The sequence below is a fragment of the Vibrio sp. 1078-1 genome (genome assembly GCF_033340475.1).
In genome coordinates this window covers 1-50,296 of record NZ_JAWOWM010000022.1, presented here as the reverse complement: position 1 = coordinate 50,296, position 50,296 = coordinate 1, and the positions used below count along the sequence as shown (strand labels likewise).

Genomic DNA, 50,296 nt, shown 5'->3' with positions numbered 1-50,296 from the left:
GGTGGCTACGACGGGATTCGAACCTGTGACCCCATCATTATGAGTGATGTGCTCTAACCAGCTGAGCTACGTAGCCAAAACCGTATTTTTTGTTCTCAACGCTTTGTTGCCTTGTCGTTGGGAACGGCGCGCATTATGCGAAGTTGAGTGAGATCCGTCAACAGTTTTTTTTAATAAATTTCGGAAAAAACCTCGTTCGCTTCCTTTTTAAACAAAGAGGCGTGTTTATGATCTAAAACTGGAAATAAATTAGCTTGCAGTTAGGTAATTTATTTTTGCTCATTTACTTAAGGTATTAAAAAAGCCAGCTTAGCAGCTGGCTTTTAGTGTAAATGAAGTGTTTAGAATTCATTCATTTAATTAAACATTGAAGCGGAAGTGTACAACATCACCATCTTTTACGATGTAGTCTTTACCTTCTAGACGCCATTTACCTGCGTCTTTTGCGCCATTTTCACCATTGAATTGGATGAAATCGTCGTAACCGACTACTTCTGCACGAATAAAGCCTTTCTCGAAGTCAGTGTGGATCTTACCTGCCGCCTGAGGTGCAGTTGCACCAACAGGGATTGTCCAAGCACGTACTTCTTTAACACCTGCTGTGAAGTAGGTGTGTAGAGTCAGTAGTTCGTAACCAGAGCGAATTACACGGTTTAGGCCCGGCTCTTCGATCCCCATATCTGCTAGGAATTCTTCGCGATCTTCATCTTCCAGTTCAGATAGTTCAGATTCGATAGCCGCACATACAGGTACAACGACATTGTTTTCTTTTTCTGCGAACTCACGAACCGCATCTAGATATGGATTATTTTCGAAGCCATCTTCGTTTACGTTTGCAATGTACATAGTTGGCTTCAGTGTTAGGAAGTTTAGATAGCCGATTGCTGCTAACTCTTCTTTAGATAGCTCAACCGTGCGTGCCATGCCGCCTTCAGTTAGTACTGGTAACAGTTTTTCTAGTACGGTTAGTTCAAATTTTGCGTCTTTATCGCCGCCTTTTGCCTTCTTCGCGTTACGTTGAATCGCTCGCTCACAAGAATCTAGGTCAGCCATTGCAAGTTCAAGGTTGATCACTTCGATATCTTCAATAGGTGAAACTTTACCTGAAACATGAACAATGTTTTCGTTTTCAAAACAACGTACAACGTGGCCAATCGCGTCTGTTTCACGGATGTTAGCTAGGAATTTGTTACCTAAACCTTCACCACGTGATGCACCAGCAACAAGACCAGCGATGTCCACGAACTCCATCGTCGTTGGAAGAACTCTCTGTGGGTTAACGATCTTAGCTAGTGCGTCTAGACGTAGATCTGGCACAGGAACCACACCAGTGTTTGGTTCAATGGTACAGAACGGGAAGTTTGCTGCTTCGATACCCGCTTTAGTTAGTGCGTTGAACAGAGTTGATTTACCTACGTTAGGTAGACCAACGATGCCACATTTAAAACCCATGATAGTAACCTTATTCAGCTTTGAACGTGTGGAGGCGATTTTGTGCTTTAGATAGGCCATCCTTAATCAGGATATCTAGACAACGAACAGCCTCATCAGCTGCTGCATCTAAAAGCTCTTGCTCTTTAGCTGGCGCTTTACCTAATACAAAACCCGCCACTTTATCTTTGTGTCCCGGATGACCAATGCCAATACGAAGACGATAAAAATCTTTGTTATTGCCCAGTTTGCTAATGGTGTCACGCAGACCGTTGTGTCCACCGTGACCCCCACCTTTTTTAAACTTAGCGACACCTGGCGGTAAGTCTAGCTCGTCATGAGCAACCATGATCTCTTCAGGTTTAATTTGATAAAATTTCGCAAGCGCTGCGATCGATTTACCTGATAGATTCATGAAGGTGGTTGGGATAAGCAAACGGAGATCCTGGCCATTGACCATAATGCGTCCTGTTAGACCAAAAAACTTTGGTTCGTTCTTCAGTGTAACGTTGTGAACGCGTGCTAATTCTTCTACAACCCAAGCGCCCGCATTGTGACGAGTTCTGGCGTATTCTGGTCCTGGATTAGCAAGACCAACAAGAAGTTTGATTTGTTGACTCAAGGTTAGGATCTCTCTGGAATCTCAAAAAGCGCAGTATGATAGCACAGAAAACTCGCGGTGGGCGACCAAGGGATTTTCTAGTTATCAGTACAAATAAAAAAACACCCCAAAGAGGGGTGCTTTTGAAATCAGTGTAACTGAAATGTTCGTATTAGTTGAACATTGCAGAGATTGACTCTTCGTTGCTGATACGACGAATCGCTTCAGCCAGCATGCGAGATAGGCTTAGTGTTGTCACTTTACCTGTTGCAGCCATCTCTTTAGACAGAGAGATAGAGTCAGTTACGATAACTTGGTCAAGAACTGAGTTCTTGATGTTATCCGCAGCGTTGCCTGAGAATACTGCGTGAGTAGCGTAAGCGAATACACGCTTAGCACCGCGCTCTTTTAGTGCTTCAGCTGCTTTACATAGTGTGCCACCTGTGTCGATCATGTCATCAACGATCACACAGTCACGACCTTCAACATCACCGATTAGGTTCATTACTTCAGAAACGTTTGCACGTGGACGACGCTTATCTACGATTGCGATGTCGATGTCGCCTAGTGCTTTTGCTGTTGCACGAGCACGAACAACGCCACCTAGGTCAGGAGATACCACTACAGGGTTATCTAGACCGCGAGCCTGCATATCTTCAAGTAGCACTGGCGTGCCGAAGATGTTGTCTACAGGTACATCGAAGAAGCCTTGAATTTGCTCTGCGTGTAGGTCGATAGTTAGAACGCGGTCAACACCAACGTTAGATAGGAAATCAGCAACAACTTTTGCAGTAATTGGCACACGCGCAGAACGTACACGACGGTCTTGGCGAGCGTAGCCGAAGTAAGGGATAACTGCAGTGATACGGCCTGCTGAAGCACGGCGCATTGCATCAATCATAACAACCAATTCCATTAGGTTGTCGTTAGTCGGTGCACAAGTGGATTGAATGATGAAAACATCGCTACCACGAACATTCTCATTGATTTGAACTGCAACTTCGCCATCAGAAAAGCGAGAAACAGATGCATCACCAAGAGAGATGTAAAGACGATCAGCAATACGTTGGGCTAGTTCAGGTGTTGCGTTACCAGCAAATAGCTTCATATCAGGCACGGTGGAAACCTCGGGTTTGCGTCCAGTTTAAATAGGTCGGTGTGAGGCTGATTGGTATTCAGCCAAAGTCTCTTTTAATGGCGAAATATTGCGCCCTTGAGCGATAAATGCCGAGACTTTATCAGAGAGTTGTGCAAGGATAGTTTCTGCTTCAGATTTGCTCGAAAATTCAGCAAAAACGCAAGATCCTGTCCCCGTCAATCTTGACGGCGCGTATTGTAGCAGCCAAGAAAGTTGCTTATCAACCTCTGGGTAGAGCATTCGTACAATTTTTTCGCAATCGTTTACGCTTGGCGTATTTAAAAGTGTTTCTAGATCTCGTTTTGGGGTGTTTCGCGTCAGATCTGGATGACAAAAAACGTCGACGGTTGCAATAGATACATTCGGTCTGACGACTAAATACCATTTTTCTTCGGGATAAGCAGGAGAGAGTTTTTCACCAACACCTTCAGCAAAAGCTGCAAATCCGCGCACAAATACGGGCACGTCTGCGCCTAGTTTTAAACCTATTTCAGCCAGTTCGTCGTCAGTTAGATTCAGTTGCCATAAGTAATTCAGTGCCACTAATGCTGTAGCTGCATTCGATGAGCCCCCACCAATGCCTCCACCCATAGGCAGCACTTTCTGTAGCTCAATATGCGCGCCAAAAGGGCAGTTTGAGTAAGTTTGAAGCGCGGTTGCTGCTTTCCAAATTAAATTGTCTTGAAGGGGCACACCTTCTATGTCTGGAGAAATCGTAATATCACCAGAATGGTTCGCTTGAATGGTGAGCTCATCGCCGTGATCGACGAATTGGAATAAGGTTTGTAACTCGTGGTAGCCATTCTCTGTACGGCCGTTGATATATAGAAAGAGATTCAATTTCGCTGGTGATGGCCAGCGTGTTGAAAGTTCAATCATTGGGTGATGTTCCATTTTGTGATCACTAGATTTATTTTGACATCAGCTGTGGTGAGTTTCAGCTTATTTGGCAGAGGGAGAGACTGTTCATGCCATTGAACGTCGCCATATCGTTGATATGCAATGCTCCAATCATTTAAACCAATTTGTTTGTTTAACGCTTGCAGTGTATTGGTTGGAGACAGTTGGAATTTGTCGGCATCGGTCGGTAGACCTAATAGCCAGTCAGGCATGTGATCGACGGGCATCATCAACCCTGTAAGACGGTAAATCAGCTGGTTAGCACTGCGAGAAGAAAGGACCTGATCATCGTAAGTTTCTACTGTGGCGCCTTGTGGGGTGATGGTGAGCTTTAATGCCGTTTGTCCGAGAATCGTTGTTAAACGCAACTGGCTTAGTGCTGAAGAATGTTTCCAGTAGAAGTTTAAATTTTGTCTTTGGTCTGGGCCAATATAACCAAGTTTCCCCGTTGCTTGAAAATCTTGGATGGTTTCGAGTCGCTGCTCATGAGCTTGCCATTCAACGCTGGTAACACTTTCAGGAACGGACGAACAACCAGCGAGCAGTAAGCTCGACAAGAAAAAAAGAATAAAGGAGCGTAACGTCATGTTTGATGGCTTATTAATCAGTTTCATCGGGAATCGCTCACAACTATAGCATTGAAAAGTCGCACTTAGGAAAACAAATCCGGCTTACCCTTTCAATAAATGCGTGCTTACAGTAAAATTCTGGACCTATTTTATAACCTATCCCAGAGATACCACGTTAGATGTCCTTGCTTGCTATTGGAATTAATCACAATACAGCGTCTGTCGACTTGCGAGAGAAGGTGGCGTTTGGTCCGGATAAACTCGGCCCTGCACTCGAGCAACTTAGAGAGCACGAAGCAGTTAACGGCAGTGTGATTGTTTCAACCTGTAACCGAACTGAGTTGTACTGCGATGTTAAGCAAGGAGCGCGAAACAAGTTGATCGATTGGCTTGCTCAATTTCATCAAGTGAGCCGCGAAGATTTAATGCCGAGTTTGTATGTTCATGAAGAGCAAGCAGCAATAAAGCATTTGATGCGCGTATCGTGCGGTCTTGACTCTCTGGTGTTGGGTGAGCCTCAAATTTTGGGGCAGGTAAAGCAAGCATTTTCTGACTCGCGAGATCATCAAGCCGTCGATGCCTCGATTGATAAACTGTTTCAAAAGACGTTCTCAGTCGCCAAACGGGTAAGAACAGAGACAGATATTGGTGGTAATGCCGTGTCCGTGGCTTATGCGGCATGTACACTGGCAAAACATATTTTTGAGTCGTTATCAGATTCAACCGTGCTTTTGGTTGGTGCGGGTGAGACGATTGAATTGGTCGCGAAGCATTTAGCGTCCAACGGTTGCACAAAAATGATTGTCGCGAACCGCACTAAAGAGCGCGCGCAAGGCTTAGCGGACCAATTTGGCGCAGAAGTGATCAGTTTGAACGAAATTCCTGAACATTTGGCGAAAGCGGATATTGTGATTAGCTCAACGGCGAGCCCATTGCCTATTATTGGCAAAGGTATGGTCGAAACGGCTCTAAAGCAGCGCCGGCATCAACCTATCTTGTTGGTCGATATTGCGGTGCCGCGAGATGTAGAGTCGGAAGTCGGTGAACTGAACGACGCATATCTGTATTCTGTTGATGACTTGCAATCTATCATCGACAGCAACATTGAGCAGCGTAAAGTCGAAGCGATTCAAGCTGAAGCGATTGTTAGTGAAGAAAGCGCTGCATTTATGACATGGTTGCGTTCACTGCAAGCCGTCGATAGTATTCGCGACTATCGCAAATCAGCCAACGAAATTCGTGAAGAGTTACTGAGCAAAAGTTTGCAATCTTTAGCGGCAGGCGCAGATCCGGAGAAAGTGCTGCGCGAGCTGAGTAATAAACTCACCAACAAACTGATTCACGCTCCAACTCGCGCATTGCAAAGTGCAGCAGAGCAAGGCGAACCAGCAAAATTAACGATTATCCGCCAAACACTTGGCTTGGATGATCTATAACTCACGCTTTTTATTAAGAAAACGACACTATGAAAGCCTCTATTCTGACTAAGCTAGAAACGCTAGTAGAACGTTACGAAGAAGTTCAACATCTTCTTGGTGATCCTGATGTAATTGGAAATCAGGACAAATTCCGTGCTCTATCAAGAGAGTACTCTCAGCTAGAAGAAGTAACCAAGTGCTTCCAAGCTTATCAACAAGCACAAGAAGATCTTGTCGCCGCTGAAGAGATGGCAAACGAAGACGACGAAGAAATGCGTGAAATGGCGCAAGAAGAAATCAAAGAAGCGAAAGCGACGATTGAGCGTCTTACTGATGAGTTACAGATTCTTCTTCTGCCAAAAGATCCGAACGATGATCGTAACTGTTTCCTAGAAATTCGTGCAGGTGCGGGTGGCGACGAAGCGGGTATCTTCGCGGGTGATCTATTCCGTATGTACAGCAAGTACGCAGAAAAGCGTGGTTGGCGTATCGAAGTGATGTCTTCTAACGAAGCAGAACACGGCGGTTACAAAGAGATGATCGCGAAAGTAAGCGGCGACGGTGCATACGGCGTGTTGAAGTTTGAGTCAGGCGGTCACCGTGTACAGCGTGTTCCAGCAACAGAGTCTCAAGGTCGTGTGCATACTTCTGCTTGTACAGTAGCAGTAATGGCGGAAATCCCTGAAGCGGATCTGCCAGAAATCAAAGCCGCAGACCTGAAAATCGATACGTTCCGTGCATCTGGCGCGGGTGGTCAGCACGTTAACACCACGGATTCTGCAATCCGTATTACCCACTTACCAACGGGTACGGTAGTAGAGTGTCAGGATGAGCGTTCACAGCACAAGAACAAAGCGAAAGCAATGGCGGTTCTTGCTGCTCGTATCGTTCAAGCGGAAGAAGAGCGTCGTGCCGCAGAAGTGTCTGATACACGTCGTAACCTTCTAGGTTCTGGTGACCGTAGTGACCGTATTCGTACCTACAACTACCCACAAGGTCGTGTGTCTGATCACCGTATCAACCTGACCATCTATCGTTTGAACGAAGTGATGGAAGGTGACCTGCAGAGCTTGATTGATCCTGTGATTCAAGAGCACCAAGCAGACCAACTTGCGGCGCTCGCAGAGAACGGCTAATCGATGAGCCAAGTTCAATCGATTGAGCAAGCACTGAAAAGTGCGACGGCGAAACTGGCAGAAGGCGGCAAAGAGTCGCCTTCTCTCGATGCAGCTGTACTCCTTTGCCATGTCCTTGGCAAACCACGAACTTACCTGCTGACCTGGCCAGAAAAAGCATTAGAAGCAGAGCAAAAATCTCAGTTTGACGCTCTACTTGAACGACGTTTAACTGGTGAACCCGTCGCTTATATTATTGGTGAGCGAGAGTTTTGGTCTCTACCGTTCAAAGTTTCTCCCTCTACCTTGATCCCAAGACCGGATACAGAACGTTTGGTCGAGGTTGCACTCGATAAAACCTACGAGCAAACTGGGCCTATTTTAGATCTTGGAACGGGTACGGGAGCTATCGCCATCGCGCTTGCATCTGAAATGCCAAAGCGTCAAGTGACGGGCGTAGACCTTAAGCAAGAAGCGAAAGCACTTGCAGAGTACAATGCTGAGCAGCTAAACATCAAAAATGTGACCTTTGCTCAAGGCAGTTGGTTTGAGCCTATTACAGAAGGTACGAAGTTTGCTTTAATTGTCTCCAACCCGCCATATATTGATGAAAAAGATCCACATTTATCCCAAGGTGATGTGCGCTTTGAGCCAAAATCTGCATTAGTTGCTAAAGAGAATGGCTTAGCTGATATTCGTTATATCTCGGATCTTGCTCGTCAGTATCTTGAAGTGGGCGGTTGGCTGGCATTTGAACATGGTTATGATCAAGGTGAGGCGGTGCGTGAGATAATGCGTGGCTTTGGTTACCAACAGGTCGTTACGGAAAAAGATTACGGTGGTAACGATCGAGTAACGCTCGGTTGTTTTGCCTGTTAATCACGGAAGTCAGCAAACACTAACTAAAAAGAGAAGAAAAATGTACGTAGCTCTAAAACACATACACTTAGTGACGATTGCGCTCAGCGCGACACTATTATCGATCCGATTCGTGTTAATGATGATGAACTCACCGAAGCGAAATAATCGCTTTTTGAAAGTGTTTCCCCACATCGTTGATACTGCATTGCTAGTGTCAGGTATCGCGCTTATTTTCATTACTGGTTTCATCCCGTTTACCGATGCCGCACCGTGGTTAACAAACAAAATCACCTGCGTACTGGCGTACATTGCGCTTGGATTCTTCTCATTGAAACTTGCGAAAAACAACCTACTGAAGATATTTGGCTTTTTCGGCGCATTGGGTTGGTTGGTCATGGCTGCAAACATTGCTGTGTCTAAGAGCCCTACGTTATTTGGATAGACGTCATGTTAGAGTTTTTTGACGAAGATTTTGACAATATACCGTTGGTGGAAGGTGCGCTTGAGCTCAACAAAGCGATTAACCCAGAAACCAAAGTACATTGGGCGAAACAAGAGTTAGAGCGTCTTTACAAAGATGCAGAAGCCACGCTTGTTCATGAAACCGATGAAGAGCAACGATTTGATGCATTCCTACGACTGTTTTTCCACGAGTGGGGGTTCAAAGGCGACGAGCAGGAATACTTTATTTCGGACAACAGCTTCATCGATAAAGTGTTGGAGCGCAGAAAAGGTATTCCTGTGAGCTTAGGTTCGATTTTGTTATACCTAGGCAAAAAGCTGGGGTTCCCGTTGAAGGGAGTTACTTTCCCTACTCAGTTCCTGTTAAAAGTCGACTGGATGCATAAGAAGCCAGACTACATCAACCCATTTAATGGTGAGTATGTAGGTGAAAGGATTCTTCAAGCTTGGCTTATTGGCCAGGAAGGACCGCTAGCTCAGCTAAAGCCTGAACATTTTGAGGAAGCTGACAACCCAACAATTATTGGTCGCTGGTTGGCGTTGATTAAAAGTGCGATGTTGCGCGAAGAGCATTATACGCTGGCATTACGTTGTACGAATCTTGCTCTAACGTTTGTGCCAGATGACCCATACGAAATTCGTGACCGTGGTTTTATTTTCCAACAGCTAGAGTGCCCTCAAGTAGCGGTATCAGATTTTCAGTACTTTATTGACCAATGCCCTGACGATCCGGCTTCTGAGCTACTAAAATCACAAGTTAATGTGATGAGTGAAACGCACGTCACACTTCACTAATTTTATCGATGTGCCGAACTGTGGCGTATCGTGGACAGAAAAAGAGAATCAAAATGGAACAGAAAATCGTTAATATCGGCGACATTCAGGTTGCTAACGACAAGCCATTCACCCTATTTGCAGGTATGAACGTTCTTGAGTCTCGTGATCTTGCGATGCAGATCTGTGAGCACTACGTAAAAGTAACGGAAAAACTTGGTATTCCTTACGTATTTAAGGCGTCGTTTGACAAAGCAAACCGCAGTTCTGTTCATTCATACCGTGGTCCAGGTCTGGAAGAAGGTATGAAAATCTTTCAGGAGCTGAAAGACACTTTTGGTGTAAAGATCATCACGGACGTTCACACTGAAGCGCAAGCTCAACCTGTCGCTGACGTGGTAGACGTTATTCAGCTTCCTGCATTCCTAGCTCGTCAAACTGACCTTGTTGAAGCTATGGCCAAAACAGGTGCGGTTATCAACGTGAAGAAACCTCAATTTATGAGCCCTGGTCAAGTGGGTAACATCGTTGAGAAGTTCGCAGAATGCGGTAACGACAAGATCATCCTATGTGAGCGCGGTTCTTGCCACGGTTACGATAACCTAGTTGTAGACATGCTTGGTTTTGGTGTGATGAAAAATGCTTCGAAAGGTAGCCCAATCATCTTTGACGTAACGCACTCACTACAAATGCGTGACCCATCAGGCGCAGCATCTGGCGGCCGTCGTGAGCAGACAGTTGAGCTTGCAAAAGCGGGTCTAGCGACAGGCATCGCAGGTCTATTTATCGAAGCGCACCCAAACCCAGACCAAGCGCGTTGTGATGGCCCATCTGCACTGCCTCTAGACAAGTTAGAGCCATTCTTAGCACAAATGAAATCGCTTGATGATCTAATCAAGAGCTTTGCAGATATCGATATCAAGTAAACGCCAGATGACTGGTGGTAACAAATACTATAGCCAACCGAGTGTTGGCTATTTTTTTATCTGAAAAACTGTAAATTCTCAAACTTGTTACTGATGAATTTGTTATTGCTAAACAATGCATCATAATTATTAAATCAATGTGTTAGGGTGCACGTGGTTTTCAAATAGATCGAATGCTTAAAATGTGCGTCAGTAATCCCAATAAGAAAAAGGTAAATAAATGAATCAGCGTCTGATGATCAAAACTGTTTTGAGTGCCGCTATCTTGGCCTCGTTAGCTGGGTGTGCTACGCAACCTGCACCAGAATGGAATGCCGATACAACCTATAAATTGACCGTGTTGCACACTAACGATCATCATGGTCGCTTTTGGCAAAATCGATACGGTGAATATGGCATGGCGGCGCGTAAAACGTTAATCGATGATTTGCGCGAAGAAATACAGGCTGAGGGGGGGAGCGTGTTATTGCTTTCTGGTGGTGACATCAACACAGGAGTACCTGAGTCTGATTTACAAGATGCCGAGCCGGATTTTAAAGGCATGAGCAAAATTGGTTACGATGCGATGGCTCTAGGTAATCATGAGTTTGATAATCCATTGGACGTGCTATTCAAGCAGCAAGAGTGGGCAAACTTTCCGATGTTGTCTGCCAATATTTACGATAAAAATACTGGCAAGCGTTTATTCCAACCATACGCGATGTTTAACAAGCAGGGCATTAAAATTGCGGTCATTGGTCTTACAACCGAAGACACAGCGAAACTTGGCAACCCTGAATTCATTGAACAAATTGACTTCCGTGACCCAAAAGAAGAAGCCAAGAAGCTGATTGCAGAACTGAAAGAAACAGAGTATCCAGATCTGATTTTTGCTGTCACGCATATGGGACACTATGAAAATGGTAATAGAGGCATCAATGCTCCTGGCGATGTGGCGTTAGCTCGTTATTTGAATGACGGCGATCTCGACATGATCGTTGGAGGACACTCACAAGAACCTGTGTGCATGGAAGGTCCAAACGTTATCAAAAAGAACTTTAAACCAGGTGATGAATGTCAGCCCGATAAACAAAATGGTACCTTTATTGTTCAGGCACATGAGTGGGGGAAATATGTGGGACGCGCCGATTACGAGTTTCGTAATGGCGAACTCTCGATGGTGAGCTACGATCTAATCCCTGTAAACTTGAAAAAGAAAGTTAAAGTTGATGGTCAGTCGCAACGAGTCTTGATCCAAGAAGAGATTAAACAAGACGAAATGATGCTTGAGTTTCTTCGTCCTTATCAAGAAAAAGGTCAGGGCAAACTAAACGTGAAGATTGCAGAATCTAACGGTAAGCTTGAGGGTGACCGCAATGTGGTTCGTTACCAGCAAACAAACTTAGGCCGATTAATTGCAACGGCTCACATGGAACGTGCGAAAGCAGATTTCGCCGTAATGAATTCTGGTGGTGTTCGAGATTCGATTGCTGCGGGTGATATTACTTATAAAGACGTGCTCACTGTTCAGCCATTTGGCAATATGGTTTCTTACGTTGATATGACGGGTAAAGAGGTATTAGATTATCTAAATGTCGTTGCAACTAAGCCTGTTGACTCTGGTGCTTATGCACAGTTTGCCGGCATTGCGATGAGTATCAATAATGGTGAGGTAACCAATGTGTTTATTGGTAATAAGCAACTTCGCTTAGATGGTAATTACCGCTTTACCGTACCAAGCTATAATGCTGCTGGTGGAGATGGTTACCCTAAAATCGACGATCATCCAGGGTATGTAAATACAGGTTTTACCGATGCTGAGGTTTTGAAGGATTATTTAGAAACACATAGCCCTATTGATGTTAATGAGTATGCCCCTTCAGGTGAAATCACGTATTTAGTTGATACGGCGATTGATCAGTAACCCAACAGAGAAAAAGCGATTGACTCAAACTCGCTGATATCATTAACTAAAAGCGCAGATCCAATTCAATCTGCGCTTTTTGTTTTTATGAGGAGAATCTTGATGACTCCGGCCATTAATCTTGCGAAAAAGAAAAAAATTCCACACACGATTCATCAGTATGAGCATGACCCTAGAGCCGATAGTTATGGCTTGGAGGCTGCTGAAGTACTGGGGCAGGATCCGAAAACAGTATTTAAAACCTTGCTGTTCTGCTTGAACGGGGAGCCAAAGAACCTTGCGGTTGCGATTATCCCTGTTGACCAAAAGCTGAACCTAAAACTGGCGGCGAAAGCAGCGAAGGGCAAAAAGGCCGATATGGCTGATCCGGAAATCGCCCAAAAGACCACAGGTTATGTCGTTGGTGGAATTAGCCCACTAGGGCAGAAGAAAGCCTTACCTACTTTTTTGCACGAAAGCGCAGCAGAGCAAGACAAAATCTGTGTGAGTGCTGGTAAACGTGGTTTAGAAATTGAGTTAGCCCCGAGAGATTTGCTGAGCTTAACTCGTGGTCAGTTTGCACCTCTTTGTTTGTAAACTCATGACAAATAAAAAGGACGCTCATGAGCGTCCTTTTTTGATCTTGCCTGTCAGTGAAGCGTTACTTCTTCAGACTCAATGTACCACCAGTGCGTTTAGCTGGTTTGCTTGGTTTCGCGGCATTTGGGTTCATGTAATGCTGCTTAGGCTTACTCAGTGATTGAGGCTTGTTTGCTGAATGCGTATTGCTCGATGCATCTGGTTTACGGTGCGATTTACCATGCTCGCCTTGCGGTCTGCTGCGTTCACCTTGTGATTTCGCTTTGTAATGTTCTTTAGCTGGACGTCCGCCTTCATCATCACGCTGACGACGCTTTTGTTGACCTTTTTTCGAGTTTGGTGCATGACGGAATTCATCAGCATTGTTACCGCGGAAAGTTCGTGTCTTCTGGTTACGACGAGCAGTAGAATCTTGGTTTTCTTCACGGCTATCAAACAGCTTCGCGTCGGTCGCTTTACGAATGTTGCGACCTCTAGAGTCTGTTTTTGATGCTTCTTCTGTACCTACCGAGCCTTCACACATTGCTAGGATCTCTGCCACTTCTTCGTCACTTAGATAACGCCATTTCCCATTGGGAATACCATCAAGAGAGATATTCATGATGCGTACGCGACGCAGCTTGAATACTTCATAGCCCAGCGCTTCACACATGCGACGGATCTGACGGTTAAGTCCTTGAGTGAGCACAATACGGAAAGAGAATTTAGTTTCTTTCGTTACCTTACAAGGTAGGGTGACTGTGTCGAGAATCTTAACGCCACTCGACATCTGTTTGAGAAACTCGCCTGTAATTGGCTTGTCCACGCGTACGACGTACTCTTTTTCGTGGCTGTTGCCTGCGCGAAGGATTTTGTTCACGATGTCGCCATCGTTGGTCAAAAAGATCAGACCATCAGAGGGTTTGTCTAAGCGGCCGATCGGAAAGATACGTTTTTGGTGGCCGATGAAATCAACGATGTTTCCAGGGACGTCTCTCTCAGTTGTACAGGTGATGCCTGTTGGTTTATTGAGAGCGATATAAATCGGCTTCTCTTTTGCTGCCACTGGCTTACCATCCACACAAACATCATCACCAGGTAGCACTTTTGTCCCCATTTCAGGTTTGTTGCCATTAATGGTGACACGGCCTTGCTCAATCAGTCTGTCTGCTTCACGGCGTGAGCAAAACCCCGTTTCACTGATGAATTTATTTAATCGTTTAGCGTTGTCTTGTGACATTTTTGTCTCCTAACGTTTCACAACGGCGAATGAAGCTCCCTTCCTTTAAGGGGAAGGAAGAATAAGGGCGGGCATTCTAGCATTAGGGTGAAATTTAGCCTAACCGTTTTTGGTGACGTTCGCGGGTTTCTAATTTCTTTTCCGCACTTTTTCTAAGTAGGACGTAAACGGCTCCAGTTCCACCGTGAAAGCGTTGCGCACTATGGACGCATTGGACTTCCTTTATTTGTCGTAGCCAACTGCTAACAAAGCTTTTCATCATTGCAGGTGGATTTGAGCGTTCTCCTCGACCATGGACGATAACGACCGTTCTAATGTCCATTGATAGGCATTGCTTTAAAAACGTCACGACTTCATCACGTGCTTCTTTCAATGTTTTACGGTGCAAATCCAAGCGAGCTTGGATTGGATACTTACCAAGGCGAAGTTTGCGGTAAACCCCGTCCTGTACACCATCACGTTTGAACTCAACAAAGTCCTCTGGCTTGAGCATTTCAGCGTGATCAAGTGATAGGTATTCTGGGTCATCTTCCGTTAACCAGATTGCTGCTTCGCGTTTTGCGAGCTGTGCTTCTGTTACTTGGTGTACTTTTTTGTGTTCGGTGGTGTCTTGAGTGATTGGCTTTACATCGCCCATCATCTGTTGAAATAGATCAAAATCGTCGTCGTGAGACATAGCAGTAATCTCATTAAGAACAGGGAAGAATAATAGGATTATATCAATGAGTGGTGCATTGAGATCAAATAAAAAACCGGAGTAGGCAAGTAACCGACTCCGGTGCAAAGCGTTTCTAGAGCTAAGCGAGATCTAGTGAGGAGATTTGTCGTTCATGATCTTGTATATGAAGAAACCGCCGTAAAATAACATCAGACCAATTGCCCCAAAAATTACTATCATTGACGATAGACCCACTGCATTACCAAATAGGAGATCAAGCCAAAAGTCCATACGTTTCCTCCAAGATGTTCCCGACAGGAATAAACTAAATGGCGGTGTCTTGTTGCACACTGATCTGGATCAATTATGTTGCTAAGGTTAATAAACTGTATTTTGTTGTGAGTTATCAGTCACATTTTACGTGCTAGTGTTCAGTTATTCATCAAACGAATTAAGACCTAAGGTTTTTTTGTAAAAAGCACTTGCGCCACAGTTCAGAATCCGTAATATACGCATTCGTTGACGGGGACAATTCCTCAGTTAAACATCTCGGTGAATAGCGCAGCTTGGTAGCGCATCTGGTTTGGGACCAGAGGGTCGGGGGTTCGAATCCCTCTTCACCGACCACTTTTAGAAAGCCTGCTCAATGAGCAGGCTTTCGTCGTTTTTAGCGCTAGTAATTTTAGACTTCAATAGTATCGAATCAAATTGGGGTTCGCCTGATGTTCGAATATGGCACTTCACCGACACGTATTGAGAGGAAGGCTCTACAGAAATGTAGGGCCTTTTCATTTTTTAGAGTGAGTAAATTTATTACTTGATGTCACACGAGATAGTATTGATAGGAGTTTCAGAAGTAGTGAAGCAGACATAAGCGGTCTTTGGGTGATTTGGACCAATCTTGACGTAACCCGCTTTTAAATCGTCTTCATCAAACGTTACTGAGTGAGATTTGCTTGTATTTCCATCATAGTAAACCGCTTCAAAGCCTTGGTTCATCATATGTGCAACGCGATTTCGAGTGTGGGCTGTTGAAAACGTGATGTTCGCGCAACGCATCATTGGTTTTTCGGTAATAAGAAATTGACCACTCTCTTTATCTAAAACACCGCCTTTTACTTCCGGAGTTATATCAATAGCTTGAAAAGATTCTACGTTGCATGGCGGTTTAGCATAAGACAGCGAAGAAGTGAGCATAATTCCAATCGTGTATAGGAATAAATATTTAAATTTCATATGAGTTGTTTTGTATCCACTTAGCTTAACGGCGTTTTATAAGAAAGTTTGAATGAATTTTAAATGGTTGTATTTAAATAATTATATTTAAATGGCATTTTTCAAACAATCACTAGATATCACAATTTGCTTGGCGCGTCTTACCCAGTGGTTTGATGTTAAATCCCCGATTTTTAAGCAGTTCAATCAGGTTATCTTTACCTACTAAATGCAAGCCACCAACAACAACGGTGTAACGACCCGATTGCTGAGGTAGAACACTGCCAGTGTCGAGTTTTTTAGCCCAATCTCGATTACGCTCGTATAAAAAGGCTTGGTTAAACTCTTCTGTTGTATGATCGGTCAAAGAGGCTTCGACCAACATGCTACCATCACCACTCTTCCAACTCTCTATCAAGCATTGAACCAACTCTTCTCCGCCATCATATTCTTCAATTGATGAGAGAAGTATCTCTTTACCGCCTTCTGATTGACCTGCGATTAAATCGATTTGGAATTGCACGGACTCTAGTGGAATGACCGGGATTTGCTTTTTATCAGCGAGTCCTATTAAGTGCATGTCGACCCCTTTATCAGAGACATACCCCAGTTTGTTGACTAAAGCGAGTTGGATGGTGAATGCGGCCATCCAAGGTGGGGAATTTAGGAGTTGAGTTTCTGGCAAACCTAAATCTTGGGCAATTTCAATTAAGTGGCGACGTTGAGCTCTGTCTAAAACATCTTTAGAAAGAATGGTTGTTTGTGGGTAAACCAAGCCTTCAGAATTCCTGACGTCTGCTTCAATAATCAACCCTGTGCTTTGGCTTAAATGCTGGATGACCGTTCTAGGGAGTGGGTACATCGTTTTATCCCCCACATGTACCGAGCCAATAATCATAAGTTCGGTTTCCCCTTTTTTTGCTAACCAATGCTGTGGCTCTGCATAAGATGAAAAAGGAGTCAAAGTAACAAGTAGAGATGATATGAGCGTCAAGAGACGAAACATAGAATGGTCCTCAGATAAGATACCTTTAAACTTTATACGCAAAATAGCGTGAGGTTAAGTGCAATTTCTCCAGTGGGGTATTCGACAAAATCGTCATTTCTAAAAATATTGACGAGTTTTGACGACGAATAAATGAGAGTCACTTCACGAAAGGTAAATAGGTAATTCGCTTACTAATGGCTCACAAAATAATTAGGCGTGATCCAAATCTTACAAAATCAGTCGTAACTCATGAATATAAGTGACCTAGATCGCAGCAAACTCGTCAAAACAAGTTGTTCGATTTTGACGTGTATTGTAACTCCATGAAAATTAGGTTTTTATTATTTTTTCTGAGTGTCATTTTTTGAACTGGATCACTTCCTATTTCTATTTATTTTACGCTTAGAAATAACAGGTTGTATGTTGAATGTAACGGTTAGGCACCTCGCATTTGAGGGGCCGAGATTTTTATCATTGTCGTTTTGAACCACTGACTTTTTTGGGGAAGTAAGATGTTTAAACCTAGTCTGATTGCTGTTTCTGTTATCACTACATTAGCAGGTTGCTCTGCGCTGCAAAGCTCTGAACAACAAGTTGTAAATTCGTTGGCTAATAATCTTGATATTCAATACCAAGTGTTGACTAACCACGGTGCAAACGAAGGTCTTGCTTGTCAGGACTTAGGGGCTGAGTGGGCGTCTTGTAACAAGGTAAACATGACGCTGGTTAACCAAGGTGAAGCGGTTGACTCAAAAGATTGGGCTATTTACTTCCATAGCATTCGTCTGATTCTGGATGTTGAAAACGAACAGTTTAAAATCTCTCGCGTAACGGGTGATCTACACAAACTAGAACCAACAGATAAGTTTGATGGTTTTGCTGCGGGTGAAGAGGTTGTGCTTCCTCTTGTTGCTGAATACTGGCAGCTATTTGAAACTGACTTCATGCCAGGCGCTTTCGTTGCTGCACCAAATGCAGAGCCTAAGATGATCGCTTCTCTTAACACAGAAGACGTTGCATCTTTCGTGACTGGCCTTGAGGGTAACAACCTAAAACGTACGCCAGATGACAACAACGTATTTGCGAGCGCTGTGTCTCGTTTCGAGAAGAACGAAGATCTAGCAAAACAAGACGTATCAACCACGTTACTACCAACGCCAATGTCTGTTGAAGCAGGTAAAGGTACGGTAGATATCGCGGCGGGTATTGCGCTGCCTAAAGACGCATTCGATGCGGCTCAATACGCAGCAATTCAAGGTCGTGCAGAAGTGGTAGGTGTGGATGTTCGTGGTGATCTTCCTGTAAGCATCACTGTTGTTCCTGCAGACTTCACCGGTGAATTGGCAAAATCTGGTGCTTACGAAATGAGCATCAAAGGCGACGGTATTGCGATTAAAGCGTTTGACCAAGCAGGTGCTTTCTACGCAGTACAATCTATCTTTGGCCTGGTAGATAGCCAAAATGCTGATTCTCTACCACAACTGTCTATTAAAGATGCGCCGCGTTTTGATTACCGTGGTGTGATGGTGGACGTGGCTCGTAACTTCCACTCTAAAGACGCGATTCTTGCAACGCTTGACCAAATGGCCGCGTACAAGATGAACAAACTACACCTTCACCTAACGGATGATGAAGGCTGGCGTTTAGAAATCCCGGGTCTGCCAGAGCTGACTGAAGTGGGTGCTAACCGTTGTTTCGATTTGGAAGAGAAAAGCTGTTTACTGCCTCAGCTTGGCTCAGGTGCAACGACAGACAACTTTGGTTCTGGCTTCTTCAGCAAAGCAGACTACGTGGACATCTTGAAGTACGCGAAAGCGCGTAACATCGAAGTGATTCCTGAAATCGATATGCCAGCACACGCTCGTGCAGCAGTGGTATCAATGGAAGCACGTTACGACCGTCTAATGGAAGAAGGTAAAGAAGCAGAAGCGAACGAGTACCGCCTGATGGATCCTCAAGATACATCGAACGTAACGACGGTTCAGTTCTACAACAAGCAAAGCTTCATCAACCCATGTATGGAATCTTCAACTCGCTTTGTTGATAAAGTGATTTCAGAAGTAGCAGCAATGCACCAAGAAGCGGGCACGCCGCTAACAACATGGCACTTTGGTGGTGACGAAGCGAAGAACATCAAGCTAGGCGCTGGTCTGCAAGACATCAACGCAGAAGACAAAGTAAGCTGGAAGGGTAACATTGATTTGTCTAAGCAAGACAAGCCATTCGCACAGTCACCACAATGTCAGACGTTAATTGCAGACGGTACGGTAAGCGATTTTGCTCATCTACCAAGCCACTTTGCAGAAGAAGTGTCGAAGATGGTGGCAGAGAAAGGCATTCCAAACTTCCAAGCTTGGCAAGATGGCCTTAAGTACAGTGAAGGTGAGAAAGCGTTCGCAACAGAAAACACGCGTGTTAACTTCTGGGACGTTCTTTACTGGGGTGGCACATCATCAGTGTACGAATGGTCTAAGAAAGGTTACGACGTTATCGTTTCTAACCCAGACTACGTATACATGGACATGCCGTACGAAGTTGACCCGAAAGAGCGTGGTTACTACTGGGCGACGCGTGCAACAGATACTCGTAAGATGTTTGGTTTTGCACCAGAGAACATGCCTCAGAACGCAGAAACCTCTGTAGACCGCGATGGTAACGGCTTCACTGGTAAAGGTGAAATCAAAGCGAAACCTTTCTATGGTCTATCAGCACAGCTGTGGTCTGAGACAGTACGTAACGACGAGCAATACGAGTACATGGTATTCCCTCGCGTACTGGCAGCCGCTGAACGTGCATGGCACCGTGCTGATTGGGAAAACGACTACAAAGTGGGTGTTGAATACTCGCAAAACTCTAACCTAGTAAACAAAGCTGCGCTAAACCAAGACTACAACCGCTTTGCGAACGTACTTGGCCAACGCGAACTGGCTAAGCTAGAAAAAGCGGGTATCGACTACCGCCTACCTGTACCAGGCGCGAAAGTTGAAGAGGGTAAACTGGCAATGAACGTTCAGTTCCCGGGTGTGAAGCTTCAATACTCTCTAGACGGCAAGAACTGGCTAACTTACGCAGATAGTGCTCGTCCAAATGTGAAAGGTGAAGTGTTTATCCGTTCCGTGTCAGCAACCGGTGAGAAAGCAAGTCGAGTGACCAGCGTGAAATAACTCAATTCTTGTAAGTTAATTTTTTGGCAAAGCCTCAACATCATGTTGGGGCTTTCTTTATTTTTTGAGGAAATTAAGCGTGATCGATGTCTAATTATTTTTCATTGATAAATAAGTTTTTGGTTGCAATGGTCAAGGTTATTGTGAACTGGATCGACTTAATCTGCTAAATATCAATAAACAACCTGTTTATGATCACACTTCTATTTTTTGAATAATTTTATAAAAATACGATAAGTGCCTGTATTTCCCATGTTTTTATCAGGGTTGTTGAGCTTCGGTTTGAACAAGATCACTTTTTAAAATGTTTTATTTTCCATCGCGAATTAATTAAAACAATATTGCGAACGCCAAGGAGGCACATTCCAAAGTTTGCGATAAAAGGGAAGAGATGCCCTCTAAAACTATCGCATAACGTGAATAAATAAAGGCAGTAATTATGAAAAACATTTTTGCACTGAGTGCTCTTTCTCTCGCTTTCGCTTCTAGCGCTTTTGCTGGTTCTTCTTACGTAACAGGTAATGTTCAATTCCACGATGATGGTCGAATTCATGGTTCGGACGTTACGTCTACACTGGAAGCTGGTCATACTTTTGATAACCAATTCGGCGGCTTTACGGTTTACACCGAATTTGATGGTATTCAGTTGGGTAAACTGGAAACAGAAAACGGTGGCGCAGGTAACACAACACCAGCAATCACTGTGGGTGGTGAGCAGTCATTTAATATTACCGATCATTTATGGGTTGCCGCGGGTTACCAACACCTGTTCTCTGCTGGCGAGAATGTACAGTACCGTCCATTGGTTAAGATCGGTTACAACTTCGATAACGGCATCTCCTTAAGTAACCGTACTCGTGCGCACATTGATGCGACAGACGCAGATGCGGATACAGATTACCGCATGGACAACCGCATCGGTTACGTGATGAATGAGGATGTGACGCTAAGCTACAACAACGTCTACATGATTGAAGCGGAAACCATGGACCACGAGCTTCGTGCAACGTGGACTCGTAAAGGTGTTCAACCTTACTTTGAGTTCCGTAGTCAAGCACACGGTGCAGAAAACGCGAGTGGTGACAGCCTAGTGAATAACGCTTTTGTATTTGGTGCCTCTTACGGCTTCTAATTTTATATTTGTCTTAACTGTCCATTAAGAAAAAGCCCAGCGGTTTATCTCGCTGGGCTTTGTTTTTATTGGTCGTTGCCTTCGTGGTGGCTATATTCGAACACTTGGCCTTTTTCGTTAAAGGCGTAAACGGTGTAGCTGTCTTTTTTGTCGCCATATTCCATACCAGGGGAGCCCATTGACATGCCCGGTACTGATAGGCCTTTTGCGTTACGTGGTGGATTTTTCAAAAACGCTTTAATGTCTTCGGCTGGAATGTGACCTTCGAACAGATAGCCGTTGATCTCTGCCGTGTGGCAAGAGTAAAGCTGTTCGTTCTTGATGCCTAGATCGCGTTTGATGGCGTTCATGTCATCGTGCAATTTTTCTTCGACCGTAAAGCCGTTCTCTTCCATGTGTTTTGTCCATTCTCCACAACAGCCACAGTATGGCGATTTATGGTTAATGACATCGGCTGCCAATACGTTGGCGGACACGGTCGCAAGCATTGCAAAGGTCAATAGTTTCAACTTCATAATACCCTCAAAAAGAAGTGGTTATTTTACTGAAAACAGTCGTAGTCGATTTGCATTACTAACGACAGTAATTGAAGACAGTGCCATTGCCGCTCCTGCGACAACAGGACTGAGCAAAAATCCAAACGCTGGATAAAGCACACCAGCGGCAACTGGAATACCCAACGAGTTGTAAACAAAGGCTCCAAATAGGTTTTGCTTCATGTTCTTAAGTGTAGCGCGAGAGAGTTCAATCGCATGTACTACCGCCATTGGTGACGTGTTCAGGATGGTCATTTGCGAACTTTCAATGGCGACATCACTGCCGCTACCCATAGCAATACCGAGGTTGGATAACGCGAGAGCAGGGGCGTCGTTAATGCCATCCCCCACCATTGCCACGACATGTCCTTGAGATTGAAGTTGCTCAATGTGCTGAGCTTTCTCATCTGGCATTACTTGGGCAATCACTTCATCAATACCAAGTTCTTGGCCGATAGCATTGGCAACGTGTTGGTTATCGCCCGTCAGCATTACCGTTTTGATGCCTTGCGATTTTAATGCAGAGAGCGCTTGTTTCGCATCTGATTTGATCGGGTCGGCAATGGCGATCAGACCGATCAGTTCGCCGTTCAATGCCACAGCTACCGGAGTCCACGCATTTTTTGCGCATTCATCGATGGCAGATTTTAGTGCGCTAGTCTCGACGTTCTCTGCTTGCATAAATTGAAGCGAACCAATGAGCAGCGGTTTATCTTGATACGTCGCCAAAATGCCGCGCCCGCGAACGTTCTCAAACTTGTCTAATGAGACATCCTTTGCGTCGTGTCGTTTGGCGTAATCACATACCGCTTTTGCCAGTGGGTGCTCAGACTGACGCTCTGCTGCATACGCTAAAGCCAATAGATCTTCTTGGCTGGTGGCGTGAGTAAACACTTGCTGAACGCTAGGTTTACCTTGGGTAAGCGTGCCAGTTTTGTCGAATACAATCGTGTCGACTTTGCTTGCCAATTGAAGGGCGTCGGCGTCTTTGATCAGAATGCCGAGCTCTGCGGCTTTACCCACTCCCACCGTGACAGAAAGTGGGGTTGCTAAGCCTAGAGCGCAAGGGCAGGCGATGATCAGGACGGTTGTGGTGACCACCAGCATATAACTCGCTTTTGGCTCTGGGCCAACGGCAAACCAAACGAGTGCGGCCAGTATTGCTATGCCAACAACGACAGGGACAAACACCGATGAAATCTGGTCTGCCAGTTTCGCGATGGCTGGCTTACTGCTTTGCGCTGTGCGCACCATGCGGATGATACGAGCCAGCATGGTATTTGCGCCAATGCCCGTTGCCTCAATGACTAATCCACCATCGGTATTTAATGTCCCAGCAGACACTTGAGCCTCTTGCGCTTTTAACACTGGTACTGGTTCACCAGTGAGCATCGACTCATCAATGTATGATTCACCTTGAATCACAACACCATCAACAGGCACTTTCTCGCCTGGTTTGATACGCAGTTTCATGCCTAGCGTGATTTGCTCAACCGCGATTTGTTGATCGCCTTGTTCCGTGATTACCGTAGCTTGCTGAGGTTGCAGGTTAATCAGAGCTTGCAATGAGCGTGTTGTGTTTGCTTTGGCTTTTGCTTCTATATAGTGACCAAGAGAAATTAAGCCGATGATCATTGCACTCGCTTCAAAGTACACGTGGCGTGAAGCAAGAGGGAACCAGTCTGGGAAAATCACCACAAGCATCGAATAGAACCACGCTGCGCCAGTACCGAGCGCGACTAACGTGTCCATGGTGGCGCGCTTGTGAGTAGCTGCTAACCAAGCGTTACTGAAGAAGTGTTTCCCCGCTGTGGCAAGAAGGAGTAAACATACGATACCGATCGCGCCCCAAGCTAATTGGTCGTTGGTGTTGCGAATCATCATATTGCCGCCAGCAACGCCCCAAATCATTAAAGGGGCACCGACGACAAGGCCAGCAATAGCATCCAGTTTGAAGCGTTTTTGCTGCTGACGTTGTTGCTGAGCTTGCTTTTCTTGCTGGGTTGCGGCGCCTTGTAGGATCTCTGCTTGGTAACCGGCTTGTTTTACCGATTCAACAATTGCGTTAAGGAGGTCATCAGAGTCTTGGCTTGCGAATATTAGTGCGCTTTGTTCTGCAAGGTTGACCTGTGCTTTCTCAACGCCTTCTACGTTAGTAAGTGCTTTCTCTACTGAAGATACGCAACTCGCACACGTCATGCCTTGAATCAGCATTTGCAATTGAATACTCGCTGGTGGCACCTGCGTATCTTTAATATTGCTTTGCTTTTCTACCTGTTCGGTCTCTGGTGAGCTTTCGTTCTCTACTTCAACAGAATCAAGGTTGGCGGTATAGCCGAGTGTTGCTATTAAGTCGATCACTTGTTGCTCGGAGAGGAGGGTACGAATCTCTAAGTGCGTTGTTGAAGCCTCAAAAGAAATAACGTCTTGATTAGATTCTAATAAAGATGAAAGTTTTTTGACGCAACCGCCACAGCTTAAGCCTGAAAGGTTTAGTTCGTAGTGATTTCCTGCTTGGTAACCAAGAGATTCAATCGACGAGACGAGCTCTTTAAGAGAAGACTCGGTTTTGACCTCTACTTGCGTCGGGGACAAATTGAGGATCTCCACATCGTGATTCGCATGTAAAGCATTCTCAACTTTTCTCGCACAGCCCATGCAGTTGAGCCCTGATAAAGGTATAACTAACTGATACATAATCTGCACCTCAATAGTAGTGATGCTATGAGCTTAAACCTTCCTGCAAGGGTAAGGTCAATACCCATTTGCTACTCACAACAATTTCGTCAAAATCTCTCGAATCCCACAAGTGCACGGTCATTTTACTTGCGAGTGATCTCAAGGTTTTTTCTCTTTGAATATAAAGTTCCGTTAAAACACCTAAAAGATGAATGAAGTCGCTCACGTTTTTTAGATGCTCTCAATGTCAGTTCAGTGTCAAAACGTACTTTTAACGTTTTTTATTTTTTATATTTGATTTTAACTAATTGTTTTTTATTGATTTATTTTATTTTTGATCTTCTCATTTTGAAGCCGCTCAGATTGCTGTAGGGAAAGTTTTTTAGTGCGAAAAAAGTTTGTCATATTTGCCCCGTCCAAACACTGTTTCAAGTTCCTGCCATGTCCTAGTTAGTGAATTTGAAAATGGAAAAAACTAAAAATATAGGGGTTTATAATGTCTTACCTAAAGAAAAGCCTACTTGCCACGGCAATTACCGGCATGATGTTCAGTGGTGTTGCATTTGCTGATGGTGCAAACAGTGACGCAGCAAAAGAGTTTCTAACCAAAGATTCATTTTCTTATGAAGTTTACGGGATCATCGCGATGCAGGCCGCGTACCGCGATTACGATTCTGGCAGCAAAGCAACGGACGATGACTTGGGTGGCATGCAGCTAAACAACGAATCTCGTATCGGTTTCCGTGGTAAGAAACAATTTGCTAACTTCGACCCTACTTTTATTTGGCAAATCGAAGGCGGTTATGTAGACCCTAGCTTTGGTGGCGAGGGCGCAGGTCTTGGTGAACGTGACACATTCGTCGGTTTTGAAAGTGCATCTTGGGGGCAAATTCGCCTGGGTCGCGTTTTGACACCTATGTACGAATTGGTTGACTGGCCAGCATCTAACCCTGGCCTGGGCGATGTATACGACTGGGGTGGTGCTATTGGTGGCGCCAAGTACCAAGACCGTCAATCAAACACTATCCGCTGGGACTCTCCAATGTTTGCTGACAAATTCTCCCTAGATATCGCAGCTGGTGCAGGTGATAAAGCAGGTCTAGGTGAAGGGGATGACTACTGGGGTGGTATCGCTGCACACTACAAAATTGGTCCTATCCAGTTAGATGCGGCATATGAAGGTAACCGTAATATCAAGATGGAAAGCCAAACGTGGGAAAACAACACGTACTTGGTAGGGGCACAAGGCTGGTTTGATAACGGAATCTCTTTCTTCGCGCAATACAAATACATGGAGGCGGACGCAAGCAATGGTGTGAGTGAAAAGCAAGATGCAATGTCTGCCGCTATCATGTACACCACGGGTGATTGGCAATACAAACTGGCTTACGCCGCTAACTTTGATCTAGAGCGTGATGGTAAGAAAATTAACGATACAGCGGATGATGTGTTATCAGCACAAGTTATGTATTTCGTAGACCCATCGGCAGTGCTGTACGTGCGTGCTCGTACTCTAGATTTTGGAGACGGTGCGTCTCAATTAGATAAACCAACAGAAGCACGTTGGAAGTCTGCTGACTACGACGAGTTCTCTGTAGGTGTTGAATACTACTTCTAATTAAAGAAGCAGCTAAAAGGGCGGAAACGCCCTTTTTATCTTGATACTTATTCAAATAAGCCTTTGAAATGACTGGCCTGTAAATTTTAGAGGCTTATCTAAATTGGTATAAAGTGAGAAACCATGATGAAAAAAACAACGACACTTCTCGGACTTTGCGCAATGCTTTCAGCGCCAGCTTTTGCTGCTCAACTCACTCTGCAATCTGAATTAGTTCCTCGCGTTCTCAACGGCGAGTTCGTCTACCCTGAGTGGATATCCAAGAACAACAGCATCGAGTTAAAGGATGGGGAAAACCAATTGGCGGTAACGGTTGGACAAATCGTATTTGAAGATGGAAAGCGCCGTAAATTCGATTCGCAGCCGCTGGTATTAGAGTTTGATGCAGAAAAAGACACCGAGCTTTCTCTGACTTATCAAACATTCCGTACTATTGAAGAGGCGAGAGCCTTCGAACTCGATCCTAAAGTGGTATTGAAAGACAAAAACGGAAAAGAAGTGGCATTCTCTATGGTTCAACTTCGTAAAGGTGGTTTGCAAGGTTTTCGTGATTACGAACGAGAAGTTGCCGACTATAATAACGCAATGAATAAAGAATCGACTAAGGCAAGCATTGCGTCTTCTCCAGCGGAAACCAAAACAATCAAAGCATCGTTTAATGAATTGAGCCGTGAAGAGCAGCAAGAATTTATGCAATGGGCAATGCGTAACCTGAAGTAATTTCGTCTCGTGCTTTAACAGTAAATAGCAGGGCTGTGCCTTTTTGGTTCTGCCCTGTTTTTATTTCTGTTGTCAAACCGATTGTAGAATTGACTTACGGTGGTAAAATGTCGCCACTTTTATCCTTGACATTACAACGAGAGATCTCTCGTTGCTCATTACCCCTAAGGAACTCAAATGACGGTTAAAACTCGTTTTGCTCCTAGCCCAACTGGCTATCTACACGTTGGTGGTGCGCGTACTGCACTTTACTCTTGGCTATACGCTAAAAACCAAGGTGGTGAATTCGTTCTACGTATCGAAGATACAGACCTTGAGCGTAACTCTCAGGAAGCGGTTGATGCAATTCTTGAAGGCATGGAATGGCTAGGCTTGGAGTGGGATGAAGGTCCTTACTACCAAACTCAACGTTTTGACCGTTACAACGAAATGGTTGATAAGCTTCTTGCTGAAGACAAAGCTTACAAATGTTACGCGTCTAAAGAGCTGCTAGATGAAATCCGTGCAGAGCAAGAAGCAAATAAAGAAATGCCTCGCTACGATGCTAACCATCCAAAAATCAAAGCAGCAAACGAAGCGGCAAAAGATGGCGATCCATGTGTTATCCGTTTCCGTAACCCGAAAGAAGGCAGCGTAGTATTTGATGATCAAATCCGTGGTCGCATTGAAATCCGCAACGATCAAATGGATGACCTAATCATTCGTCGTACAGACGGTTCACCTACTTACAACTTCTGTGTAGTAGTGGATGACTGGGACATGGGTATCACTCACGTTGTTCGTGGCGAAGACCACATCAACAACACGCCTCGTCAAATCAACATCTACGAAGCACTAGGTGCGCCAGTACCAACATTTGCACACTGTGCAATGATCCTGGGTGATGACGGCGCGAAACTGTCTAAACGTCACGGTGCTGTATCAGTCATGCAATACCGCGATATGGGCTACCTGCCTGCGGCACTAAACAACTACCTAGTGCGCCTTGGTTGGTCTCATGGTGACCAAGAAATCTTCTCTCAAGAAGAGATGATCAATCTATTTAGCCTAAACGCAGTATCTAAGTCAGCGTCTGCTTTTAACACTGACAAACTGCAATGGTTGAACAACCACTACATCAAGAACTCAGATCCTGCGTACGTTGCTGAGCATCTGCAATGGCATCTAGATCAACAAAAACTAGACGTAACGAATGGTCCTGCTATCACTGACGTGATCAAGCTAGTGGGTGAGCGTTGCAACACGCTAGTTGAGCTAGCTGAGCAAATCCGTTACTTCTATGAAGATTTCTCTGAGTTTGAAGCGGGCGCAGCGAAGAAACATCTACGTGGAGTGGCTAAAGAGCCTCTAGAACTTGCATTAGCGAAAGTGGAAGCACTAACTGAGTGGACGACAGCGAACATCAAAGATGGCGTTATCGCAGCAGTATGTGAAGAGTTGGAAATCGGCATGGGCAAAATCGGTATGCCATTACGTGTTGCTGTAACAGGCGGCGGTCAGTCTCCTTCTGTCGATGCAGTAATGGAGCTGGTTGGAAAAGAGCGTTGTAATGCTCGCATTAAGATGGCGCTTGAGTTCATTGCTGAGCGTGAAGCAAACGCATAATTGCTTTGAACTGAACGTTCTTTTGAATAAATAGTCACAAAGCCGCGGTGAGCAACCGCGGCTTTTTTGTATCTTCAATTTAGATAACGAGAAACTTTCTCTCATATTGGTGAATGAAGAGATGGTTTCACCTGTAATTTACCTCAATATGGATAAGATTTTTTAATCCAAATATCGTTGGCATGAATAAAAAACGAGCGATTATATATCAAATATCTGATTGATTTTTATCCATGTTCTTTAAAGTTCCATTTTGTTTGTCTCATTTTTAAGAAAAATCTTTGCTTTAGCTATGTTGTTCCAAAAAATAAAGCAAACGTTTGCGTAGTGATTGCGTGGGGATTTTTTTGCTTAAGATCACATGTTGTCGAGATTTTTGATGACAATAAATTGACAGAATTGGGATTTTTCTCGCGATTTCTTAGCGTTATAGTTCATCCCGTCAGCGATACCGAGATGGCGATATGTATCACTGAGCAGGAAATGTACGTAAGTTGCTTCCATAAAAAAAATGCATGTGCATAAAAAGAAGCTGACTAAGTATCTCACTCAAGGAATGAATAAAAAGAATTGAAATACAATGTCAGTCAGACGGCGCATTTCGGCATCTAACAAAAGAACTTCTTTAGAGGAATCAATAATGAAAAAATTAGCAGCGGTAATTTCAGCGTCTCTACTTATGGCTTCAGCAGCACAAGCAGAAGTATACGTTGGTGGTAAGATGGGTAAGTCATGGATGGAAGACGCGTGTGTAGCGGGCCAGGCTTGTGACAAAGACGATTCTACTCTTGGCGCTTTTGTTGGTTACGAAATGAATAAATACTTCGCAGTAGAAGCGGGTTTCGACAACATCGGTGATTTTAACCAAACTTCTTTCGGTGGCCACGTAGAAGCAATCACTCTTGCTCCTAAATTTAGCCTACCAATCACTGAAGACATCGCACTTTACGGTAAAGTGGGTGGCGCTTACGTAATGTTTGATGGCAAAGATGATTACTCTTACCTAGGCGCGGCTGGTCTTGAATTCAACCTAAGCCAAAACGTAACAGCTCGTGCGGAATACCAAACACTGACTGACATCAGCAACGATGTAACTCGTGCGACAGGTAACACTGCAACACTAGGTGTTTCTTTCAAATTCGGCGGCAACGATGAGCCAGTAATCGTAGAAGAGCCAGTTGTTGTTGAAGAAGTGGTTGTAGAAGAAGTGGTAGAAGAGCCAGTTGTAGTTACGAAAACATTCGAAACTCAAACAATTGGCACAGGTAGCTTCGATCTAAACAGCACAACTCTAAAACCAGAGAGCGCTGCAAAACTTGATAACCTAGTTGCTTTCCTAAACGAGCACCCACAAGCGAACGTTGAAGTTGTAGGTTACACAGATACGTCTGGTCCAGCAGCTTACAACCTAAAGGTTTCTGAAAAACGTGCTGAGTCTGTTGCTAACGCGCTCGTTGAAAAAGGTATTGATTCATCACGTATCCAAGCTCGTGGCGAAGGTGAAAACAACCCAATCGCTTCAAACGACACTCGTGAAGGTCGTCAACAAAACCGTCGCGTAGAAATCGTTGTTCCAGAATTTGAATACCAAGTTCAGCAATAAGCTCCTATTCGACCGTAGTATAGAAGACTGAAGCTGAAAGCCCCAAAGAGTTCGCTCTTTGGGGCTTTTTATTTCTCTTTAAAAACTGACTGAAATGTTCAAAGTGGCTAGGTATTACTTAAGATCAATGCTGTTTAAACGCCCCATAAATGTCAGGATCTCCAAGTTATCTTTATGTGCTTCTAACAACGCTTTTTTGGTTTGCATGTAGGCGGCAAGTTTGCCGTACTTACTAATAGAGCGAACCACCGTTTTATATTTATACTCACCGTCATCATTGAACTCTCGCCACTTGGCGATGTAACACGTATCTCGGTTGTCAGGGTTTTCAAGAGTAGGGTTAGGCTTGTGAACGATTTTAGGCTCAACGCTATGTGGAAGCCTAGTCATTAGGTAAGGGTCTTTCAAAAGACGTCGCCAGAATTTGCCCCACATTTGCCGGCCTAACTCGTTTCTCAGCTTAATGGCTTTTTGTAAGCCTTTCTTTTCTCCAATACGAACAAATCCTACCGAGCGGTGTAGTACCGTATCCTCGGGGGTATGGATATGTATCTTAAAGGCTGTCTTGCCTTTAGAAATAAAGCGGTGTCCAGTGTTAGTTATTAAATTGCTCTTAGACATAGTGCTAACTAATAATTTTATTAATAGCTAAAAGGGTAAGCAAAACTCATAGATAATTAAAGTAATAAAATACAAAACTGTAAATAGGGCTTGTTGAAATGATTTCAAGGGGAAGAAGTCAGATCAGTAGAAGGGTTTATCCCGTAACCGAAACACCCGATCCGATCATATTGATTACTGGGAAGATTATCTAACACGATGTACTAGGGGGAGCAGTGCGAGGCTTGAAATTGAAGATACAAAAAAGCCTTAGCTCAAGTGGGAGCTAAGGCTATGATATGGCGCCCCCAGTAGGATTCGAACCTACGACCTGTCCCTTAGGAGGGGACTGCGCTATCCAGCTGTGCCATGGGGGCGTAATACCAATAGTTGCAGTTCATTGCACTGTTTTACTGAGTTCAAATCTAGCAATCTACCAGATCTGTATCAGCATCACGTTGAACGATTCGCTACGGTCATTGGTATAATCAAATAAGATGCGCTGCCTATGATATTCAAAAGTGAGCATATCTCAAGACTTAATGTTTGCTTTTATAGGATCTTGTTCATTACGTCGCCAATTTGAACGCTAGACGCTAAATTTGGCTGATCAATCGTCAGTTCCGCTTCGTGTTCGTATATGCGTGATACCGTTAATGTAATTTCGCTTTGCGAGACTTTGTTTCTTGGCAATCCATTTTGGTCGATAAACGACGCGGTGTGCCAAAGCTGTAATTTGTCTCCCTCTTTTACGCCGTGCATACGGCCGAGATCCATCGTTACGGTATTACCGAAGACTGCCACAACCTCTGGCAGTGTAATTTTGCAAGATAGCTCCGACTCCAGATCCAACATAATATTGCGACTAACGCGAAGCATCATCTCGCCATAGGTCGATGCCCAAAAACGTGCACTACGAGTGTCCACTTGACTCGTCTTAGCAAATGGCCAACGCGCGACCTCACGGTAGGCTTTGTTGAAGATTTCATGGCCAGTTTTACCATCAAATACTTTCATTTCTAACGCAAACTGACGATTGATGATGTCATCTTGCAATAGTTGAGATTCGACCGTTGCAGTGAGATCGGTTATGACCCCTCCAATGATGTATTGTGCGCCATTGTCTTGTGCGATCATTTGAGTGCGAGCAGGATAGTTGCTGCTTATTGAGTAGTCCGTTGTACCAACAGACACAAAGCTGCGTGAGGTTTGATCAAGTTGACGGTTCACTACGTGGCTAAAATCGTCACCAACTTGATAAATTTGTCCCATCACTGCTTGTTGTGGTGATGCGACCTCAATATTGCCGACCAGCATTGTCTTTTTGTATTGATCGGTGTGGCAACCCGTTGCCGATGGATAAATATCAACGCGGATTTTTACCTCGACTTTACCGCGACGTTTGCGTTCAGACTCGACCAAAATGTAACGGACTTCATGATTGGTAAACTGGTATTCGTTGCGGCTTTCTTCTAATAGCGGCATCAAGTTGCTAATACTGCCAATATCTGCGCCCGAAAAATTGACGGCTTTGAACAGCGCGTCTTCCAACGCATGGAGCCTTGCCGTCTCTTCTGAAGAAACGATGGTGGCAACGCCTGTGACTTCATACCAAGATGCCATGACCTTAAAAGGCACAAGCATCACTAAAGTGATTGAAAACAGACTGTTTAATATTTTTTTCATTGGTTACAACCGTTCGGGTATAAATATTGCTTTAACAAATTCAGTGAAGTTTGGTGGGTTTTTCTTCGTTAGGCAAACAAAGAAAAGCAAAGACTGTTCCAATATTCACTTTCTTGGAAAGGAATTAATAAAGAACGGTATCACCTAAGATTATCTGGAGAATCAAACCATGAAAAAGTGGCTTGTCGCCGCATCGATGATGACGCTTCTGACATCGTGCGCGTACTCACCGATTTACAATGGTAAAGAACCGTACTCGGGAAGCCAGTTCATGCTGATGGATAGTCCGCGTCATACGATGGACTTTTTCATTGAGAGCATGACAGAAGACCTGATGGTTTCTAATGTGGCAGTATCAGCGCGGACACCGATTGCGATTACCTCGTTTGTTGATCTACAAAATATGGATGCAACAAACTGGTTAGGTAACTCGGTCTCTGAAGGTTTTATCCATCAGTTTCAGCGCCGAGGGTTTAAAGTGGTTGATTTCAAAACTACGGGCTCTATTCAAGTGACGCAGCAGGGCGATTTTGCTTTAAGTCGTGATTGGCAAGATTTAGCTCAAGAGCAGCAAATTCAGTATGTACTGACCGGAACAATGCTGCGCCAAGAGGGCGGAGTGCTTGTCAATGCACGCGTGGTTGGCATGCAAAGCCGTGTAGTTGTAGCGACAGCGCAAGGTTTCCTTCCGGCTGACCGTATTGGGCGTGACTTAGATACGTTAAATAGCATCCGCACACAAGATGGTGTGTTGATTCGCTCAGACCCAACCATTCGTCAGCCGTACACTGTGATTCTGCGTCCATAGGATAGAAGCATGAAGAAGTTATTATTTATTGTTGCCACACTGATATTGGTGGGGTGTCAGCCATTACAACAGATGCGTCAAGATGAAATCTTAGTGGCAGTGGGTTACGCCAGTGTCAGTGAGCAAACAGGCCGCACAGTAGAAGAAAAGCGTGTACGAGCGATGCGTGCATCAAAAATTGATGCTTATCGTGAGCTAGCAGAGCAAGTTTATGGCATGCGTGTTAGTGGACGTGCAGAGCTGCAAGACCAACGTTTGGGTATTGAAAGCACCACTGGTGCCGTCGATGGTGTAATTCGTGGTGCAGAAGTTGTGCGTAGTTATCTTGTTGAAGACAGTTATGTGACTGAGCTGCGTCTGGATATCCGTAAAATGGATAAGCTACGTGATTACGGAGAAGTTCAACAGGTGCCTGAGAAGCGTCAACAAACCTTGTTCTAATGCCCTAAGCGCATTACTTCAGAAGACCAGATAATCTTTCCCGCGGCTGATTGGCAACAATGAGTCGCTTTTTTATATCTACATTCTAGAGATGGTGGGGCAGGAGTGACGTTTAGGCTTTTATATTGGTGCCAAGTGTCGAAATAGTATGGGTTTTGCCACCGGCATTGTAGGTCATGCCCACTTTGCCATGAGTTCGCTGAAGCATGTTATTGAGTTTATTGAAACTCAGCTGTGCGCGACTAAGCGATTCACCATTTACTTTGTTGACTTGTTGACAGTCGAGGACGATCGATTGGATTTGAGCAACAACCTGACTTAGGTGCTCATCTTCAGTAAGTTGATTGACGTGCGGGTGAGAGGCGATTCGCTGATCAGTCGTTCTAAGCTGATCAATGAGTGTCATCTTCTGTTTGGCAATATTCTCAATCTCGGTAGAGACACGCGCCGTGATTGCTTGTGTTTCTTGGCGTAAAACAGCGGAAAGTGCCTTAGCATTTTCTAGCTGGAAATTAACGAGATCGACTAATGCTGCCATAAAATACTTACCTTCGGCCTAAGTCAGTTAGCTTTTGCCTTGCAATTCGTTTTCAAACTTAATCATGTTGTCAGCCAATTTTTCAGGATCGACTTTGTATGAACCGTTAGTGATAGCTTCTTTGATTGCTGCAACTTTGGCGCTGTCATATGCCGGAGAAGCTGCCATATCCTTCTGGAGTTTACTGACGGCTTTACTTTGCTGGCTGAGTGATACTGCGTCTTGTTGCGCTGGCGCTTTTTTTGATTCTGTCGTGCTGGTAGCATTGGAATCGTTACGTGCAGGTGCGCGACTTGTTGTCGTCATCATTTGCCCTGAACGTATATTATCTATACTTGCCATGTTTAACCTTTGCCTTGTATCGTAATACTGGTATCCAGACTATCGACCAGCGCAAAAATAACTTTAGTCATTTTTTGCATTTTTATTGATCAGTTTAAACACGCTACCAGTGGGTATTAAAAATTAACAGTGATTTCCGCAATGTCAGTCACTATGCCTTCTATTATACGTTGTGACTTATCATTTTTCACTCTTACTTGATCGCCAGCTGAACCATCCTGCAATGCTGTGCCTTGCGTTGTGATCGTCATGCCAGAATTCACCGCTTTGATAATGACCTTTTCATTTCGGCATACCACACAAACATCATTTCTCTCTACGACATCGCCTAAGCGAACATTACGCTTTAGCTTTGCCCCAACCACTTGATCGTAGCTAGAAAATCCATCTTTACGAAAGCGCTGTAGCTCGATCATGGAAGTGGTAACATCCGATGCGCTGACGATTTCTCCTCTCCCTAGTGTTCGTGTCGCGACGATCATTGGTACTGATACCGAGATCCTCACAGGGACATAGACTTTCCAGTCATCCGGTTGGCATTCCACTAACACATTGATGTTACTTCTCGTGCTGCTGGTGGAAGAGGCAGATGTATCTAACGGAACAGGGCAATCCGTTGCTTTTATTCTCGAGTCGATCTCTGCCGCATTAACAGATAGCTCGCCACCATCAGGCTGATCAACCGTAGCAAGAATATGTTGTTCTGCTGCTGTTTTTATTTGCTCGATCTGATTATCTGAAGCTGAATGAACAAAAAAGCTAAACATACTGAGCAAAATGCCGATAGACTTAGCGTACTTTGTAATTAGCGCTCTACATATTGTCATAGTCAATGGTGTCGAAGTGAAAGTGAAATACGCCATACTGTCTCCCTGGTATCGTGCTTGCCAGTGGTAGAGTATCATTTAAAAACAAAAAGTTTGAGATGGAGATGAGCATATGACGGGGATTCTTGACTCGGTGAATCAGCGTACGCAACTCGTCGGTCAGAACCGATTGGAATTATTGACCTTTCGACTGATGGGCCGACAGCGCTACGGCATTAACGTATTCAAAGTGAAAGAAGTACTACAGTGCCCTAAGCTGACTTCAATGCCAAATCTACACCCTCTGGTTAAAGGTATCGCTCATATCCGCGGCCATACCGTGTCCGTTATTGATTTGAGCCTGGCAATTGGTGGCCGCCCAACCACTGATTTAGATAAATGTTTTGTTGTTATTGCAGAATTTAACCGTACGATCCAAGCATTTTTGGTATCATCGGTTGAGCGTATTATCAATATGCATTGGGAAGCGATTTTGCCACCGCCAGACGGCGCAGGTAAAGCGCACTACTTGACTGCCGTGACAAACATTGACAATGAGCTGGTTGAAATCCTTGACGTTGAAAAAATCCTGGCAGAAATTGCGCCAGTTGATGAAACGATGGATTCCGCTATTGGCGAAGAAATCGCACAAGCAGAACAAGAAAAGCCTATTGTACGCCGCATACTGATTGCTGATGACTCGACGGTCGCGCGTAAACAGGTAGAGCGTGCGATTACATCCATCGGTTTTGAGGTCGTATCTGTCAAAGACGGCAAAGAAGCGTACAATAAGTTGATTGAAATGGCTCAAGAAGGCAATATCTACGATCAAATTTCGTTGGTTATTTCCGATATTGAAATGCCAGAAATGGACGGCTATACCTTAACGGCTGAAATTCGCAGACATGCAGATTTGAAAGACCTTTATGTTATCCTCCATTCTTCATTAAGTGGTGTATTCAACCAAGCTATGGTTGAGCGTGTAGGTGCCAACACCTTCATTGCGAAATTTAACCCAGATGAGTTGGGTAACGCGGTTAAATCTGCATTAACACAATAAAAGAGACATTAATGACTGCTATTACAATCAGTGATCAAGAGTATCGTGACTTTAGCCGTTTTCTAGAATCGCAATGTGGCATCGTGTTAGGTGATAGCAAGCAATACCTCGTGCGTAGCCGACTGAGTCCTTTAGTGACGAAGTTTAAGCTCGCATCGTTATCAGATTTGCTACGTGATGTTGTTACAGGGCGTAATCGAGAATTACGAGTCGCCGCTGTGGATGCGATGACGACTAACGAAACCTTGTGGTTTCGAGATACTTATCCGTTCACGGTTTTAGCTGACAAATTATTGCCAGAAGTAGCGGCAAGTAAGCGCCCAATTAAGATCTGGTCTGCTGCCAGTTCATCGGGCCAAGAACCGTATTCTATTGCAATGACGATCCTGGAAACGCAACAGCGCAAGCCGGGCTTGTTACCAAACGTGTCCATTACAGCCACAGATATTTCGGCAAGTATGCTCGAGATGTGTCGTGCAGGGGTGTACGACAACTTGGCTTTGGGTCGCGGGCTTTCACCAGAACGTCGTCGCACCTTCTTTGAAAATGCGGACGGTGGTCGCATGAAAGTCAAAGATAACGTCAAGCGTTTGGTGAACTTTCGTCCACAAAACTTGATGGACAGTTACGCACTGATGGGTAAGTTCGACATCATTTTCTGTCGTAACGTATTGATTTACTTTTCTCCAGAAATGAAATCTAAAGTGCTTAACCAAATGGCGAGCAGTTTAAACCCTGGTGGCTACTTGCTGTTAGGGGCATCAGAGTCGCTAACTGGTCTGACTGATAAATTTGAAATGGTGCGCTGTAATCCGGGCATCATTTACAAGCTTAAATAGCGGTATCTCTTCATTGATAGAAAAGCCTGACTTCGTGTCAGGCTTTTTTTGTTTGTTACCTTTCTGCGCCGAGCGCCTCATGTATCACTCAATTAGTTGAAGCGCGTTTTTGCCTTGTGCCCTCAACACGGTGTATCTTTATTAAGTGACAAAGTGATACGACATGACATTCCAGTTACTTTGGCTCACTTATTGCTATTTCAATTCACGGTAACCACTAGGTTGGTGTAATGCTTTAGGTTTTGGCATGCTAATTGCTTTTTGGTTATCAATCACGGTCAGTTCTTAATTGTAGAGGCAAACATGGCTATATCTTTTGACAATGCACTAGGCATCCACCAGCACACGGTGGGCGTACGTGAACGCAATGCAGAGGTGATTTCCACCAATATCGCACAAGCAAACACGCCTGGTTACAAAGCAAGAGGTTTAGACTTTGCGAAGGAATTGCAAGCGGCAACATCTGGGGCAAGCATTGGTCTTAGTCGCACAGATGGTCGGCATATTCCTGCCACTACAACGTTGGTTGGGGACAAGTTATATCGTCTTCCTACGCAACCAGATACGGGAGATGGCAACACGGTAGACTTGGATTTAGAGCGTAACTTGTTTATGCAAAACCAAATCAGACACCAAGCATCACTCGACTTTCTAGGCAGCAAATTCAAGAACTTAACCAAAGCAATCAAAGGGGAATAATTTAGATGAGCTTATTTAACGTTTTCAATGTGACAGGTTCCGCAATGAGCGCTGAATCCGTTCGTCTGAATACTACCTCAAGCAACTTGGCGAACGCCGACAGTGTCAGCAGCTCTGCGAAAGACACTTACAAAGCGCGTCATGCAGTGTTTGGTGCAGAGTTAAGTAACGCCATGCGTGGCGGTGATACGGTGCCAGTGAAAGTGATGGGTATTGTAGAAAGTGATAAACCGCTGAGTGCGGAGTACAACCCAGATCATCCCCTTGCAAACGAAGAAGGCTACATTTACAAGCCTAACGTCAATGTAATGGAAGAAATGGCAAACATGATTTCAGCTTCTCGTGCATACCAAACTAATGTACAGGTCGCTGATTCTAGTAAACAAATGCTGCTGCGTACGCTGCAGATGGGTCAATAAGGATAAGGGGGTAGCGTATGGCCGGAATTAACAACGTTGGTCAAAGCGGCTTGTCCTATATCGACCAGCTTAAAAGTCTACAAGAGAGTAACAAGAAAGCGGAAGAGAGCACGGGTAAGCAGGATCTAAAACAGGAAGACTTCTTATCATTGCTCACGAAGCAACTGTCTCAGCAAGACCCTTTTAAGCCGGTGAGTAATGACCAGATGATTGCGCAAATGGCTTCATTTGCGACCGTTGATGGCATTGGCAAGATGAACACTCAGTTTGAGAGTTTGAATTCGTCAATGACATCAAATCAAGCGTTACAAGCTTCCTCTTTGGTAGGGCGTGACGTATTGGTCCCAGGAGCAGCAGGTGTGAAGCAGGACGACGCACCAATGGCGGCAATGGTTAAGCTTTCACAATCTATCGATAATCTGTTTGTTCGTGTAGAGGATGAAGCTGGCCAACTGGTTCGTACCTTTGAGGTAGGGGCGAAACCAGCCGGCGACACGCGTGTGCTTTGGGACGGTAAAGATGAAAGCGGAAATCCACTGCCAGCTGGCAAATACAAAGTGAAAGCGTCTGGCTTAGTTGAAGGGGAGTCGCAAGAGTTCCCAGTATCGACGTATGCCAACGTAAACAGCGTATTGCTTGGCAAAGGTGACGGAAACGTATTACTCAATCTGGCTGGTTTTGAGTCGCCAGTTCGACTTGCAGAAGTATTGGAAGTCGGCAAAGCGTAGTCATAGCTCGCTAGATTAGGAGATTTTGGAATGTCATATGTATCTTTAAGCGGTTTGTCCGCCGCCCAACTGGATTTGAACACCACCAGTAACAACATTGCGAACGCCAACACTTACGGCTTTAAAGAGTCCCGTGCTGAGTTTGCTGATGTCTACTCTAACTCTTTATTTACTAACGCAAAAACCACACCGGGTGGTGGTGCGCAAGCAAGCCAAGTGGCACAGCAGTTCCATGAAGGCTCTAGCATTTACACCAACAACCCAATGGATTTGCGTGTTTCGGGGACAGGTTTTTTCGCTGTAGCGAAAGAGCGTCTAACTCCACAACAGAATGAACTGACACGTAATGGTGCATTTCACTTAAATAAAGAAAACTACATGGTGACCGCGAACGACGAGTTCTTATTAGGTTACCAAGTGGACCCAAGCTCTGGTGAGGTTTCTTCATACGAGCCACAACCCATCAATATTCCTGCTGAATTTGGTAAGCCAAAACAAACAGCAAACATTGAAGTGGGTGTGAACTTGCCAGCGAACGGCGATTTGAAAGATCCAACGCAGTTTGATTTTTCAGACCCAGATACATACAACCGTTCAACCTCTTCGACAATTTATGACTCGATGGGTCAGTCTTACAAGCTAACGACGTATTACTTGAAAGATCAGACTCAGCCAAATACATGGAACACTTACTACACCGTGACAGATAAAGAAGGTGAAAAGCCTTTAAATGTTGCGGCTGGTGATGCGCAAACGCCAACAGGTCATGTGGGGCATACCATGAAGTTCAACAACGATGGTACGTTGGCGAGCTTGAACAATGGTCAGCCAATCACTTCTGTGGCTCTGGGCGATCCGGCGACGAACACGACACCAGTCGATATGAATGGTGCCGATCCTGCGCAGACGCTTAACTTCGGCTTAGGCTCAGCAACACAGTTTGCGGCTCCGTTCGAACTGACTAAGTTTGACGAAGACGGTGCAACAACGGGCTTCCTAACCAAAGTTGACTTCGATGAAAACGGCAGCGTATTGGGGACTTACTCAAACGGTGAAAACGTTACATTGGGTCGTGTTGCTCTCGTACGTGTTCCAAACGAGCAAGGTCTGGATAAGAAAGGCGGCACTCAATGGGATTCAACGCAGTTCTCTGGTGACAAGATCTGGGGTGAATCAAATAAAGGCTCTTTCGGCACCATCAATAACGGTATGCTGGAACAGTCAAACATTGATATGACGCAGGAGTTGGTGGACCTGATCTCTGCTCAGCGTAACTTCCAAGCAAACTCACGTTCGCTAGAAGTACACAACCAACTACAACAGAATATCTTACAGATCCGCTAGAGTACTAGCTGGGTCATTCGATACTCTGCTTGAGTAAGCAATGGCGTGTGGTTGCTTCTTAGTAATTACCGCTTTGTTCACTTTCATCATGACATTCATCTGATGCTTAGCCTGAATACACCTCACTCAGGCTAAGCATGCTTTGATCTACGATTTGCCGCTGTTGCCGCCGTATGGATCAAAACCTTGCCTCTCGTTACAGTTTTCTGCCCCTATTGACCTCTTTTAATTGTTGATTGTTAATTCAAAGTATTGATTGATAAGCCTATTTTTGTTTTGGCATAACTATTGCTTTTACTCCGTGTACAGAGAGATTTTTTGGAGTAATTTATGGATCGCGCACTGTTTCTCGCAATGAGTGGTGCCAAGCAAAATATGCAGGCACTACAATTGCGCGCTAATAACTTGGCTAACGTAAGCACGACCGGATTTCGGGCTGATTTAGCACAGGCTCGCTCAATGCAGGCTTATGGTGAAGGCCATCCTTCACGTGTGTTCAGCATGACAGAGCGTCCAGGGCATAACTTTGCTCAAGGTAGCGTGATTACAACAGGGCGTGATCTGGATGTGACGATTGAAGGCAGCGGCTGGATATCGGTACTCGATCACACAGGGAAAGAAGGGTTGACCCGTAACGGCAACCTAAAAGTCGATCAAAATGGCATGCTTACCAACGCAAGTGGTCATTTGGTGCTGGGTGAAAACGATGCGCCGATTACTTTGCCTATCCCTCTCTCCAAAATTGAAATCGGTCGGGATGGCACCATCTCTGTACTTCCTCAAGGTGCCCCGGCAGAAGAATTCCAAGCGGTTGATCGCATTAAGCTCGTTAAGCCTAATGATCAAAGCTTGTTTAAAGACACCAATGGCTTATTTCGCCATAAAACTCCAAACCAACCTTACGAAGCAGACGCGACTGTTAGTCTCCAGACGGGAGCGATAGAAGGCAGTAACGTGAATGCCGTAGGTGAAATGACCGCATTGATTGACTTACAACGTCAGTTTGAAATGCAAGTCAAGATGATGAGCACAGCTGAAGAAATGGATAAATCTTCAGATTCACTGCTTCGTATGAGTTAACAGAGTTAGAGGTTCACTATGCATCCAGCACTATGGGTAAGTAAAACAGGTCTAGACGCCCAACAAACCAACATTGCCACGATTTCGAACAACTTGGCGAACGCCTCTACTGTCGGCTACAAAAAGAGCCGTGCAGTATTCGAAGATTTGTTCTATCAGAACATCAACCAGCCTGGCGGCCAGTCATCTCAGAACACGGAACTGCCAAGTGGCTTGATGTTAGGTGCGGGTTCTAAAGTGGTTGCGACGCAAAAAGTGCACACGCACGGCAATGCACAGACAACGACCAACGCACTGGACATGATGGTGGAAGGCGACGGTTTTTTCCAAGTGACATTGCCGGACGGCAACATCGGTTATACCCGTAACGGTCAGTTCACGCTAAATGGTGAAGGCACGTTAGTCACGTCGGGTTCTGGCTACCCTGTAGAACCTGAAATTGTGATTCCAGAAGATGCGATTTCTATCACTGTCGGTACGGATGGTGAAGTATCGGTTCGCGTCCGTGGTCAGCAAGACAACCAAGTCGTTGGTCAGCTAACCATTACAGACTTTGTTAACCCAGGTGGCCTAGAGCCAATTGGTCAGAACCTTTACTTACCAACGGGGGCCAGTGGCGATCCACAAGAGGGTGTTCCCGGTTTGGACGGTTTGGGGGAAATTCGTCAATCCATGCTGGAAGCGTCCAATGTGAATGTAACGGAAGAGTTGGTCAACATGATCGAAGCCCAGCGCGTTTACGAAATGAACTCAAAAGTGATCTCGTCAGTCGATAAGATGATGAGCTTCGTTAACCAGCAATTGTAACGATTAAGAGCAAGATTTGAGGAGCTCACGATGAAACGTATTTGCCTACTCGCTTTGATTGCTACGATGTCGGGCTGTGCCATGTTGGAGCCGATTGAAACGGATGAAGTGACACAAGCAACCACTGTGGTCGACGCAGTAGAAGGCGATAAATCGAAAGAAGAGAGCAGCGGTATTGTAGATACTTTACGTGGTAGAAGCGATCCGGTTGCTGGCGATCCTGCTTGGGCTCCAATTCATCCGAAAAACAAACCTGAGCATTATGCTGCTGCAACAGGTTCGTTGTTTAGCGCCGAGCACATTACCGATCTCTACGACGATTCTAAACCACGTGGTATTGGCGACATTATTACCGTAACACTGGATGAGACAACCAGTGCGACGAAAAGCGCAAATGCCGATTTATCGAAAACCAATGAAGCGCAAATGGACCCGCTTCAAGTGGGCGGAGAAGAGCTGCAAATTGGCGGAAAATATAATTTCTCTTATGACCTAAACAACTCCAACTCATTTGCAGGTGACTCTTCTGCAAAGCAGAGCAACAGCATCAGTGGTTACATCACTGTTGAGGTGATCGAAGTACTGGCAAACGGCAACCTCGTGATCCGCGGTGAGAAGTGGATGACGCTAAATACGGGTGATGAGTACATACGTTTAAGTGGCACTATTCGTCCGGATGATATTAATTTCGACAACACCATTGCATCAAATCGCGTTTCTAACGCAAGAATTCAGTACTCTGGCACTGGTTTGCAACAAGATATGCAAGAGCCAGGCTTCTTGGCACGATTCTTTAATGTAGCGCTATAACACGCCCTGCTGACGGCAATTTGACTGCAAGAGATAAGTAAGCATGAAAAAACTCCTTTTAGTACTGATGAGCGTTGCTCTGTTTTCTACCGTAGCCCAAGCCGCACGTATCAAAGACGTCGCGCAAGTGGCAGGTGTACGAAGCAACCAACTCGTGGGTTATGGTTTGGTTTCAGGCTTACCTGGTACGGGTGAAGCGAACCCGTTTACAGAGCAAAGTTTCGCCGCCATGCTGCAAAACTTCGGCATTCAGATGCCGCCGGGCACAAAGCCAAAAATTAAAAACGTTGCCGCAGTCATGGTTACGGCAGAATTGCCGCCTTTCTCTAAACCGGGTCAGCAAGTGGACGTGACTGTCTCTTCCATCGGAAGTGCTAAAAGTTTGCGTGGTGGCACCTTGCTGCAAACGTTCCTCAAAGGTCTCGACGGTCAAGTTTACGCGGTTGCTCAAGGTAACTTAGTAGTGAGCGGCTTCAGTGCTGAAGGCGCTGACGGTTCTAAAATCGTAGGTAACAATCCAACCGTTGGTCTTATCTCTAGTGGTGCGACAGTAGAGCGAGAAATTCCAAACCCATTTGGTCGTGGTGATTACATCACGTTCAACTTGCTTGAGTCAGACTTCACAACGGCTCAACGTATGGCGGATGCTGTAAACAACTTCCTTGGCCCACAAATGGCGAGCGCTGTTGACGCGACATCAGTGCGCGTGCGTGCTCCTCGTGACGTCAGCCAGCGTGTTGCGTTCTTATCGGCAATCGAAAACCTAGAGTTTGACCCAGCAGATGGTGCAGCCAAAATCATCGTTAACTCTCGCACGGGCACCATCGTAGTTGGTAAGCATGTGCGTCTTAAACCAGCAGCAGTAACGCATGGCGGCATGACGGTTGCGATCAAAGAAAACCTGAATGTTAGCCAACCTAACGGCTTTTCTGGTGGGCAAACCGTAGTCGTACCAGACTCGGATATCGAAGTCAGCGAAGAGCAAGGCAAAATGTTTAAGTTCGAACCAGGCTTAACGTTGGATGATTTGGTCCGTGCCGTGAACCAAGTCGGGGCTGCGCCTTCGGACTTGATGGCAATTTTACAAGCATTGAAGCAAGCTGGTGCCATTGAAGGCCAGTTGATCATCATTTAATGGTTAGGAGGTAGGTATAATGAACAATCCTAACGACATTGGTTTTATCCATGACATCAGTTCTCTGGATACTCTGCGTCAAAAAGCAGTGAAAGAGGGAAAAGATGGCGAGCAAGAAGCATTGCATGCGGCTGCTCGTCAGTTCGAATCGATCTTCACCTCCATGATGTTGAAATCCATGCGTGAAGCCAATGAGGGCTTTGAGTCCAACATGATGAACAGCCAAAACGAGAAGTTCTACCGACAAATGTTGGATGAACAGATGGCGAGCGAATTGAGTTCGTCTGGTTCAATGGGACTGGCCGATATGATTGTTAAGCAATTAACGGCTGGGCAAGGGAACGACAAAAAAGAAACGGCTATGCGTGATGCGGCAAACAATGCTGCGGAATATCGTCGTGTTGACCCGAAAAAAGCGCGCGAGATTGAACAGCGCTTGATTGAATCTGGTCAACTATCTCGACCAAGCAATGAACCCACTCGATTCGATTCACCAGAATCCTTTGTTAACTCGATGAAGCCATACGCGGAGAAAGCTGCGAAAGCCCTAGGAGTCGAGCCATCTCTGCTACTTGCGCAAGCCGCTTTGGAAACGGGGTGGGGGCAAAAGGTCGTGAAGAACGCGCGTGGCAGCAGCAACAACTTATTTAATATCAAAGCAGATCGAAGCTGGCAGGGTGACAAAGTGACGACTCAAACTTTAGAGTTCCACGATAACACGCCAGTGAAAGAGACGGCAGCGTTTCGCTCCTACTCAAGTTACGAAGACAGCTTTAATGACTTTGTACGATTTTTGAATGACAACCCACGTTACGAGACAGCATTGCAGAAACGCGGGAATTCAGAGTTGTTTATTCGCGGTATCCACAGTGCGGGTTACGCGACCGATCCGAATTACGCAGATAAAGTCCTGCAGGTGAAGGATAAAATCGAAAGTATGTAATGTCTCTGCGACAATTTATGACGTTCTCGAAGGCTTGCCATAGTGCAAGCCTTCACTTTATCTGAACATCTACGCCTTTCTATCACTTGGCACATCTTTTGCTTTTAATGTGTCTAGGTGATCGGTTTTGCCGATTTATATTTCGTTTTCGGGGGCATGTATGGCGTCAGATCTTCTGAATGTAGGTACTCAAAGTGTGCTTACTGCTCAGAGACAATTAAACACCACTGGTCATAACATTTCTAATGTTAATACAGAGGGTTATAGCCGTCAGTCTGTTATCCAAGGCACGAATGATCCGCGCATGTTTGGTGGTTCTACCTACGGCATGGGTGTGCATGTGGAAAATGTTCGCCGCTCGTGGGATCAGTTTGCCGTGAATGAACTGAACCTGTCGTCGACCAACAATGCCAACAAAACGGATACCCAAGACAATCTTGATATGCTCTCTAGCATGTTGAGTTCAGTGGCATCGAAGAAAATTCCCGAGAACCTGAATGAGTGGTTCGATGCGGTAAAAACCATGGCAGATACCCCGAACGATTTAGGGGCACGAAAAGTGGTATTGGAAAAGGCAAAAATCTTCTCTGATACATTAAATGATTTCCACGAAACCGTGCGACTGCAATCTGATGTCACCAATAAAAAATTGGATATGGGCATTGAGCGCGTTAATCAACTTGCGTTGGAAATTCGCGATATTCATCGACTGATGATGCGTACTCCCGGTCCACATAATGACCTGATGGATCAGCATGAAAAGCTGGTTACTGAGCTGTCAGAATACACCAAAGTTACCGTAACCCCACGCAAAAATGCGGAAGGGTTTAATGTTCATATCGGCAATGGACACACTCTTGTTTCTGGCACGGAAGCAAGCCAGCTCAAAATGATCGATGGCTATCCGGATGTTCATCAAAGACGATTAGCAATGGTGGAAGGGAATGGCATTAAAGCGATCAAGTCTGATGATATGGATGGCAAAATCGGCGCTTTACTTGAAATGCGCGACAAACACATCCCACAACTGCAAGATGAAATGGGCCGTTTAGCGACGGGTTTCTCCTACAAAATTAATCAGCTGCAATCTCAAGGTCTGGATCTCAACGGCAAGATAGGTAAAGACGTATTTACCGACGTGAACTCTGAGCTGGTGGCAAAATCTCGAGTTTTTGCTGCACCTGACTCACAAGCTGATGTTGCGGTTTACATCGAGGATATTTCCGCGATCAAAGGTGGTGAATATTCGCTGCGTTATGATGGCGACCAATACAGCGTGACAACACCGAAAGGTGAGCAAATGTCGTTGAACATTGATCAATCAGATTCTTCGTTTGTTCTGGATGGTATGAAAGTGCAAATCGGTGAAGGTCTTGCCGCTGGTGAGCGCGTATTATTGCGCCCAACACGAAGTGGCGCAGCCATCATCAAGATGGAAACCAATGATGCAAAAGCCATTGCCGCGCAAAGTTATGAAGCTTCAACCACTTTTGCTCAAGGTAACGCCAAGTTCAAAATTCGTGAGGCGGGGGATGTTAAAGAGTTTGAGGTCACCGTACAACCAGCCGACGAGAAACATGATAAGCCATGGTTAAAGATCACGGACAACAAAGGCAATTTGCTATCGGACAAATACTCATACCCGCTAGACAAAGATAACCCGATGATTGAAATCTCAGTGCCGAAAAGTCATCCGCTGTATAAAAATGGCGATGCGACTGTATTTGAGCTGAGCGAAGGTGCGCTGATGAATGACAAGTTCACCGCGAACTTGGTGCCTTCGGAAGGTGGTAATGGCAACTTGAGAAAAATGCAGAAGATCCAAACAGATAAGATGATGGACGGAAAATCCAGTACTTTGATCGATGTTTATCACAACCTCAATACCGAAGTCGGATTGAAATCTTCTACAGCAAACCGATTAGCCTCTGTCGCTCGCTTAGAGCATGAGGCGGCACAAGAGCGCGTTGCTTCTATCTCTGGCGTTAACCTCGATGAAGAAGCGGCCAACATGATGAAGTTTCAACAAGCGTACATGGCTTCATCACGTGTGATGCAAGCGGCGAATGATACCTTCAATACCATTTTACAACTGAGGTAAGGAGAAGAGATAAGTGCTAACCCGAATTTCTAGTTTCCATAACTATCAGTCCGTACAAAATGATTTGCGTCGTCAAGAGAATAAGGTTCACCATAACCAAGAGCAACTTGCTTCAGGGAAAAAGTTACTGAAACCTAGCGACGATCCCCTTGCGTCGCATTACATTCAAAATATTAGTCAGCAACAAGAACAGCTACAACAATATCTTAGCTCGATAGTGTTGGTGCGTAATCGTCTAGAAAACCACGAAGTTAATATCGCCAATGCGGAGAATTTTGCCGACGAGTCGAAGCGTTTAACGATGGAGATGATTAACGGTGCGTTTTCTGCGGAAGACCGACAAGCAAAGAAGCGTGAGCTAGAGGAGATTGCGAACAACTTCCTTAACTTGGTGAACTCGCAAGATGAATCTGGTAACTACGTGTTTGCTGGCACTAAGCCAAAAAGCCAACCATTTTATCGCGATAAAGATGGTAGCGTGCAATACGCTGGGGACGATTATCAGCGCAAAATGAAAGTCTCCAGCATGCTTGAGATGCCAATGAACGATCCCGGCAGCAAGCTGTTTATGGAGATACCAAACCCATTTGGCGACTATCAGCCGAATTACGATCTACAAAACGGCTCTGAGCTGTTGCTAAACAAAGCTACTAACGTTGACGCTAAGGATGATGCGGCGTATCGCGTGACATTTGTCGATATGAATAACGGCAAATTTGGTTACCAATTAGAGCGTAACGGCAAAGTAGTGGATGCCGATGAGTTTTCTCCAGAGAAAGGGGTTGAATACAAAGGCCTGAAAGTGCACGTAAAAGGCCAAATTACGCCTGGTGACAGTATTGAGATCGAAAAGCGGGCAGAGTTCAGCATTTTCGATACCTTCAAGGATGCAATGGCATGGTCAGACAAATCGGTTTCGGATACGTCGGCGACTGCTAAATTGCACCAAATGACAGAAGAATTCCACGCTGCTTTTATCCATTTGAATAAAGCGCGTACAGATGCCGGTGCTCGATTGAGTACGCTGGATATCCAAGAGCAAAATCATGAAGACTTTAATTTGTCTCTGGCAAAAGCGAAGAGCAACTTTGAGGACTTGGATTACTCCAAAGCCGTGATCGAGTTCAGTGAAAACTCGCGAGCGTTACAGGCATCGCAACAAGCATTCGGTAAGACCAAAGATCTAACGTTGTTTAACTACATCTAGTATGACACTCATACACATTGTCTGATTTTGATGCCTTATGTGCAAAGCCTTAAGCGCGATAAGTCGACGTAACCTGAGAGTCTGAGATGTCATGCGGCACGATTTTACCCAAAGCGGCAATGATGCGGGAGGCAAGTCGGGCGGCAACAGGGCAGCGTTCAATACCCTTGGGCTAAGATGAGTCTGACAAACCGGAAATAGCTTAATGATAAAGCTAACTTATTGTTTATTTGATTCTTTTAAAAGTGGTTAAATAATTTACGAAAGTTGGCACACAAATTGTATTGAAAATATCAGAACAGATTTAGAGATTCTAAACCCTGCGTTTAAGGCAGATTTAGCAAGTAACTTTTACGGTCAGTGCTTATCCAAATGAGAGTAAAGCTGGCCGCTTCGCAAAAGCTTGCGAACTCAACAGGAGAGCAAAATGGCTGTAACAGTTAGTACTAACGTCTCCGCGATGACCGCGCAGCGTTACCTAAACAAAGCGACTGATGAATTAAACACGTCGATGGAGCGCTTATCTTCAGGACATAAGATTAACAGTGCAAAAGATGATGCGGCAGGTCTACAGATCTCTAACCGCTTAACTGCACAGTCTCGTGGCCTAGATGTCGCAATGCGTAACGCGAACGATGGTATCTCGATTGCACAAACCGCTGAAGGTGCGATGAATGAGGCAACCTCTGTCATGCAACGAATGCGTGACCTTGCGATTCAATCATCGAACGGTACTAACTCTCCGGCTGAGCGTCAGGCGATCAACGAAGAGTCAATGGCATTGATTGACGAGCTAAACCGTATTGCAGAAACCACTTCATTTGGTGGTCGTCGTCTATTGAATGGCTCATTCGGTGAAGCAGCATTCCAGATTGGTGCGAGCTCAGGTGAAGCCATGATCATGGGACTCACCAGCATTCGTGCGGACGATACTCGCATGGGCGGTGTGACCTTCTTATCTGAAAATGGTAAAGATAAAAACTGGAGCGTTGACCCAGCTAAATCTGACTTGAAGATCACGCTACCAGGTATGGGTGAAGACGAAGACGGCAATGTTGATGATCTAGAAATCAACATTAATGCCAAAGCGGGCGACGACATCGAAGAGCTTGCCACTTACATTAATGGTCAGTCTGATATGATTAATGCGTCTGTAAGTGAAGATGGCAAGTTGCAAGTTTTTGTCGCGCATCCAAACGTTCAGGGTGAGATTTCTATTTCTGGTGGATTAGCATCTGAGCTTGGCCTGAGTGATGAACCTATCAGAACGTCAGTACAAGATATTGATATGACCACGGTACAAGGTTCTCAAAACGCGATTTCTGTGCTGGATTCGGCACTGAAATACGTAGACTCGCAACGTGCAGACTTAGGTGCGAAGCAAAACCGTTTGAGTCACAGCATCAACAACTTGGCGAATATCCAAGAAAACGTTGACGCATCGAACAGCCGAATTAAAGATACAGATTTTGCGAAAGAAACCACGCAAATGACCAAAGCACAAATTTTGCAACAAGCAGGTACATCGATTCTTGCTCAAGCGAAACAGTTGCCAAACTCTGCAATGTCACTATTGCAGTAGTTTACTTAGCCTGTACTCAATACATTCAGACGTGGATGGGAATGCAGGCTTTTGGCAAGCAACTTTACAATAGAATGAGCGGCTCTCTCATCTCTCACCTGCCAATCATTTTCAATGTAAAGTTGCACTCGGTATGCCGGAAATGTGTTCATTTCTCTTGATCTCCACATAGGCTCTGGCGACCAACCTAGCCCCAGTTCTCTCAAAGGAAAAGGGGCTTTTTCTTTTCTAATTTTCACGTCTATCGTCTGCGAACTAACCTTTAATTGTTTCCTTTTGCTGGTTTTCTATACAATTTGGCCCTCTCGGCTCGATTTGTGGAAACTTGAGTACTCTTTCTTACTTTTCTTCAATTTTATTAGCTAAATCTCGCAATGTTATTTTTTTAAACTTTTTTCTAAAGCTTCTGAATTTGGTGTCGTTAATAGAGGTAACTTTGAGAGAACTACTTGGTTTTCCGAGACGTCGGAAACCGCTACACCGGAAAATCAATTGGAGAAATCACCA

Annotated in this window: 47 protein-coding genes and 3 tRNA genes; 31 read left to right on the top strand and 19 right to left on the bottom strand. The window is 44.9% G+C overall.

Annotated elements, in window-relative coordinates; all coding sequences use genetic code 11:
* Positions 1-2 precede the first annotated feature (2 nt).
* From R7190_RS23515 to lolB, 6 genes are all read right to left on the bottom strand, one after another.
* Positions 3-76, bottom strand: a tRNA-Met gene (locus R7190_RS23515).
* A gap of 284 nt (positions 77-360) precedes the next feature.
* Complete coding sequence (ychF, locus tag R7190_RS23510) at positions 361-1,452, bottom strand: redox-regulated ATPase YchF (protein WP_005393178.1); 1,092 nt, start codon at positions 1,450-1,452, stop codon at positions 361-363.
* Between the two features lie 10 nt (positions 1,453-1,462).
* Entirely contained in the window at positions 1,463-2,053 is a 591-nt protein-coding gene (gene pth, locus R7190_RS23505) for an aminoacyl-tRNA hydrolase (protein ID WP_005384112.1), read from the bottom strand.
* A 151-nt stretch (positions 2,054-2,204) separates the two neighbouring features.
* Positions 2,205-3,149 carry a ribose-phosphate pyrophosphokinase gene (locus tag R7190_RS23500; RefSeq protein WP_005393176.1) on the bottom strand — a complete coding sequence of 315 codons (945 nt, stop codon included), beginning with the start codon at positions 3,147-3,149 and terminating at the stop codon, positions 2,205-2,207.
* Between the two features lie 27 nt (positions 3,150-3,176).
* On the bottom strand, positions 3,177-4,049 hold the full coding sequence (gene ispE / locus R7190_RS23495; RefSeq protein WP_064369040.1) for a 4-(cytidine 5'-diphospho)-2-C-methyl-D-erythritol kinase: 873 nt from the start codon (positions 4,047-4,049) through the stop codon (positions 3,177-3,179).
* Positions 4,046-4,684, bottom strand: a complete 639-nt coding sequence (gene lolB, locus R7190_RS23490) for a lipoprotein insertase outer membrane protein LolB (protein WP_017634843.1) — start codon at positions 4,682-4,684, stop codon at positions 4,046-4,048. The genes ispE and lolB overlap by 4 nt, the downstream gene beginning before the upstream one ends.
* 134 nt (positions 4,685-4,818) lie before the next feature.
* Between lolB and hemA the strand changes: the two genes are divergently transcribed.
* The 8 genes from hemA (at position 4,819) to ybaK (ending at position 12,674) form a co-directional block, all read left to right on the top strand.
* Positions 4,819-6,075: a glutamyl-tRNA reductase gene (hemA, locus tag R7190_RS23485; RefSeq protein ID WP_005384104.1), complete on the top strand. Its 1,257-nt coding sequence runs from the start codon at positions 4,819-4,821 to the stop codon at positions 6,073-6,075.
* A gap of 29 nt (positions 6,076-6,104) precedes the next feature.
* Complete coding sequence (prfA, locus tag R7190_RS23480; RefSeq protein ID WP_005382222.1) at positions 6,105-7,193, top strand: peptide chain release factor 1; 1,089 nt, start codon at positions 6,105-6,107, stop codon at positions 7,191-7,193.
* Between the two features lie 3 nt (positions 7,194-7,196).
* Entirely contained in the window at positions 7,197-8,051 is an 855-nt protein-coding gene (prmC, locus tag R7190_RS23475; RefSeq protein WP_115385795.1) for a peptide chain release factor N(5)-glutamine methyltransferase, read from the top strand.
* A 40-nt stretch (positions 8,052-8,091) separates the two neighbouring features.
* Complete coding sequence (locus tag R7190_RS23470) at positions 8,092-8,475, top strand: SirB2 family protein (RefSeq protein ID WP_005382225.1); 384 nt, start codon at positions 8,092-8,094, stop codon at positions 8,473-8,475.
* Positions 8,476-8,480: 5 nt separating this feature from the next.
* Complete coding sequence (locus R7190_RS23465; protein ID WP_005384098.1) at positions 8,481-9,290, top strand: SirB1 family protein; 810 nt, start codon at positions 8,481-8,483, stop codon at positions 9,288-9,290.
* Positions 9,291-9,343: 53 nt separating this feature from the next.
* On the top strand, positions 9,344-10,195 hold the full coding sequence (gene kdsA, locus R7190_RS23460) for a 3-deoxy-8-phosphooctulonate synthase (RefSeq protein WP_005384095.1): 852 nt from the start codon (positions 9,344-9,346) through the stop codon (positions 10,193-10,195).
* Positions 10,196-10,415: 220 nt separating this feature from the next.
* Complete coding sequence (gene ushA / locus R7190_RS23455) at positions 10,416-12,098, top strand: bifunctional UDP-sugar hydrolase/5'-nucleotidase UshA (RefSeq protein WP_132937040.1); 1,683 nt, start codon at positions 10,416-10,418, stop codon at positions 12,096-12,098.
* Between the two features lie 102 nt (positions 12,099-12,200).
* On the top strand, positions 12,201-12,674 hold the full coding sequence (gene ybaK / locus R7190_RS23450) for a Cys-tRNA(Pro) deacylase (protein WP_005384092.1): 474 nt from the start codon (positions 12,201-12,203) through the stop codon (positions 12,672-12,674).
* A gap of 64 nt (positions 12,675-12,738) precedes the next feature.
* Here the strand turns inward: ybaK and rluF are convergent, their stop codons facing one another.
* The 3 genes from rluF to R7190_RS23435 form a co-directional block, all read right to left on the bottom strand.
* Positions 12,739-13,896 (bottom strand): 23S rRNA pseudouridine(2604) synthase RluF, encoded by a 1,158-nt coding sequence (rluF, locus tag R7190_RS23445; RefSeq protein WP_017634839.1) that lies wholly within the window; start codon positions 13,894-13,896, stop codon positions 12,739-12,741.
* 94 nt (positions 13,897-13,990) lie between these two features.
* Positions 13,991-14,572, bottom strand: a complete 582-nt coding sequence (gene smrA / locus R7190_RS23440) for a DNA endonuclease SmrA (protein WP_005382233.1) — start codon at positions 14,570-14,572, stop codon at positions 13,991-13,993.
* A 132-nt stretch (positions 14,573-14,704) separates the two neighbouring features.
* Entirely contained in the window at positions 14,705-14,845 is a 141-nt protein-coding gene (locus R7190_RS23435) for a DUF3149 domain-containing protein (protein WP_005382236.1), read from the bottom strand.
* 259 nt (positions 14,846-15,104) lie between these two features.
* Here R7190_RS23435 and R7190_RS23430 point away from each other — a divergent pair.
* Positions 15,105-15,181 (top strand) — tRNA-Pro (locus R7190_RS23430).
* A gap of 186 nt (positions 15,182-15,367) precedes the next feature.
* Here the strand turns inward: R7190_RS23430 and R7190_RS23425 are convergent.
* Positions 15,368-15,751: a hypothetical protein gene (locus R7190_RS23425; RefSeq protein WP_372009610.1), complete on the bottom strand. Its 384-nt coding sequence runs from the start codon at positions 15,749-15,751 to the stop codon at positions 15,368-15,370.
* A 151-nt stretch (positions 15,752-15,902) separates the two neighbouring features.
* A complete protein-coding gene (locus tag R7190_RS23420) occupies positions 15,903-16,775 on the bottom strand; it encodes a TraB/GumN family protein (RefSeq protein WP_054576682.1) in 873 nt (290 codons plus the stop codon).
* A 494-nt stretch (positions 16,776-17,269) separates the two neighbouring features.
* Between R7190_RS23420 and R7190_RS23415 the strand changes: the two genes are divergently transcribed.
* The gene (locus tag R7190_RS23415) at positions 17,270-19,921 is read left to right on the top strand and encodes a beta-N-acetylhexosaminidase (RefSeq protein ID WP_186584436.1); all 2,652 of its coding nucleotides are present in this window, start codon (positions 17,270-17,272) and stop codon (positions 19,919-19,921) included.
* Between the two features lie 439 nt (positions 19,922-20,360).
* Complete coding sequence (locus tag R7190_RS23410) at positions 20,361-21,053, top strand: oligogalacturonate-specific porin KdgM family protein (protein WP_005382004.1); 693 nt, start codon at positions 20,361-20,363, stop codon at positions 21,051-21,053.
* A gap of 65 nt (positions 21,054-21,118) precedes the next feature.
* On the opposite strand, the gene R7190_RS23405 is transcribed toward R7190_RS23410, so the two are convergent.
* On the bottom strand, positions 21,119-21,568 hold the full coding sequence (locus tag R7190_RS23405) for a DUF411 domain-containing protein (RefSeq protein WP_318137615.1): 450 nt from the start codon (positions 21,566-21,568) through the stop codon (positions 21,119-21,121).
* Between the two features lie 21 nt (positions 21,569-21,589).
* The gene (locus R7190_RS23400) at positions 21,590-24,286 is read right to left on the bottom strand and encodes a heavy metal translocating P-type ATPase (protein WP_186584435.1); all 2,697 of its coding nucleotides are present in this window, start codon (positions 24,284-24,286) and stop codon (positions 21,590-21,592) included.
* A 478-nt stretch (positions 24,287-24,764) separates the two neighbouring features.
* On the opposite strand from R7190_RS23400, the gene chiP reads away from it, so the two are divergent.
* The 4 genes from chiP to R7190_RS23380 all read left to right on the top strand — a co-directional run bounded on the left by chiP (position 24,765) and on the right by R7190_RS23380 (position 29,814).
* A complete protein-coding gene (gene chiP / locus R7190_RS23395; protein WP_017819978.1) occupies positions 24,765-25,886 on the top strand; it encodes a chitoporin in 1,122 nt (373 codons plus the stop codon).
* 123 nt (positions 25,887-26,009) lie between these two features.
* Complete coding sequence (locus tag R7190_RS23390) at positions 26,010-26,606, top strand: DUF2057 domain-containing protein (protein WP_005382008.1); 597 nt, start codon at positions 26,010-26,012, stop codon at positions 26,604-26,606.
* A 177-nt stretch (positions 26,607-26,783) separates the two neighbouring features.
* Entirely contained in the window at positions 26,784-28,211 is a 1,428-nt protein-coding gene (gltX, locus tag R7190_RS23385; protein ID WP_186584434.1) for a glutamate--tRNA ligase, read from the top strand.
* A 640-nt stretch (positions 28,212-28,851) separates the two neighbouring features.
* On the top strand, positions 28,852-29,814 hold the full coding sequence (locus R7190_RS23380) for an OmpA family protein (protein WP_006743033.1): 963 nt from the start codon (positions 28,852-28,854) through the stop codon (positions 29,812-29,814).
* Between the two features lie 114 nt (positions 29,815-29,928).
* Here R7190_RS23380 and R7190_RS23375 read toward each other — a convergent pair whose 3' ends face one another.
* From R7190_RS23375 to R7190_RS23365, 3 genes are all read right to left on the bottom strand, one after another.
* The gene (locus R7190_RS23375; protein ID WP_005382011.1) at positions 29,929-30,435 is read right to left on the bottom strand and encodes a hypothetical protein; all 507 of its coding nucleotides are present in this window, start codon (positions 30,433-30,435) and stop codon (positions 29,929-29,931) included.
* A 279-nt stretch (positions 30,436-30,714) separates the two neighbouring features.
* Positions 30,715-30,791, bottom strand: a tRNA-Arg gene (locus R7190_RS23370).
* Between the two features lie 175 nt (positions 30,792-30,966).
* A complete protein-coding gene (locus R7190_RS23365) occupies positions 30,967-32,100 on the bottom strand; it encodes a flagellar assembly protein FlgT (protein ID WP_005382012.1) in 1,134 nt (377 codons plus the stop codon).
* A gap of 169 nt (positions 32,101-32,269) precedes the next feature.
* Between R7190_RS23365 and R7190_RS23360 the strand changes: the two genes are divergently transcribed.
* Both R7190_RS23360 and flgP read left to right on the top strand, forming a co-directional pair.
* Positions 32,270-32,908 carry a FlgO family outer membrane protein gene (locus R7190_RS23360; protein WP_005382013.1) on the top strand — a complete coding sequence of 213 codons (639 nt, stop codon included), beginning with the start codon at positions 32,270-32,272 and terminating at the stop codon, positions 32,906-32,908.
* A 9-nt stretch (positions 32,909-32,917) separates the two neighbouring features.
* Positions 32,918-33,349 carry a flagellar assembly lipoprotein FlgP gene (gene flgP, locus R7190_RS23355; RefSeq protein WP_005382014.1) on the top strand — a complete coding sequence of 144 codons (432 nt, stop codon included), beginning with the start codon at positions 32,918-32,920 and terminating at the stop codon, positions 33,347-33,349.
* 112 nt (positions 33,350-33,461) lie between these two features.
* Here the strand turns inward: flgP and R7190_RS23350 are convergent, their stop codons facing one another.
* From R7190_RS23350 to flgA, 3 genes are all read right to left on the bottom strand, one after another.
* Positions 33,462-33,887 carry a flagella synthesis protein FlgN gene (locus R7190_RS23350; protein ID WP_012842057.1) on the bottom strand — a complete coding sequence of 142 codons (426 nt, stop codon included), beginning with the start codon at positions 33,885-33,887 and terminating at the stop codon, positions 33,462-33,464.
* A gap of 27 nt (positions 33,888-33,914) precedes the next feature.
* Positions 33,915-34,229: a flagellar biosynthesis anti-sigma factor FlgM gene (flgM, locus tag R7190_RS23345; protein WP_167415057.1), complete on the bottom strand. Its 315-nt coding sequence runs from the start codon at positions 34,227-34,229 to the stop codon at positions 33,915-33,917.
* 116 nt (positions 34,230-34,345) lie between these two features.
* Positions 34,346-35,092, bottom strand: coding sequence for a flagellar basal body P-ring formation chaperone FlgA (gene flgA / locus R7190_RS23340; RefSeq protein WP_005382020.1), 747 nt, complete (start codon positions 35,090-35,092; stop codon positions 34,346-34,348).
* A gap of 76 nt (positions 35,093-35,168) precedes the next feature.
* On the opposite strand from flgA, the gene R7190_RS23335 reads away from it, so the two are divergent.
* The 14 genes from R7190_RS23335 to R7190_RS23270 all read left to right on the top strand — a co-directional run bounded on the left by R7190_RS23335 (position 35,169) and on the right by R7190_RS23270 (position 49,789).
* Positions 35,169-36,095: a chemotaxis protein CheV gene (locus R7190_RS23335; protein ID WP_005382022.1), complete on the top strand. Its 927-nt coding sequence runs from the start codon at positions 35,169-35,171 to the stop codon at positions 36,093-36,095.
* Positions 36,096-36,106: 11 nt separating this feature from the next.
* Positions 36,107-36,934, top strand: a complete 828-nt coding sequence (locus R7190_RS23330) for a CheR family methyltransferase (RefSeq protein ID WP_005382024.1) — start codon at positions 36,107-36,109, stop codon at positions 36,932-36,934.
* Positions 36,935-37,237: 303 nt separating this feature from the next.
* Complete coding sequence (gene flgB, locus R7190_RS23325) at positions 37,238-37,633, top strand: flagellar basal body rod protein FlgB (protein ID WP_005382026.1); 396 nt, start codon at positions 37,238-37,240, stop codon at positions 37,631-37,633.
* Positions 37,634-37,638: 5 nt separating this feature from the next.
* A complete protein-coding gene (flgC, locus tag R7190_RS23320; RefSeq protein WP_005393132.1) occupies positions 37,639-38,052 on the top strand; it encodes a flagellar basal body rod protein FlgC in 414 nt (137 codons plus the stop codon).
* Between the two features lie 17 nt (positions 38,053-38,069).
* The gene (gene flgD, locus R7190_RS23315; protein ID WP_005382029.1) at positions 38,070-38,780 is read left to right on the top strand and encodes a flagellar hook assembly protein FlgD; all 711 of its coding nucleotides are present in this window, start codon (positions 38,070-38,072) and stop codon (positions 38,778-38,780) included.
* A gap of 30 nt (positions 38,781-38,810) precedes the next feature.
* The gene (gene flgE / locus R7190_RS23310) at positions 38,811-40,124 is read left to right on the top strand and encodes a flagellar hook protein FlgE (protein WP_005382030.1); all 1,314 of its coding nucleotides are present in this window, start codon (positions 38,811-38,813) and stop codon (positions 40,122-40,124) included.
* Positions 40,125-40,454: 330 nt separating this feature from the next.
* The gene (gene flgF, locus R7190_RS23305; protein WP_005382031.1) at positions 40,455-41,204 is read left to right on the top strand and encodes a flagellar basal-body rod protein FlgF; all 750 of its coding nucleotides are present in this window, start codon (positions 40,455-40,457) and stop codon (positions 41,202-41,204) included.
* 18 nt (positions 41,205-41,222) lie between these two features.
* Entirely contained in the window at positions 41,223-42,011 is a 789-nt protein-coding gene (gene flgG / locus R7190_RS23300; protein WP_005382032.1) for a flagellar basal-body rod protein FlgG, read from the top strand.
* Between the two features lie 30 nt (positions 42,012-42,041).
* Positions 42,042-42,821: a flagellar basal body L-ring protein FlgH gene (gene flgH, locus R7190_RS23295; RefSeq protein ID WP_005382033.1), complete on the top strand. Its 780-nt coding sequence runs from the start codon at positions 42,042-42,044 to the stop codon at positions 42,819-42,821.
* A gap of 43 nt (positions 42,822-42,864) precedes the next feature.
* Positions 42,865-43,956, top strand: coding sequence for a flagellar basal body P-ring protein FlgI (locus tag R7190_RS23290; RefSeq protein WP_005393118.1), 1,092 nt, complete (start codon positions 42,865-42,867; stop codon positions 43,954-43,956).
* Between the two features lie 16 nt (positions 43,957-43,972).
* Positions 43,973-44,899 carry a flagellar assembly peptidoglycan hydrolase FlgJ gene (gene flgJ, locus R7190_RS23285; RefSeq protein WP_042522768.1) on the top strand — a complete coding sequence of 309 codons (927 nt, stop codon included), beginning with the start codon at positions 43,973-43,975 and terminating at the stop codon, positions 44,897-44,899.
* Between the two features lie 160 nt (positions 44,900-45,059).
* Complete coding sequence (gene flgK, locus R7190_RS23280) at positions 45,060-47,000, top strand: flagellar hook-associated protein FlgK (RefSeq protein WP_186584433.1); 1,941 nt, start codon at positions 45,060-45,062, stop codon at positions 46,998-47,000.
* 13 nt (positions 47,001-47,013) lie between these two features.
* Entirely contained in the window at positions 47,014-48,207 is a 1,194-nt protein-coding gene (gene flgL, locus R7190_RS23275; RefSeq protein ID WP_186584432.1) for a flagellar hook-associated protein FlgL, read from the top strand.
* 427 nt (positions 48,208-48,634) lie between these two features.
* Positions 48,635-49,789 carry a flagellin gene (locus R7190_RS23270; RefSeq protein WP_005382038.1) on the top strand — a complete coding sequence of 385 codons (1,155 nt, stop codon included), beginning with the start codon at positions 48,635-48,637 and terminating at the stop codon, positions 49,787-49,789.
* Positions 49,790-50,296 lie beyond the last annotated feature (507 nt).

Coding starts and splice junctions, on each gene's coding strand:
- R7190_RS23365 (WP_005382012.1), bottom strand. CDS start 32,100: ATGAAAAAAATATTAAACAGTCTGTTTTCAATCACTTTAGTGATGCTT.
- R7190_RS23420 (WP_054576682.1), bottom strand. CDS start 16,775: ATGTTTCGTCTCTTGACGCTCATATCATCTCTACTTGTTACTTTGACT.
- R7190_RS23390 (WP_005382008.1), top strand. CDS start 26,010: ATGATGAAAAAAACAACGACACTTCTCGGACTTTGCGCAATGCTTTCA.
- R7190_RS23375 (WP_005382011.1), bottom strand. CDS start 30,435: ATGTCTAAGAGCAATTTAATAACTAACACTGGACACCGCTTTATTTCT.
- R7190_RS23405 (WP_318137615.1), bottom strand. CDS start 21,568: ATGAAGTTGAAACTATTGACCTTTGCAATGCTTGCGACCGTGTCCGCC.
- R7190_RS23470 (WP_005382225.1), top strand. CDS start 8,092: ATGTACGTAGCTCTAAAACACATACACTTAGTGACGATTGCGCTCAGC.
- prfA (WP_005382222.1), top strand. CDS start 6,105: ATGAAAGCCTCTATTCTGACTAAGCTAGAAACGCTAGTAGAACGTTAC.
- lolB (WP_017634843.1), bottom strand. CDS start 4,684: ATGAAACTGATTAATAAGCCATCAAACATGACGTTACGCTCCTTTATT.
- ychF (WP_005393178.1), bottom strand. CDS start 1,452: ATGGGTTTTAAATGTGGCATCGTTGGTCTACCTAACGTAGGTAAATCA.
- R7190_RS23350 (WP_012842057.1), bottom strand. CDS start 33,887: ATGGCAGCATTAGTCGATCTCGTTAATTTCCAGCTAGAAAATGCTAAG.
- flgK (WP_186584433.1), top strand. CDS start 45,060: ATGGCGTCAGATCTTCTGAATGTAGGTACTCAAAGTGTGCTTACTGCT.
- ushA (WP_132937040.1), top strand. CDS start 10,416: ATGAATCAGCGTCTGATGATCAAAACTGTTTTGAGTGCCGCTATCTTG.
- ispE (WP_064369040.1), bottom strand. CDS start 4,049: ATGATTGAACTTTCAACACGCTGGCCATCACCAGCGAAATTGAATCTC.
- flgA (WP_005382020.1), bottom strand. CDS start 35,092: ATGGCGTATTTCACTTTCACTTCGACACCATTGACTATGACAATATGT.
- flgG (WP_005382032.1), top strand. CDS start 41,223: ATGCATCCAGCACTATGGGTAAGTAAAACAGGTCTAGACGCCCAACAA.
- R7190_RS23270 (WP_005382038.1), top strand. CDS start 48,635: ATGGCTGTAACAGTTAGTACTAACGTCTCCGCGATGACCGCGCAGCGT.
- flgB (WP_005382026.1), top strand. CDS start 37,238: ATGGCTATATCTTTTGACAATGCACTAGGCATCCACCAGCACACGGTG.
- rluF (WP_017634839.1), bottom strand. CDS start 13,896: ATGTCACAAGACAACGCTAAACGATTAAATAAATTCATCAGTGAAACG.
- R7190_RS23400 (WP_186584435.1), bottom strand. CDS start 24,286: ATGTATCAGTTAGTTATACCTTTATCAGGGCTCAACTGCATGGGCTGT.
- chiP (WP_017819978.1), top strand. CDS start 24,765: ATGTCTTACCTAAAGAAAAGCCTACTTGCCACGGCAATTACCGGCATG.
- R7190_RS23425 (WP_372009610.1), bottom strand. CDS start 15,751: ATGCTCACTTCTTCGCTGTCTTATGCTAAACCGCCATGCAACGTAGAA.
- hemA (WP_005384104.1), top strand. CDS start 4,819: ATGTCCTTGCTTGCTATTGGAATTAATCACAATACAGCGTCTGTCGAC.
- flgE (WP_005382030.1), top strand. CDS start 38,811: ATGTCATATGTATCTTTAAGCGGTTTGTCCGCCGCCCAACTGGATTTG.
- flgP (WP_005382014.1), top strand. CDS start 32,918: ATGAAGAAGTTATTATTTATTGTTGCCACACTGATATTGGTGGGGTGT.
- kdsA (WP_005384095.1), top strand. CDS start 9,344: ATGGAACAGAAAATCGTTAATATCGGCGACATTCAGGTTGCTAACGAC.
- R7190_RS23380 (WP_006743033.1), top strand. CDS start 28,852: ATGAAAAAATTAGCAGCGGTAATTTCAGCGTCTCTACTTATGGCTTCA.
- R7190_RS23465 (WP_005384098.1), top strand. CDS start 8,481: ATGTTAGAGTTTTTTGACGAAGATTTTGACAATATACCGTTGGTGGAA.
- R7190_RS23290 (WP_005393118.1), top strand. CDS start 42,865: ATGAAAAAACTCCTTTTAGTACTGATGAGCGTTGCTCTGTTTTCTACC.
- R7190_RS23410 (WP_005382004.1), top strand. CDS start 20,361: ATGAAAAACATTTTTGCACTGAGTGCTCTTTCTCTCGCTTTCGCTTCT.
- flgC (WP_005393132.1), top strand. CDS start 37,639: ATGAGCTTATTTAACGTTTTCAATGTGACAGGTTCCGCAATGAGCGCT.
- R7190_RS23415 (WP_186584436.1), top strand. CDS start 17,270: ATGTTTAAACCTAGTCTGATTGCTGTTTCTGTTATCACTACATTAGCA.
- flgM (WP_167415057.1), bottom strand. CDS start 34,229: ATGGCAAGTATAGATAATATACGTTCAGGGCAAATGATGACGACAACA.
- R7190_RS23330 (WP_005382024.1), top strand. CDS start 36,107: ATGACTGCTATTACAATCAGTGATCAAGAGTATCGTGACTTTAGCCGT.
- prmC (WP_115385795.1), top strand. CDS start 7,197: ATGAGCCAAGTTCAATCGATTGAGCAAGCACTGAAAAGTGCGACGGCG.
- R7190_RS23360 (WP_005382013.1), top strand. CDS start 32,270: ATGAAAAAGTGGCTTGTCGCCGCATCGATGATGACGCTTCTGACATCG.
- flgH (WP_005382033.1), top strand. CDS start 42,042: ATGAAACGTATTTGCCTACTCGCTTTGATTGCTACGATGTCGGGCTGT.
- flgF (WP_005382031.1), top strand. CDS start 40,455: ATGGATCGCGCACTGTTTCTCGCAATGAGTGGTGCCAAGCAAAATATG.
- flgD (WP_005382029.1), top strand. CDS start 38,070: ATGGCCGGAATTAACAACGTTGGTCAAAGCGGCTTGTCCTATATCGAC.
- R7190_RS23335 (WP_005382022.1), top strand. CDS start 35,169: ATGACGGGGATTCTTGACTCGGTGAATCAGCGTACGCAACTCGTCGGT.
- gltX (WP_186584434.1), top strand. CDS start 26,784: ATGACGGTTAAAACTCGTTTTGCTCCTAGCCCAACTGGCTATCTACAC.
- R7190_RS23435 (WP_005382236.1), bottom strand. CDS start 14,845: ATGGACTTTTGGCTTGATCTCCTATTTGGTAATGCAGTGGGTCTATCG.
- smrA (WP_005382233.1), bottom strand. CDS start 14,572: ATGTCTCACGACGACGATTTTGATCTATTTCAACAGATGATGGGCGAT.
- ybaK (WP_005384092.1), top strand. CDS start 12,201: ATGACTCCGGCCATTAATCTTGCGAAAAAGAAAAAAATTCCACACACG.